The organism is Paenibacillus sp. FSL K6-1122, assembly GCF_037977015.1.
Lineage (GTDB): Bacteria > Bacillota > Bacilli > Paenibacillales > Paenibacillaceae > Paenibacillus > Paenibacillus amylolyticus.
On the sequence record NZ_CP150272.1, the window covers coordinates 2,306,530 to 2,364,200 of the forward strand.

Here is a 57,671-nt window from a genome sequence, read left to right on the forward strand (position 1 = left end):
TTCCAAGTATCCTTTCGTAATAGAGAACGTTATGATATATTTTGGATACATGAAAATTCATTCATTTCTACTATTATATTAAACGAGGTGTTTGCCCAGATGATAAAACATATTGTCCTGTTCAAAATGAAAGATCGCTCAGCAGAAAGCATTGAAGCTGCAGCTCAGGTGCTTCGCAATCTGGAAGGTAAAATTGATGTCCTGGTTTCACTTGAAATCGGGATTGATGTGCTTCGCTCGGAGAGATCGTTCGACATTTCACTCACAGCGGAGTTTGCGTCACTGGAGGATCTCCAGGCGTATCAGGTACACCCGCTTCATCAGGAAGTTATCAAGTACATGAACGAAGTCAGAGAACAGTCAATTGCAGTGGACTACGAAATCTGATCTATCATTCAAACTACGTTGAGATAAAGGGGACTCTGCATGAGCGATTTAAGAGACGTTATGGAATTTCTATATATTTTTGTTGTGTTTCTAATCGCTTGTCCTGTGATGATATTCTGGCTTAAGCGAAGAGGGAAACGGAACCGATAACTCACTGAACGGGAAGTGAACGAATGTATTATGTGAACAGAGAACAGATTGCCCGCCGGCTTGCTGCTGTACCGGAAGTAGCTGAAGGGCTTCGCGGGGCAGCAGAAGCTTGGGATGGCAGTCTCATGCTGGGTATGGTACAGGAACGTTGTCTTCACCTGGCGATCGAGATTGTTACCGATGTGGGAAGTTATCTGATAGACGGCTTCATCATGAGAGATGCAAGCAGCTATGATGATATTATTCAGATTAATTATGAAGAAAAGGTTTTTGATAATCCGACCTATGAGATATTGCGTCAGCTTGTCACGTTACGCAAGCCACTGGTGCAGGATTATTACACTTGGGAGCGGTCTGAGCTCCATCCACTTAGCGTAGAGTTGCCGAGTATACTTGAACATTTTACTACTCAGGTTAGCGCCTACGTGGAAAAAGAACTTGGTCCTTTCAATACGGCACAGGCCGAGGGACAGCGTAAGGAATGAGGGAAATCGCATGACAAATGAATCAAAAGAATTCAATGAAGTAAATACTGAAAGTAACGAAACAAATGAAACACCTTCCGGATTCCATCCGGTGTATATGGTTGAACTTTTGTTCCGGGAACGTCCAGAGGTGGATCGCCTGCGTTTGCAGGAAGCTATGATCCGTCATACAGGACAAGTCCGACTGGATGTGAAACAAGAGAGCGGAGGGCAAAAGCATGAGATGCTTGTCTTCTATCATCTGGACCACAAGGTATCCTTCCAGGAAGGGGATATCCCTGCTCAGACTTGCATGCTTCCTGTGAATGAAATCGCAGATCGTGCTCGCTTTGGCGGTGCTCTGCAACAAGCATGGCATTGGCCGGAAGTGGGACAAGCTGTGGAAGCTGCGCGTTACTCCATTCGGATACATGATATGTTCACGGCTGCCATGCCTCGTAAACAGCGCCTGGAGCTGTTTCAGAAGACTGTACTGGCAATCATGGAGAGTGTGACCTGTGACGCGCTGTATTGGTATGGCAGTGATAAGCTGGTTGAACCGGAAGCATACACGCAAGCTCAGGAACGTGAGGAACATCTGTATGCAGCCATGAACGTTCGAATGTATCAAGCCGGAGGTACAGAGGAACAGCGCGGGTTGGTCATGGATACCGTGGGATTATCTGCGCTGGGTGTACCTGATGTCCAGTGTCACTTCGTTGGTCTTGATCCCGATACGGTGGCTCAGACCTTACTGGGTGCAGCATATTACATATTTGATCAGGGGGATGTTCTGCAAGATGGACAGACACTGGGTTCTTCAGGTGGACGTCGCTGGCGTTGTGAACATCAGGCAGCATTGATTGCACCTGGACGATATGTGATTGATTTGGACCCGGGGGATGAGCATGCCGCGGCTGATCTCGAGCCGGCTCGTCAGAACTGAGTTTAAGCCGTCATTTGCATCCATTCAAAAAGGGCGTTCAGATTATTTTTAACATCTGGAGTGTCAAGTCAAGCCTGTGCTGCTTATAATGCATCAACAGAGTAGGCATTCGCCCGGATGGCTGAGCGACAGACCGTTGCTTCTGATCCGGTACTTAAACAATAGTAAAGGGAGAGATGTGACGTGAAGGATTCTAACAAAAGTTTGTTGTGGGGAGCTCTTATTGGCTCCGTGGTTGGTTCAGTAACGGCATTATTGCTGGCACCGAAATCAGGGCGTGAACTTCGTCAGGATATTACAGAAGGTGCTCGTCAGGTATCGGAGAAAGGTCAGGAACTGGCTGGTATCGTGGGAGAACAAAGTTCGCAGATTGTATCCAAAGTTAAAGAGACCGCAGATGTTGTGATTCAGGATATTCAATCCTGGCGTAATTGCGCTGAAGGGAAAGAAATTCGCATCTCGGCAGCCATTGTGGATAACGATATCGATAAAACAGTGGATGAACCCGGAATTGACATCGTAGCGAAGCTTCCTGCGGATGAGTCCAAGGACGACAACTAAGCAAAGCTTAGGATAAGCAGGCTTTCCTCTATTTAGAGGAGAGCCTGCTTTGTTGCGTGTCCACACATAGATGACGTAGCGCGTGGATTTAATTTGAACCCTGCGATGAAATCGGGTAAGATGTAGGTACCTTTTTGCCGGAATGTTCATACGGTAGGAAGAAAGCTCTGAGAAACAATCGTTTTGAGAACCAATTCAATGAAGAAGGAAGCGGTGTGTTCGTGCAGCAAGCAATCGCTATATTAGACTCCGGTGTGGGGGGATTGACCGTCGCCAAGGAAGTGATGCGTCAACTCCCGCGGGAAAAGATCATTTATTTTGGGGATACTGCCCGGACACCGTACGGACCCCGTTCGTCCGAACAAGTAAAACAATTTACGGAACAAATCGTTGATTTCTTGATCCAATTCGATCCGAAGGTTATCGTTATCGCCTGTAACACAGCAACAGCAGCCGCGTTGGAGTATATCCGTGGCAAGGTGAATATGCCTGTCATTGGTGTTATACATCCAGGTGCGCGGGCCGCAATCACAGCGACGCGTACAGGACGTATTGGTGTGATTGGTACCACAGGTACCATAGGTAGTGGGGCTTATACATCGGCACTCAAGCAGTTGTCCCCCTATATTGATGTGGTCAGTCAGGCTTGTCCGGCGCTGGTGCCGTTGGTGGAACAAGGTGAATTTCGTTCCGAGCACACGACACATACGGTGGAACAATCATTGGGCGAGATCAAACAACAGCCAATTGATTGTCTTATTCTGGGTTGTACGCATTATCCCTTTCTCATGGACACGATTCAGGAAGTTATGGGGCAGGAAGTAAAGTTAATCAGTTCAGCAGATGAAACGGCACGTGAAATCAGTACAATTTTATATGATAAACGAAAGCTGGCCAGTGGGGATGAGACTCCGGTGCATCAATTTTTCTGCACGGGTGACCCGAGAATGTTCCAGAATATCACCCGCCGATGGTTGGGGGAGCAGATCTCCAAGACCCCTGTTGTCTGGCAAGTTACGCAATTATCATAGTTATACTCAAATTATGCATGAATAAGACTTTTAATTAATGTATTTTGGTTGTGGACTATCCCGGAACTGTGAAGTTCCGGGATTTTTTGTCGTCATTATGCATTAACCGGAGATAAACATGATTCTTGTCACATGACGGACAACCTTACCTGCATACATATGGTACAGACACGAAATCGGTCAGAACGGACAGGAGACCTGTCTTTTCCTGTGGAAAGGAGAACAACATGGATCTACAGTGGATTATTGTTCAGCGGGGAGATACGTTGCCGCGAATTGCGTCAGCACACCATATGACCAAAGAGTTCCTTGCTGCACTAAACCCGGAAGTGGCTTCCCAGCCGTACTTGCTGGCAGGTCAGATGCTGCGTATTGCCCCCGGGACAGGTCGCAGATACGCTGTACCGCCTGGAGAACGTGTAGGGGAGATTGCAGGGAGATTTGGTCTGGACGAAGAGGTGTTGCGCCAGGCCAATCCCGAAATCACCAATATAACCGACTGGGTTGGTCGCTGTATTCATATTCCGGCTTCGAATGGAAAAACTATTGTAAAGATTCAGGGAGAGTATGGTTATCGAGAATTAATCAGGGATATAGACAAGCTGGAGAATCAATACCCGTTTATTGAAACGGGGTCCATTGGAACAAGTGTCATGGGGAAGTCGCTGCCTTATTTGCGTATTGGGCAAGGGGCGAGACATATCCATGTTAACGCTTCCGTTCATGCGAATGAGTGGTTGACAACAGCAGTTCTGATGAAGTTTATTGAAGAGTATGCCGAGGCGTATGGTACGCATAGGACATGGCATCAATACCAGACAGATCGCTGGATGCAAGAGACGACACTCTGGGCCGTGCCGATGGTTAATCCGGACGGGGTTGAACTGGTTCAGGAAGGTGTGGTCAATCAGCATCCACATGCACAGCAGTTGTTAGCCTGGAATGCGGACAGATCACATTTCACCCATTGGAAGGCCAATATCAGAGGGGTGGATCTGAATGATCAATTTCCAGCCCATTGGGATGAAGAGGCAGCGAGAAGGGGTATTACCTCACCTGGCCCCAGGGATTATGCGGGAACAGCGCCATTGACAGAACCAGAGGCACAGGCGCTTGCGCAGTGGACGCGGCAACACACATTTGATGCGGTTGTATCCCTGCATAGTCAGGGACAGGAGATCTATTGGAACTACCGTGATCTGGAACCCAGGGAGAGTGGACCGCTGTCGCGTAGACTCGCCAAAGCTTCCGGCTACAAGGCGGTGAAGCTCGGTGGCAGTGATGCCGGATACAAGGACTGGTTTATTCAAGATTTCGGTAGACCGGGCTTCACGGTAGAAGTTGGATTGGGTGTTAATCCGCTTCCCGTAGAACAGTTTGATGATATTTGTATAGAAGTGGGAATGTTGCTGGCTGAACTGTTATCCAATGGACAATAAGGCAAGACCCCGAATTACGAAGGTGTGAAACTTAACAGTAGATCATTCGTATAACAGGAACGGACGCTATGAGCGACGTTCCGTTTTTATTATTTTTTATAATGGCATGTTACGTCATTCGTTCTGAATGGTTTTCGAACGGGTAATGATGGATGTGCCTTTTCGGCGACATATATAATTATACGGAGGGATTCAAATGAAGTGGAGAAGACTACTGTCGTTCAAACGATGGACACAAGTTTTCAAAAGGCTCCCCCGGCTGCTCCGGGCTCCGCAGATTCCTTTGGGAGAAAAGCTGTTGTTTATTATTCCAGCGCTGTTGTACTGGGTACTTCCTGACGTAATGCCGTTTATGCCCATCGATGATATCGGGGTCACTTTGATTCTGATGAACTGGTTTGTAAGCCGGGCAGAACGTAAATATCCTGTGCTTCAGGAGGGGACACCTTCTTAATTTGCGGCCCGATGGATCATTTTAACATTGAATTCGCATCAATGTTATTGCGAAGAGCGGTAACTTTCTTTACAATAGATGCTGTAGTTTAAGAATGCTGAAATTGTTGAAACCTGCAATTACAATATAGGAGATGAAGAGAATGAACTGCAAAATTACGCGTAATGCTGCTAAAGTATTGAAGCTTGAATTGGACAAGCCGGAAAACGAAGGGAAAAAACTGCGCGTTGTCATCACCCATGCACATGGTGACCATGCTCACTACGGGCTTGATATCGACACACCAAAAGAAAATGATACAGTTGTATCTACCGATAAAGAGATTGATGTCATTCTTGCAAATGACCAGCCTTTGTTGAACGGTGTTAAAATTGACTACCTCTACTTCCCGGAAGAGGGATTTGTTATTACGAATCCGTCCCAAGGTAATCACGGCGACCACTAAGGGCGCGAAGAAGGGGAACTCATGGCTAACGATATCCGCGTATGCGAAAAGTGTAATCATGTCCGACTGAAATCGATTGTGCCCAAGTTGCAAAAAATGGCTCCAGACACGGAGATCAAGATTGGGTGCAAATCCTATTGCGGTCCTTGCGCGAAACGTGCATTTGTCTTTATTAATGGTCGGTATATCAGTGCGCCGACAGAAGAAGAAGTGCTCGCCAAAGTTGCAAAGTTCGTGAAGTAATAGGATATAACAAGGTGAGTGGAGAAAACTGTCCACACATCAGAAAGGAGGGGCTACGTGCCTCTCCTTTTTTGCGTTTGGGTAGCAGTGAAAGGATGTTTTATTCCATAGCACCTTTGACCATTTCAGTAATTTGGAAGGAATCTTCTTGAATTTCAATGGCAATGACGGCAGTATCCTTTTTCAGAAAATGTACATGCCCCAGTCGTTCTTCCTCTAATTCCACCCATCCTGTATCCGCTAGCTTCTGAAAATAATCCATTGGCGGGTAGAGTCCTTGCTCACCCCCAATATGTTTCAGCTCATACTTAACACCTTCTTTAAGAGTGGGATGATCGGAATAAGCTATGTTTTCAATAAGTTTTGCATTGGTTGGAACCGGGATGTCTGGGTTCATGGATGACGCTGTATATCCTTCTATCTCGTATGTAGCTGGAGCGCAGCCTTGTACCCAAATGAGGAAGGGCAGCATACAGAGTGTCAGTAATATTTTCTTCAAATGAATTCCTCCCGACTCACATGATTATCTAATAAACGTAGCGTAATCAACTAAAGTTACGATAAAAATACAAAAGAAGAATAAGGAATGCTTGTGTTATCCATCCTAAAGGGGTAACAGGAACATGATAATCCCAAGGAGGAATACTCATGCCGAAGCGTTATGATTCCAGTTTGCAAGCCGATACCACCGTATCTCAGGCGCAAAATGCGGTGAACAAGCTTCATTATGCTGTATCTCAGGCCATGTCTCATCCGACGGCACAGACCATTGTACAGGCGGAACGACGTCTGGCACACACGGAGCAGGCGATGCGACAAGCAGAGCTTTCGCTCGGAGGGCAAGGTGTTGAGTTGGCAGAGGAAATGTTCATCGAGGAGAAGAGACGATTGAATTCTATCCAGAGTCAGCACGGTCAAGGGAATATATAACGTTCCTGTCACATCAGAACCCGCAGGGCAGTAATGCTTTGCGGGTTTTTCATATCTTTTGCAAAGACTCTCGATCATGGGTTTACTCCCACAATATGTCGAATGGCCGCTTAAAATTCTGTGAGAAGGTTAATAGAACAAGAGCAGGCAAAATTCCATACGGGAGGTACAGAATGACAAAACATATTACAGATTGTACGATTCTGAACAACGGAGTAACGATGCCATGGCTAGGATTTGGAACATATAAAGCAAAAGGTAAGGAAGTACAACAGGCGGTTGAGACCGCTTTGGAGGTTGGATATCGCAGTATTGATACCGCGTCCATCTATGGCAATGAGGAAGAAGTGGGACAAGCTATTGCAAGCAGTGGTGTTGCCCGTAACGAACTGTTTGTGACGACCAAGCTCTGGAACGAGGATCAGGGATTTGATTCAACGTTGAGAGCATTTGAAGCCAGTCAGAAGGCACTTGGACTGAATGTGATTGATCTTTATTTAATTCACTGGCCTGGCAGAGACCAGTATAAGGAGACGTGGAGAGCATTCGAACGTCTATATAGCGAAGGAAGCATTCGTGCGATTGGTGTGAGTAATTTTCAAGTACATCATTTGCAAGATATCATAGATGAAGGTGGCACGGTCCCTGCGGTTAATCAGGTAGAGCTGCATCCGGGTCTGATCCAGCAGGAACTTCAGGATTTCTGCGGGGCGCAGGGAATTCAACTGGAGGCTTGGAGCCCGATCATGAAAGGCAAGCTGAACCAAGAGTCCACGCTCAAAGCGCTGGCCCAAAAATATGGGAAAACGCCAGCACAGATCATTCTGCGCTGGGACATTCAGAATCAGATAGTGACGATTCCGAAGTCGGTTACCCCGGAGCGTATTCGTGAGAATGCGGACATCTTTGACTTTGAATTGACACCGGATGAGTTGAGACAGATTGATGCACTTGATTCCGATAAGCGGACGGGTCCACATCCGGATCAACTGTTCTGGGATTAAGTGGGTAGACGCTAATTGAATATAATTGTTTGATGAACTACTGGTGGTTGTTCCGGTTACGGAATCATTCTTTTGATCGCTGTTGTCTCCAAATTTTTTTGATTCCTCTTTTCAGAGGATAAAATTCGGATACAGCTTATGCTTCCGATGCAGCTTTCTTGCAGAAAGCTTTCAGGCGAACGCTTCGCTTCTTCAGAATCGATTCCGTCCCCTCCAGAGTAACTGTTCATCAAACACAAATATATGCAATGAGCTAGAGTCGTGTGTAGTATATAAAAAAGCAGCAGGATCAGGGTTACTCCCTGATCCTGCTGCCTTTTTTGTTATTTATTCGAATCGGATGGTGGTACTTCGCAGCCGTCATCTGTGCAGATGCCACTGCCGTCTGTTTCTGTTGTGTTGGATTCAACCATGGTGAAAGGGGAACGCTCGTCCCATGCTTTTTGAATGGCATCCAGGAACACCTCGTCAGGCTGAGCGCCCGATACGGCGAACTTGCGGTCGAATACAAAGAACGGTACACCGCGGATACCAAGTTGCTCGCCTTCCGCTTGGTCAGCGCGGACATTGTCGGTGAATTGATCACTGGACAGCACTGCCGCAGCTGCGTCACGATCCAGACCTACTTCTTCTGCTAACTGAGCCAACACTTCAGTGTCGCCGGAGTGTTTACCTTCAATAAACACAGCTTGGAAGATTCGTTCACTCAGTTCAAGCGCTTTGCCTTGTGTGTCTGCCCAGTGTGTCAAGCGGTGAGCTGAGAAGGAGTTTGTAGGGATCATGGCATCGATATTGTATTCCAGTCCTGCCGTGCGAGCATTGGCATTCATCTGAGCATTCATACCTTTGGCCTGTTCCACGCTAATATTATATTTGGAAGCCAGATATTCCGTATTGGTTTTGCCTGGGTTCAATGCAGCATTTGGATCAAGCTCGAAGCTTTTGAATTGCAGCTTCACTTCATCACGGTGTGGGAACTGTTCCAGTACATTCTCCAGGCGGCGTTTGCCGATATAACAGAAAGGGCACAGAAAATCAGACCATATCTCAATATTCATTTTATTAAAACCTCCATCATCCTTTTAGTTGAAACTAATATGGTTACAATTATAAAGCCACTTTCTATAATTCGCAAGGAGATTGCTATTTATCCCGATATGCCTTGGACCAATGGTAAGGTTGAATCTCATCCAGTCTCTTGAAGACCAGTTGACCAGAAGGATTGTATACGGCAGCTTTGACTTCTTCGCCCCAGTAGAATAATCGTTCCTGGCATACACCGCAAGGTGTAAGGACCTTGAATTCTGAATGCTCGTCATCACGAGCGATACAGAGGGAGTGGGTGACACGTTCGTTCAATTTGTGGGCTTCCAGATAAGCTCCTGTTTCCATACATAGATGCGTCACATCGTTGATGACCTCTGGAGCTACACTAATCAGCAGCGATCCAGCTTCGGTATAGACGGCACCCGCACCGCCCCATCCCTGAGGATAACGTTGCTTCACAAATTTTGCGGCTGCATCGAACAATTGCTGTTCAATATTGAGTGGTTCAGTGTGTGATGTCATGTAATGCAAGTTCCCCTTTTTAAATCCAATTTAATTCATTTCGTGTTTTTGTTTAGTTTGTCATTACGATATTGCTCATTGCGGTGTTGCTGTTGAACTGTCTTCCTCTCGAAAGCGCTGAATCAAATCATAAGTAATGACCGTGTCCGAGACATGCAATCGTTTGGTTGCTTCATCATGACCGGGGCGGCAAGCATTGATGTCCGTTTTGTCGCGTGTGGACAGGTCATAACAAACACCGCTCTCATAGATATAATCATCCGATGGAATATAGAATACAGAACCATCCGAGAAAGTGCCATTACGCAGCACAACCGTACGCCCAGACCCGTCATATATGTCGTTACCCATGTGATAATAGGACTGGTCGGATAAGCCTAGCAAATGCAGTACAGAAGGCGTGATGTCCAGTTGTCCCGAAGGTTCGTTGATGGTTCCGGCAGCTGCTCCGTCCGGTAAATGCACGAGCAGGGGAACCTCGTTCATGATCTGTGCCATATCCAGTTCGTTCAGTGAACGTCCCAGGAACTGTTCGTATTGTGATTGTTCCTTAATCGAGTTGTCGTGATCCCCGTAGAACATAAAGATGGTATTTTCCCATAAGCCCCGATTTTTCAGATCCTCGACCATCTTACCCAGTGCCGAATCCACGTAATGAACGGACTGCAGATAGTTACCAAACATGGTTCCCTGGAACTCGCCTACATCCAGTTGCTGCTTCTCTTTTGGCAAGGCATACGGATGGTGACTGGTAAGAGTGATTAGGAAGGAATAAAATGGTTCGGTCACCTCACTACTCATTTTCTCAACGGATTGCCGGAAAAAGGATTCATCAGACAGGGACCAGCCAAGCGGGTCATCCTGTGCAAAATCATTTTTACTATAAAACTTGTCGTACTTCATGTTCTGATACATTGTATACCGATTCCAGAAGCCACTCTCATAAGCGTGAAATACGTTGGTGCTGTAACCGTTATCCTTCAGGATGGAAGGAAGGGAGTCATACGTATGGTCTGCATAACGTACAAACGCTGATCCAACCGGAAGTGGATGCAGGGAAATATTTGCGCCAAAATCGGCATCTGACGTTCTGCCCTGACCGGTCTGGTGGTAAAAGTGACTATAATACTGACTTTCCTTCATCAGTTCATTAAAATGCGGTGTGATCTCCTGACCGCCAATGCTCTGACCAATCATGAAGTTCATAAAAGCCTCACCCTGAACAATGATGACATTGCTGTCTTTATATTTGCCAAACAAGGCATCATTCTGCGGGGCAGTTCCTTGCCTTTCAGCAAAGAACGCTTTTGCTTGCTCAACATCAGCGGGATCAGCCTGCGGCCCGGAGCCGATATGGTCTTTGGCGAAGTTGTACAGATCATAACCGTGAAAAGCGAGCAGTCCGGTCACATTATACATGGATACATTCCACCAGTTGTTATCGAACAGGCCTTTGGCCCATGTTTTGCTGTAGAAATAAATCGGGCCAACCGCGAGGCCGAGTCCCAGCACAAGGGCGATGCTGCCAGCCGTGAGGCGGCGGCGCAACCGTGCCTTGCCATCGTTATACGAATAACTCCCGTAACCAGTAACAGACGTACTGGAGTGCTTCGAACGGTAACGTCTGCTGAACAGTACGATAGCTGCGAACGGAATGACGACAAGCCAGTCGGCAAAGAACCAGAGATCACTTGTGTAGATTAGTGTAGCGATGCTGTCACCCAATGCGTCAACTTGTCTCGCCTGCAACAATACCGGGATGGTCAAGAAATCCTGGAAATAGCGATAATACACCATATCGGCGTAGATTAGTGCGGTAAGCAGCAGGTTAAGTACGGCGAGAGACAAGATCATGCCTCTACGTGGCAGCAACCAGGTCCAGAAGGACAAGAGTAGTAAAGACCCTATAGCGATGACTTTATCCAGCAGTCCCATCGTAATGTTATAAGCGTGAAGATTGTGATGGAGCCACATGAGTTTGAGCAGCATGAGCACAAGAAAAATAAGATATAACGTTAATGGATGATTTAGAAGCCCGCGTGGCATGGCACTGCGCGTAGGCCGAGTGACAACCATATGTATGTCCCCCTTGCTTTTGTTGTTTTGTTATCGGAATGTAAAATAGGGCTCCATCCATTATAGCGTGGCCTCATGTGTTTTCAACTATGCCTCAGGGAGAATTGAATCTTGTCCAGCCGAAGACCGAAGTCGGTGAATTCATATGACCAGAAAAGCGCACAAAAAAAGCGCCCCGGCCATAGATGGCAGGAGCACTTTAGATTCGAAATAATTATGAAGATTGTGGTGTTTTATTTCGTGGGGGCAGTGGGCCCAAATACTGATAGTACTGGGTTTCGATTCGTCCGTTGAACAACTTGCGACGTTTGTCTGCCTTATGACCGAAATACTCCTCAAAAGCTTTGGTTGACGTGATTGCAAAAAAGGACCATGTTGGCATGTCGAGGTAACTGCGCCCTAATGAGCGGAGCAACTTCTGAACTTCTTTTTCTTCACTCAAACGTTCACCATATGGGGGATTGGTAATGATGACACCATATTCACCCTGTGGTCTTGCGCGATGAGCGGGCAGGACGCTGACTTCAATATCTTTGGCAAAGCCAGCACTTTTGATCGCTGCCATAGCAACTTCAATCGCTTCAGGATCAATATCGCTACCTGAAATTTGTAACGGGACATCGTCACGTACAGCATCGAATGCTTCTTCGCGCGCCTGTTCCCACAATTCTTCAGGAATGACAGCCCAGTCCTCAGAGTTGAAGGTCCGACGAAGTCCTGGTGCAATGTTCCAGCCGATCATAGCGGCTTCGATCAGCATTGTGCCTGATCCACAGCATGGGTCATAGAATGGACGGGATACATTCCAGCGACTGAGCTGAATAAGAGCTGCAGCAAGTGTTTCTTTGAGTGGCGCTTCGGTAACGAGTTTACGATAACCCCGTTTATGCAGACCTGGTCCCGTTGTATCTAAAGTAAGCAGGGCGCGATCGTTCAGCAGAATGACCTCAATCACATAACGAGACCCATCCTCTGGGAACCACTCCGTGTCATAAGTCAGCTTCAGTTTCTCTACGATTGCTTTTTTCACGATCCCTTGTGATGCAGGCACACTGCTTAACTGGGATTTTTGAGAACGACCCTCTACAGGGAATTCGCCATCGGCCGGAATCCACTCTTCCCAAGGTAGTGCTTTGGTGCCTTCAAACAATTCGTCGAAAGTCGTGGCAGGGAATTCACCCATTTTCACCAATACGCGATCCGAACTTCTCAGCCACAGGTTACAACGGCAAATATCAATATAATCTCCTGTGAAGAAAACCCGGCCATTGTCGATCGTAACATCTTCATACCCCAGTTGCTTCAGTTCCCGGGCAACAACAGCCTCGAGTCCCATCGCCGAGGTTGCAATCAATTGCAATTGAGCCATGTGATTCATTTCAACTCCATTTCAAGCTGGAGAAGGGAAATCCTTCTCTCTGCTGTATAGTAACGGTGCGGCCTTGCCGCTTTCCGTGAAAAAACTTACAATGAGAAATGCGGTGAACATATGCATTCCTCTTTCGAGGTGATACACCAGTCAACCGCCTGTGTTGATAACAAACATTTATTATAGAACATTGGCATCCATATGGAAAGCAGTCCAAGTGTCCAAGGAGGATTTTAGTGGTGAATCTGACCCCTGATGAATATGTAAATCAATTATTTCAAGAGGATGACCTTTTGCTAAAAGTGAAAGAGGCTATCCGTTCGAACGGCATGCCGGAAGTTTCGGTTGCTGCGGCATATGGACGATTGCTCACTTTTCTAGCGAAGACATCCAAAGCAGAAGCTGCGCTCGAAATCGGCGTGCTGGGCGGTTACAGTGGGATCTGCATTGCACGTGGTTTGCGTGAGAATGGAACCCTGACTTCACTGGAACTGAAAGAGGAATATGCGGCAATGGCGCGTGGTCATCTGGAGGAAGGCGGTTTTGGCGAAAAGGTGGAGTACCGCATTGGCCCGGCGGCAGACAGCCTGGAGCAATTGGAGCAGGAAGGTCGCACATTTGATTTTTTCTTTATTGATGCAGATAAGGAGAATTATCCGGTATATCTTGATTATGCCATCAAGCTGGCTCGGCCAGGTGCTGTCATTGTAGGTGATAATTGTTTCCTGCGTGGTCGTACGCTGAATCCGGACAAGCAGGGCCCGGCCGTGCTTGCTGTTCGTCGTTTCAATGAACAGATGGCAAGTGACCCGCGCCTGGTGACGACCATGTTGCCGGATTACGATGGGCTGGTACTTGCCTGGGTGAAGTAAAAGTGGATATTTCCTAAAGATAATACTCCGATGGAGCACGATCTCACGCTTTTATGTTTGTGGGGGGATCGTGATTCTGTACGGAGTTTTCTGAAAACAAAAAGAAGAGACGACACACCTTGAATCACGGGGAGTATCGTCTCTTTCTTTGTGTTTACAGATATCGTTATAGTAGTTCTGTTTATACTTCAGGTGTTCCGTACGTTTCAAACCATTTTTTGATGGTGTCAAAATCATCACTGAAGGACAAGCCCAGCATCAATAATACACGAGCTTGTTGTGGACTCAGGTTGTCGCCTGCAATGATACCTTTGCCGCCACCGTACACACTTCCTGAACCCGTCCGAGTGGTGGTCACAAAGATGACACCTTCTTCAATGGCTTTGGTACGAGCTTGTCCCATAGCTCTGGAGATACCGCCAGCTCCGGTACCGGAAGTCACAATTCCTTTGGCACCGCTGCTCACGAATCCTTCAATGGCTCCGCCGCCAGCTTCTTGATACGAGATCGCAATTTCTACTTTGGCCAGATCTGCCTTTGTGATTTTACTTAGATCAAATACGGGCTTTGCTGTGCCTTCAGGTTTCAAGGCACGTGCAGGAGCACGGTAGATTCGGATATTTTCTTCATCAATATATCCTACAGCGCCGAGCATCGGCGTTTCAAACGTATCTGTCCGATAATCATTTGTCTTGGTTACACCGCGAGCAAGCTGGATTGTGTCATTCAACATGAGTACTGTGCCAAATGAAGTGGTACGACCACTGCCTGCAAGTTTGATGGCGTTGTACAGATTGGCTTGAGCGTCAGAACCGATGACGGTCCATGGACGCATGGAGCCTGTGATCACGACAGGTTTGTCACTCTGAACCGTCATATCGAGGAAATAAGCGATTTCTTCCATAGTATCTGTACCCGTAGTAACGACAACACTGTCATACATTGCCAGAGCTTTGTCTACGGTCTGCGACAAGTCATAGAGGTCGGTCATGCTATAGGAACCTGAACCTGAGTTTCCGAATTGGAGCGTGCTAACATCGGCAATCTTCTGTTTATCCGGTAAGGCGTCTACCATCTCTCCAATGGGAAGTGTACCTGCCTTGTAATTCTGGAAGCTGGTGGCATCCTCGGATTGACCGGCAATCGTTCCGCCAGTTCCAATCACCAATACATTAGGAAGTGCAGATTGTTTGGAAGAGTCTGGTATTGCAGGAATGGAAGTATTGCGAGCCGGAGTAGTAGTTGCTGTCTGAACAGCACCTGTTGTGCCTTTCACCTCTACCGTAGCTGCGTGCGCGGCGTAGGTTCCAATGGGGGACAACGAGATGGTCAATGCTGTTAAAGCTGCGGTACTCCATACGGCCCAGGGACGAAGATTGGATGTTTTACTCATGAATAGCACTCTCCTTCAAGTAAGTGTGATGTTAAGTTTGTTAAGAAGAATATGTATACCATTTCAAATTTATTGTATTTCATGTTAATTAATATGACAAACGTAGATAATGGTAGAGTAATCGATTACATTCGTAGATAATGAGAGTAAAGTGATTATTTATGAGGAATTACGAAAGAATATTCATTTTGCTAGAGATATATAAGAGCTGGTTTTAGTAATTTTGAAGGAAAATAAACCCTTTTAATGTTAGTTAACTTTACATAATGAGTCTTTTGTCCTGATAAAATGAAGAATTTCAATAAAAGAATGTCGAATTGGGACTCATATCAGAAGTAGGTAACAGAATGAGAGGATGATAGTAACGCATATTAGGTAATGGGGATCAATTACGGTCTAAAGAGTGGTTTCGTAATAGAGTTATGTTTATAATAGGGGTGATCAACATATGTAAATAAATATATAATATTGATTGGAGGAGAAACGATGAAACAGGCACCGAGAAAGTATGCAAATTACATTCCGATTCGGGAACTGGAGACTTTGGAAGAGAGGTTATCTCCCTTCAAGGTGTATGCAGAACTTCGTGATAACACTCCAGTCCGCTATGATGAGCATAGAGAATGTTGGGATGTTTTTGGTTATGAAGATGTGAAGTACGTTCTGAAAAATCCGAAACTATTCTCTTCTGCACGTGATCGTGCCAATACGAGCATGTTGACGACAGACCCTCCCAAACACAAACAGCTGCGTGATCTGGTGAATCAGGCGTTTACACCCAAGGCAATTGAAGCATTGGCTCCGCGTATTCAGGAAATCACAGATGAGTTAATTGCTCCACACCTGTCAGAAGGACATATGGAACTTATCGATGACCTTGCAACACCATTGCCCGTCATTGTCATTGCGGAATTGATCGGAGTCCCTGCGACGGATCGTCAAAAGTTCAAAGACTGGTCTGATGTATTGGTGAAAGGCGCGCGTGATGATAGTGAGCAGGCCTTCCAGGAGTTATTGGAGGAGAAAAAAAGAAATATGCAGGAGTTGCATATCTATTTCACTGGCATTATGGAAGAACGTCGGTTGCAGCCAAAAGATGATCTGATCTCATTACTGCTTGCTGCGGAGATTGATGGTCAGCAATTGACTTCAGATGAAGTGGTAGGCTTCTGTATTCTCTTACTTGCTGCCGGTAATGAAACAACAACCAACCTGATTACCAATGCGGTTCGTATTCTGTCTGAACAACCCGAGCTACAACAGGAGTTGCGCGAACATCCTGAGCGGATTACTTCTGCGATTGAAGAGACGTTGAGATATTATCCGCCAATTGTGGCGATTGGGCGGGTCGCCAAGGAAACTGTAGAGTTGAATGGTCAGACGATTCAAGCTGGAGAGCAGGTGATTTCCTGGGTTGGAGCAGCCAATCGGGACAGTGCCCAATTTGAAAACCCGGAAAACTTCATCTCTGATCGCAAACCTAACAGGCATATGGGCTTTGGTTTTGGCATTCATTTTTGTTTGGGTGCACCACTCGCTCGATTGGAGGCAAGGGTAGTTCTTCATACATTGCTTCAGCACATGGGAAACATTCAACTTGTGTCTGGAACGGCTCTGCAACCGATACAAAGTGCTTTTGTATTTGGTGTGAAACATTATCCGATAGAATTCAATCTAATAAATAAATGATGAATGGCGCATGAATGACAAAAGCCGCTCTCAGGCCAATTAGGCGCTGGAAGCGGCTTTTTCAAATGAAAAATTAAGATGGACTATTTAAGAAATGGATAGGGAATCAGGATTCCTGAATAGAAGCAGGTTTGTTATACAATTTGAATCGGACCCAAACCATATTAAGCAGCAGCAGTCCGCCAGAGACGATAAACAGACCTTCGATCCCGATGAATCCTGCCATAAATCCTCCAATGATCGCTCCAAGCATGTTGCCCAGCGCCAGAGTACTCGTATTAAAACTGAATGCACGGCTGATCATGCTATCGGATGTATAGGAACGGATCAGGGCATTAACGCTCGGAAGCAAGCCACCCATGAACACACCCATCATGAAACGAACAAGAATGAGCTGCCACACGGTCTGAACAAATGCCTGCGGAATAAGCATGAGTCCTGTTCCTATGAGAGAGAACGTCAGCACCTTGTGAGGACCAATCCGGTCACTCAGCTTCCCGAGAATCGGAGACATGGCCATATTGGATAGTCCCGTAACTGCACCGACAAGTCCTGCCCAGAAGGCCACATTTACATCCGAAGCATGCAATTTTTGCACATACAGCGGCAAGAGTGACATGGGGCTGATCATTGCAAACTGCAACAGAAACGTTACAGCGAACAGTGCGGGCAGTTGAGGTGACTTGTTCAATTCCTTCAGACCGGACAATACGGATTGTGCCGGCAGTTTGGCTGCTTCTTGACGGTCGAACTTCTCTCTCACCAGGAACATGGCGAGCATGGAAGCAACAAAGATCAGTCCACCTGTAATGTAGAAAATGGGGCGGAAGCCTACCGCATCCGCTAACAAGCCACCAATGAGTGGACCCAGGATGGTGCCGGCAACCTGCCCGGACTGACTGATTCCCATGGCAAAACCCATGCGGTCTTTCGGTGTGGTACCCGATATCAACGCAACAGCTGCAGGATTGAAACCGGAGATGGTACCATTAAGCAAACGCAATAAGAGAAGCTGCCAAGGATTCTGTGCCAGACCCATAAGGGCAATTACGATGGCCATCCCGAATCCCGACCGCAGCAGCATAACTTTACGGCCATACTTGTCCGATAACTTGCCCCAGAGCGGTTGGAACAAAAATGAGGTGAGGAAATTGGCTGCAAAAATAAAGCCCGCCCAAATGCCAATTTCATGTTCGCCAACAACACCCAGATCTCTTGCGAGATAAAGAGACAAAAATGGGGTAATCATGGTCATGCCCGAATTGACCAAAAATTGTCCGAACCAAAGCACAATGAGGTTTACTTTCCACGTTTTCAAAGTGCTTTCACTTCCTTTCAAAGATATTTCTGTAATTCTCAAAAAAACACCATTCTTTCATTATAACATAATTGGCATATGAGGGATGGGTGTAAGGAATGTCATAGTATTGTCACGTAGAACGCATCTGCATGTGGTTGTTACGGCTGTTTAAAAAGGGCATAATGGTAATTATGAGTCCAAAAACTATTGGAGGCTTCTTACATGAGCTATAATGATCGACTGATTCGGGCAAGTTTCAAACAACAGGTAGACCGTGTCCCGGTATGGTACATGCGTCAAGCTGGACGTTACGATCCTGAATATCGCAAAATTAAAGAAAAGTACTCCTTGCTAGAAATCTGCAAACAACCCGAGCTGGCGGCTGAAGTTACACTCATGCCGGTACGCAAACTTGGTGTAGATGCGGCTATTTTGTATTCCGATATTATGAATCCGGTTGCCTCTCTGGGCATTGATTTTGACATTGTAAAAAATATTGGTCCAGTTATCGATAATCCTATTCGGTCCGCTGCAGATGTGGATCGGCTGCGTCCCATCGACGTAGAAGGAGATCTGTCACATATTCTGGAAACCATTCGAATTCTGGATAAGGAGCTTGATGTGCCTCTTATTACGTTTGCGGGCGCACCATTCACGATTGCGAGTTATCTGATTGAAGGACGACCTTCGAAAGGGTATATCCGCACCAAAACGATGATGTACAGCGAGCCTGAGGTGTGGCACAAGCTGATGCAGAAGCTTGGTGATATGGTTATTACATATGTCCGTGCGCATATTGCGAATGGCGGTAAGGCATTCCAGTTGTTTGACAGCTGGGTTGGAGCACTTTCTCCCAAAGACTTCAGAACATATGTGTTGCCTACGATTACCCGTATCTTTACCGAATTATCGGATTTGAATGTACCGAAGATTTATTTCCCTGGTGTTGCATCCGGTGAGTTGTTGCCAGCACTGCATAATTTGCAAGCCGATGTGATTGGACTGGACTGGAGAGTATCCATTTCGGAAGGGCGTCAACGTCTTGGCGGCAAATTTGCAGTACAGGGTAACCTGGACCCATATTTGCTGACTGCCCCGATGGAACTGATTAAAGAGCAAGCCAAAGTGATTATTGACGAAGGAATCAAGGAGCCGGGTTATATATTCAACCTCGGACACGGATTATTTCCTGAAGCATCGCTAGAAAAGCTCAGAGAACTAACGGCGTATATTCATGAATATTCTGCCGAAGCAATGAAGAGTGGGGTGACGGTAACCAATGACTAATACTGTAGGTGTACTGGTGATGTCGTATGGCACACCGGAAAATATGGAGAGTGTTGAAGCGTATTACACACATATCCGCAGAGGACGTCCGCCTGAACCAGAGCAATTGAAAGAACTGACGGATCGTTATGAAGCCATTGTTGGCGGTGTTTTCCCACTTCGGGAGAACACAGACAATCAGGTCAAGGCCCTTCAAGAGACATTAAACCGCGATGAGCGTGGCACTGATGTGGAATTCCGTTGTTATCAAGGACTGAAGCATGCCTATCCGTTTATTGAGGATGGCGTGGAGCAGATGGCGAAGGATGGAATTCAGACAGCGATTGGTATTGTACTGGCTCCTCATTTTTCCACGATGAGTGTAGGCAGTTATATCAAACGTGCGCGTGAAAAAGCAGAAGAGCTGGGCGTTCATATGTCCTTTATTGAGAGTTACCATCTGCATCCGAAGTTAATTCAGGCGTTGTCCACACGTGTCAGTGCCAAGTTGGATGCGTTCGAAGAAGCTGGAGCAAAACGCGGAGATGTGAAGGTGTTGTTTAGTGCGCACAGTCTGCCGGCGCGTATTGTGGAGATGGGTGATCCATACCCGCAACAATTGCTGGAGACTTCGGAAGTGATTGCCTCACGTGTAGGCATAACCAATTGGCAATTTACGTGGCAGAGTGCCGGACGAACAGCTGAGCCTTGGCTTGGACCGGATATTCTGGATACGTTACAGGAGCTTTCTCGTGAACAGGTAGAGGATGTGCTTGTGGCACCAATCGGGTTTGTCTCGGATCATCTCGAAGTGCTCTATGATCTCGATATCGAGGCCAAATCGATTGCCAAAGAGATCGACATGCGCCTGATGCGTATTGACTCTCTCAATAGCGATCCTCTATACATGGAGACGTTAAGCGACGTTATTATAAGCCAATGGCAGCAAGGGTCGGATGAGTAATGGGTGATAAGAAACGCCGTGTTGTTGTTGTCGGCGGTGGCCTTACCGGCCTCAGCGCGGCATTTTATATCCGCAAGCATTACCGGGAAGCGGGCGTTGAACCCGTGATTACTTTGGTCGAGAAAAGCTCGTCCATGGGAGGCATGATTGAGACACTGCACCGGGATGGATTTGTGATTGAAAAAGGGCCCGATTCTTTCCTGGCTCGCAAAACAGCAATGATTGACCTTGCTAAAGAATTGGAGATTGATCATGAATTGGTCAGTCAGAATCCGGAGTCGAAGAAAACGTATATCATGCAGCGTGGCAAGCTTCATCCTATGCCAGCAGGACTTGTGCTCGGTATCCCGACAGAACTAAGACCATTCTTGAGAAGTGGACTGGTCTCTCCGGCAGGCAAACTGCGGGCGTTGATGGATTTTGTCATCCCGCCGCGTCGTACAACAGAGGATGAATCGCTCGGTTATATGATTGAACGCCGTCTTGGAGCAGAAGTGCTGGAGAACTTGACGGAACCACTGCTCGCGGGAATCTATGCAGGTGATATGCGGCGATTGAGCCTCCAAGCTACCTTCCCGCAGTTCGGAGAAGTAGAGCGCGATTACGGCAGCTTGATCCGGGGCATGATGACGGGTCGCAAACCGGCTGAGACGCATACCGGAACAAAACGGAGCGCTTTTTTGAACTTTCGCCAGGGACTTCAGAGCCTTGTTCATGCACTCGTCCATGAGTTGCAGGATGTGGATCAACGTCTGAACACTGCGGTGAAGTCGCTACAACGCCTTGATGGAGCGCAGACCAGATACCGTGTTGAACTTGGTAATGGCGAAATGCTTGAAGCCGATGATGTAGTGGTTACTGTGCCAACATATGTTGCGTCGGAGCTGCTGAAGCCTCACGTCGATACAGCGGCACTGGATGCGATTAACTATGTGTCTGTAGCCAATGTGGTGCTCGCTTTTGAGAAAAAAGAGGTGGAGCATGTATTCGACGGATCGGGTTTCCTCGTTCCGCGGAAAGAGGGCCGTAATATTACGGCTTGCACGTGGACATCGACGAAATGGCTGCATACGAGCCCGGATGATAAGGTGCTGCTTCGCTGTTATGTTGGTCGCTCCGGTGACGAACAGAACGTAGAGCTTCCGGATGAAGCGCTGACGAATCTCGTTCTCAAGGATCTGAGAGAGACCATGGGTATCGAAGCGGTGCCGATCTTCTCAGAGATTACAAGGCTTCGTAAATCCATGCCACAGTATCCGGTGGGACACCTCCAACATATTGCCGCCCTCCGTGAGGAGCTTGGCAGCAAATTACCGGGTGTGTACATTGCAGGTGCAGGTTATGAGGGCGTAGGCTTGCCTGATTGCATCAGACAAGCGAAGGAAATGTCCGTTCAGGCTACACAAGAGCTTGCAGCAGATTAAGTACAGCAAGAGAGCTGTCTCAAACGTAGAATTATCTACTGGAGAGATGGCTTTTTTATGTGAAGATCTGGAAGCTAACTGAGTTCATACCCTTTCAATCGATACAGTTCCAAGGAATGATGGAAATCCAGAATATGCCTGATATAATGGTATGTATGGCTGTGAAGAAGAAGAGGAGTTGCTTATGTATCCCCCAAGATCAGAGCGAAGTGTAAAGAAGAAAAAAGGTAGTAAACGCACCCGCAATACTATCACAATCATCTGGACAGTTAATATTGTATTGATCATTGCAATTGGTCTGGTAGGCATTTTTTATGTCATTAATACACGTCAGCAACAGGCAGACCAGCCGGTGAAACAAGAAATCGTTGATCAGGATCAGCCTTCCATTGGAGACGATGCCAAAGGCGGCGATCAAGTAACTTCTCCAGACTCGGAATCTGATGAGACTTCGGAAGAAGAACCCGAAGCTACGGATGAAGAGACAACAGCGGATGCAGATAAGACATCTGGAGTAGCGACACCTGACACTTCAAGCAATACCAATAGTGAGAAAGTAGAATCCGGAACGAAAAAACCTACGGCAGATTCGACACCATCCAGCACCAAGGGAAATGCAGGTGCGGATATGGAAGCAGGGGCGTCGAAACCTACCAATTCAGCGAAGGATGTCACGATTAACTTTGTTGGCGATATTCAATTCTCGGGCAAAGTTGCTGAACTGCTGGATAAGAACGGTTATGACTATCCCTTTGCCAAGCTCGGCAGATTATTTAAGGATGATGATCTTACCATCGGTAACCTGGAGACACCAATAACTCAGGGTGGTACCAGTGCAGCTGATAAAACCTATGTCTACAAATCATCTCCCAAAGCATTGGCGGCAATGGCTTCTGCGGGATTTGATGCTGTCAATTTGGCTAACAATCATATTCTGGATCAGGGCGTAGAGGGCTTGGTGGATACGTTAACTTATCTCAAGGAATATGGTATAGCTCACACCGGGGCAGGTATGAACAGGGATGAGGCCTATGCACCAGCATATCTGGAACGCAAAGGCATGAAGATTGCATTGCTTGGGTTCTCCCGAGTTGTACCCGAAACGAGTTGGAAGGCTGAAGGCAATCGGGCTGGCGTGGCTGAAGCCTATGATTCCACAGGAGCAGTCAAAGCGATCCAGGAGGCCCGTAAGAAGGCTGATCTGGTGATCGTGGTTGCACATTGGGGAGAAGAACGTGTAAGTACTCCGAATAGTGACCAGACCCGATTGGCTCATGAGTTTGTAGATGCTGGCGCTGATCTGGTCATAGGTGGTCATCCTCATGTGTTGCAAGGGTTGGAGTACTATAAGGGGAAGTGGATTGCATACAGTACGGGAAATTTCATTTTCTCCAGATCAACAACCGAAGAGACTTGGAAAACGGCGGTATTTCAGGCTCGCTGTAGTCAAGATGCAGCTTGCAGCATGAAAGTTATCCCTTATGAGGCCGGGCTAGGTCAGGCCATTCCAATGATTGATGAGGCGAACAAACTGCTGTTGGAACAGATGGCAAAGCTCTCCCCGGGTATTCGATATGATGGGAATGGAGTCGCTTCGCCTAATTAAAAACCTTTTTGAGGAGGGAATCGAATGAACAACCTTTGTGTAGCACACCGTGGATTTTCTTCTATTGCACCAGAGAATACGATGGCTGCATTCCTGATGGCCATGGAGCGGCCTGAAGTTCAGTGGATGGAGCTGGATGTGCAGTTGTCGCGTGATGGTGTACCAGTGGTCATTCATGATTTTACAGTGGATCGCACGACGAATGGCAAGGGTCTGGTTCGGGAAACTGATTGGGCTGATCTGCAACGTCTGGATGCCGGAGCATGGAAAAACAAGTCTTACAAAGGCGAACGGATTCCGGCGCTAAGTGAATTGTTAGATCGCTCGTGCGGCAGAGTACGTTTGAACATTGAACTGAAAACGCAGGGAGACATGTACCCGGGTCTGCCTGCGGCTGTTATACATGAAGTGAGAAAAAGACATATGCAAAATGATGTTGTGATCACCTCATTTGAACCAGCCGCTCTGATCGCAGTGAAGAAACTTGCACCGGAGATCCAGACGGGGCTAATTATCGATGCACGACCAGGTGATCTGTTAACCGCGTTGCGGCAGATGAATTGTACATTCCTATCGATTGGATACACCAATGTAGACAAATCCTTAATGAACGAGATGCGGAGTGCAGGTATTCGGGTGATGGCTTGGACAGTGGATGACAAGACCATTATGAAGAAACTGGCGGCAGTTGATCCAGAACTCATGTTATGTACGAACCGTCCTGACGAATGGGAGCTGGCATTTCAGGAGACGAGCAGCCGATTTTTCAGACCTTAACTTTACTATATGCACTAATGAATCCGATAAAGGTGGTAATATACCCATGTTGACTAACATTCGCAATGTATACTGTGTAGGACGCAATTATAAACTTCATGCGGAAGAATTGGGTAACGCGGTTCCGGATGAGCCAATGATCTTTATGAAACCTTCCCATGCAGTCGTGCCCTTGAATGGTGAAACCCTTGGATTGCCTGCTACCAAGGGTGAAGTTCACTATGAAGCTGAATTGGTCGTGCAAATCGGCCGGAGTTATGAGCCAGGTATGGCGGTAGATGAGCTGGTGGATGCGTATGCATTTGGTATTGATTTTACGTTACGTGACGTACAGACCGTGATTAAGAAAAAAGGCCACCCGTGGACAGCGGCCAAAGGGTTCAAAAATTCCGCTCCGGTTACTGCATTTCAGGCATTCCCGGGTGCGGCAGCATTACTGGAGAAAGACTTTACATTGACCAAAAATGGTGAGGAAGTCCAGCGTGGTAATATTCGTAACATGATCTTTAGTTTACAGGATATTGTGGATTATGTAGGTCATCATTACGGCTTGGGGCCGGGCGATGTCATTTTTACAGGAACACCGGAAGGTGTTGGACCAACACAAGCAGGAGATGTGCTCGAACTGGCATGGGACGGCGAATCCTTGGGTGCCTGCACGATTGGGGCAGTGCAATAAGGATTACACATCATACCTGCTTGAAATGAATAGGTTACAAGAAAGGGGCGTGTATACGCTCCTTTTTGTCGTGCTATCGTGGATATATGTTTATACCTTCATCGTACGGATACGCTACTAATTTACGCCAAGCTGTATGCTGTATTTGCGCTCTGTGTGACCAACTCTTCCAGTTCAGCTTGTTGTGCAGCATGTTGCTCCGAGCTGATACTTCCATTTGCGAGCCGTTCATCCAACTGCTCTCTGAGCTGTCTTACTTGTATAGCAATGACCTCATCCAAATTCCCGTTATTTTCTTCCGTAATTGTCCTCAGTGATTTGCTGCTGTACAGTTCCTGATACAGATCCGCTTCTGAAACCTGATTCAGAGCGTCGAGCAGCTCATCACTGCTTCCCTCACGAGTGTCCAAGTCAACGATGGACCATTTAGCAGTAGGTATGGGAGAGATGGCGGATTGGCCCCATGCTGTTCCGGCGAAGGACATGGTGACAATCATTGTGCCTATAATAATGACTCTTTTCATATTCATATGGATAATCCTCATTTCTGTAGTTGAGTACGAACTGAATCGTAGCTTGTCGTTGATGTAGTTGTAGATGTTTAGATCTGAGAATAGTGTAAACGGGAAACCTGAAGTGAAACTTAAAACAGGATAAGTAATTTCAAACCGGCGGGTAATGACTGTAAAAGTAGATCTATATTTTAATTCTCACTTGACAGGTTGGGTTAGTTGGTTATATGATAATCTCAATTATTTTAATACTCATTAAATGAACAGTGAACTAATTTGAACTGAAAACTGCATTGAGCTGATTGGACCACCAAAGGCTCCCGGGACTACTCCTCTAAGGAATGTCCTCGGGGGCTTTTTTTCGTATCTTTATTGAAGCTTCAAACGATCAAGGAGGTTATGAAATGAGCGATAGAGACTGGGAAGCGTTGGAGCGGACGGATTGGTTGTTTCGCAAAATGGTCAGACGATTCGTCAAAGAGCGGGATCGCATCTCTGTAGAAGGTATCAGCCTGCCAGGCATGCTTATCCTGCACAAAATCATTCGTGAGGGAGAACAGCGGCTTGGAGATCTGGCAGAACAGTTGGACTTTACATCCGGTGCCATTACTGCTCTAACCGATAAGTTGGAAAAAAAGGGACTCACCATCCGCAAACGAAAGGAAGACGATCGCCGGACGGTTTTACTGGACATCACATCCAGCGGGCGGGAGATGTATGCGAGAAACAGCAACATCGGTGCCCGATGTATCACGCTTCTGTTTGAGGGTTTTACGAGTGAGGAACTGGAGCAACAAAGTCAATTCTACGAGCGGGTAGTAGCGAATCTGGAGGGGTTCTCGGACACGGTGCTGGAATTGGCGGAGAGCAACGGGATACAAGAACATGATCGGTCCTCCGCAAGTAACCTTGAGCAGAAGCAGTGGGATAATACCGGGAAGAGGAACTATCTCAGTTATTGAGGTTGGGTCACAGTAAGGACATTTGATATACCACAAACATTCTAGGGAGAGATGATCAATGGGACACTCAACAATATATCCAACTGGAGCGACGTTATACAATCCGGATAAGGCTTGGGGCGGTTATACCGTTTATCAGGCAGGTGAAGAAGGCGTAGTATTGATCGATATGAATGGCAAGGAGGTTCACCTGTGGAAAGGATTGTTAGGTTTTCCGGCCAAAATATTACCTGGCGGCTATGTGCTGGGCAGCACGGGTCGGAGAGATCCGAAGTTCGGTATTCAGGATAATGTCGATCTGGTCCAAGTGGATTGGGACGGCAACATTGTATGGAAATACAATAGCTACGAACACATCGAAGATCCGGGGTATGAGCCACTATGGTATGCCCGCCAGCATCATGATTATCAGCGTGAGGGGAATCCGGTAGGTTATTATGCACCTGGCCTTGCGCCAAAGACGAAGAGTGGTAAAACACTTATTCTGGCACACAAAAATGTGAGTAACCCGCAAATTTCAGATAAGCCATTGCTTGATGATGCCATTATCGAAGTCGATTGGGAGGGGAAGGTACTCTGGGAGTGGCTGCCTAACGAACATTTTGAAGAATTAGGTTTTGATGAAGCTGCTCGAAATGTCCTGTTCCGTGATCCGAATACACGTTCTTTCGGTCATCTGGGTGGTGGCGTTGGTGACTGGTTACATATTAATTCTGCTTCTTATGTCGGACCCAACCGTTTCTATGAAGAAGGAGACGAACGGTTCCACCCCGACAATATTATCTGGGATGCCAGAGAGGCCAACATTATTGCCATTACAGACAGACAGAGTGGAAAGATCGTGTGGAGATTAGGGCCAGACTATACTTCACCTGAAGTGAAACACATCGGTACAATTATCGGGCAGCATCATGCACATATCATTCCCCAAGGTCTACCGGGTGAAGGCAACTTGCTCGTATTCGACAATGGCGGCTGGGCAGGTTACGGCCTTCCAAATCCGGCTTCTCCATTTGGATTGAAACATGCGATTCGGGATCACTCCCGTGTACTGGAGATTAACCCGGTCACTCTGGAGATTGTCTGGCAGTATACCTCGGCAGAAGCAGGTTTCTCGGTTCCGACGGATTCTTATAAATTTTATAGCCCATACATCAGTTCCGCCCAGCGTTTACCTAACGGCAACACCCTAATAACCGAGGGTTCCAATGGCAGATTGTTTGAAGTCACAGCGGAGCATGAGCTGGTCTGGGAGTATGTCTCCCCGTACACAGATGGGCGGAATACCAATATGGTCTATCGCTCATATCGAGTTCCTTATCAGTGGGTTCCACAGTTAGAGAAGCCGCAGGAAGTTGCCATCGAAGCCATTGATGTCTCCACCTACAGGGTCCCAGGAGCAGCACCCAAAGGTTCTGCATCCATCGTGAGCGTAGAGACGACTCTTCCATTTGTGGAGGGTGCAGCCTGTGTGGCAACGTCGGATGAAGGCAAGTCAGGCGGCTAGGCGTCAAGAATCATGACTAGATCGAATGGGGTGTATATTGTGAGAAAACCATCCATAGTAACCGGCATATTGATATTATTTCTGGCTACGGCACTCCTATTATCCGGGTGCAGTTCAAACGCAGCAGGATCTGGAGCAAAAGACGCTACCGGCAAGAATACCGATAATGTAAAAATTCGAATCGCAGATACAAGTACGAACCCAACATTCAGGGTAGCTATTGCCAAAGGTTTTTTTGAAAACAGGGGCATTGATGCAGAGAGTATTACGTTTGGCTCACCGGCTGAAGGTGTAAATGCACTATTTATCAAACAGGTAGATATTGCGTACGGGGCGGACTTCCCTGTATTAAATGCTTTGTCTAAAGGGGAATATTCAGTCGTCGCTTCTGCAGGCCAGACTACGGATGAAGCGGCAGCCGCCTGGAAGCTGTATGCAAGGGAGGATATTCAGAGTGGAGCGGATTTGAAGGGCAAGAAAGTAAGTTTCATTCGAGGCACATTTATTCCGTATCTATGGGATGAATATTTGAAAGATCAGGGGGTGGCGCTGAGTGATGTGACGCAAATTGGTCAGGGGGCTTTTGATGAAGCCTACATCGCACTGAAACAGGGAGACCTTGATGCCGCTTGGGTTATAGGTTCCGCGTTAACCGATAAATTCGATGCACTTGAAGGAGTACATCAGCTGACGGATATGTCTCGGACGCCTATACGCCTTGGTATGGGACTGGTATCAAGTAATGAATTCATCCAGGCAAACCCTGAAAAGATAAGTGACTTCCTTGCGGCGCTGGATGAAGCATCCACGTATGCTCAAGCGCATCCTGAAGAGGTTGCAGATCTGATGTATCAAGAGACCAAACAGCCTAAAGATGCCACATTGAAAGACCTTCCGATCAATCCATGGGAAGTTGGATTTACGCAGGCTGCTTATGATAGTTTGGCAGGTCAGAAGCAATATATGGTGGACACCGGAATCATCGAACAGGATTTTGATCTCAACACCAAACTCGATCTGACTTCTCTCCAGCAGGCTCTGCCGGAAAAAGTGACATTTAGTAAATAATTCTTATTGAAATGGGAGGTGTCCGTTATGTCCTTACCTGCAACTCAGCACACCATTCATATTGAACAGCTTCGGAAAACGTATCATGCCCCGACCAATGGGGATGTGCATTATATCATTAAGGATGTCGATCTGGTTATCAAGGGAGGAGAGTTCTTTGTCCTGCTTGGTCCCAGTGGGTGTGGGAAGTCAACGCTGCTGAATATGATCGCGGGTTTTATCTCCAAGTCGGGCGGACAGCTCAAGGTAGGCAACAAGGAGATCAACAGACCGGGCAGGGATCGGGCGATGGTGTTCCAGCAGGCGGATTCTTCTCTCTTTCCATGGCTAACCGTGAGGGAAAATGTTGAATTCGGACTTCGAATGTCCAAGGTGCCTAAGACACAACGACGTGAGATCTCTGATCGATACATCCAGCTTGTTGGACTGAGTGCTCATGAGGGGAAATTTCCGAAAGAACTCTCGGGTGGTATGAAGCAACGGGTTCAATTGGCCCGCGTACTTGCGAATGACTCGGCGATCTTGCTGATGGATGAGCCATTCGGTGCGCTGGACGCGATGACGAGACGGACCATGCAGAAGGAACTGGTGAATATCTGGAAAGAAACCCATAAAACCGTTATCTTTGTCACACACGATATTCAGGAGGCGTTATTGCTTGGTGAGCGCATAGGCATTATGTCTGTAGGTCCATCTTCGAATATAACGGATATTTACCACAACACGTTACCTTACCCGAGGAACATCGCCTCGTCTGAGTTCAACACTTTGTATGACCGAATTCAAGGCCACTTTGAAGAATAATTGAGGTGATATACAAGATGAAATGGTTGGAGAAAAAATGGGTGTCTATCCCGCTTCTATGGGTAACGGTCATCTTAATCTGGCAACTTGGTGCCCTTATCTATGGGCCTGACGTAATCCCTGGTCCGTGGCACACGATCCTGGGAGCACGCGAACTGATTGCTGACGGTACGCTAATGGAGTATATCGGAATCAGCTTCACTCGTGTACTGGCAGGCTGGGTACTCGGAAGCATCATTGCTATTCCGGTAGGGCTGATTATTGGTAAAGTTCATCTCATCCGGCTGTTCGCGGAACCGTTCCTTAACTTTATACGTTTTATCCCGCCGATCGCCTTTATTACCTTATTTCTGGTGTGGTTCGGAATTGGAGAGCAATCCAAGATCGCGCTTATTATGTACGCAACTTTCTTCATTGTTGTATTGAATACACTGACAGGTGTGCTCTCCGTTGAAGAAGATAAAATCCGGTCGGCCCGCAGTATGGGAGCCAATGAACGGCAGATTCTGCTGCATGTGATTGTTCCGGCGACAACCCCGTATATCTTTACAGGTGTGCGACTGGCGATGGGAACCTCGTATATGGCCATAATCGGTGCTGAGATGATTGCCTCGAATGAGGGAGTCGGTTACTTAATCTGGAATTCCAGACTCTTTTTCCGAACAGATTGGATCTTTGTCGGGCTGATTTCCCTGGGTTTTATGGGATTCCTGACGGATCGATTATTTAACTGGTTTGGTCGGAGAGTACTCTACAGATATGGGGTCATTGGCGGAGCGAAGCGGGTCTAAATTAAGACATAGGAACATTGAATTACAGACGTTACTTGAAAAGGGAAGTTATCTTGTTTTAACGTTTGATCAATAACCTGTTTTGGCACTTCTAAACGAGGCCGAAACAGGTTTTTTGTGTGCTGGCGTAAGGAGTTTCGGCATTGGGATCAAACCGTGGTATAATTGAATTTCAAAAATACAATAAACGTCATGCGGGCTGTACATACGCTGCATGCAGGAGACATTATGGATTGGATTATTGGCGCCGTATGCGCTTCTATGGTGGCAGGTGCTGCCTATGCGAAAAAGTCGCTAACCTTGTCTGGCTGCCTGGCAGCCATCATGATGGGAACGATATATTACGGAGCGGGTAACCTGTTCTGGTTTGGCACGTTATTGTTGTTTTTCATTACTTCAACGTTGCTTTCCAGGTTTCGTAAAGATCGGAAGCAGGAGCTGGAGAAATCCTATGCCAAGTCAGGAAATCGGGATGCTGGGCAAGTGATGGCTAATGGTGGAATGGGCATGTTCCTATGTCTGGGATACTGGATATTTCCACATCCGGCATGGGTATATGCTTTCATTGGTGTAATGGCTACCGTTACATCGGATACATGGGCAACCGAAATTGGGAGTCTCAGTCGCAAGCCGCCGCGCTCTGTGCTCACGTGGAAGGTACTTACGCCAGGTGCTTCAGGAGGTGTTTCACTTCTTGGCACCGTGGCTGCAGCCGTAGGCGGGGCTCTGATTGGTGCGGGAGCATTCTTGTTTTCCTGGATCGCCGGGATAGAAGGGCTTAGTCTGTTTAGTTGGACTTTTGTCGGTCTTGCAGGCGGGTTGGCAGGGGCTTTTGCCGATTCCTATCTGGGCGCAACGGTGCAGATGATGTATCGTTGTACTGTGTGTGGCCGTGAAGTTGAGGTACATGAACATTGCGGGCATCCAACGGTTCGGGCTCGTGGCTGGGCATGGATGAGTAACGACCTGGTGAACGTGCTTAGCTCGGTGATCGGCGGATGTGTGGCGATTGGTTTAGGTAACATTTTGGCGTTGTAGGGGGGAGTACATTTTGAGCACTGTACAGGGAGACAAATCGGAGGCTATTTTGGATGCGGCCTATGGTATTTTTGGCTCGAAAGGTTTTTATGAGACCAAAATGTCTGATATTGCAGACGAAGCCGGCATCGCAAAAGGCACCATTTATTTATATTTCAAAAGCAAGGAACAATTATTTATCGCAGTATCCAAGCGGGATTGTAACAGTTTTATCAGCCGTCTTGAATATGCTTTGAACTCGTATGAGAACACAGGTGATAAACTTGGAGCAATAGCCAAGACCCATCTTACGTATTATTATGAGCGTCGCAATCATACCAAGCTCTTTTTTATGGCACCCAATAATGATCCGGATCTGATGAAATTCATGAAGGCATTCATGAATCAATACATGAGTATGGTGTGTGAGGTATTGGAAAGTGCAAGTGTACCTGAGCCTGTATTGCTCGCTGAAGCCTATATTGGAATTCTGGACCGGCTGAAGATGGATATCATGTTGAATCCGGAGTTTAATGAGGAACATCTGAACAAACGAATTGCTTTTGCAGCAGCATTGTTTCTGGACGGATGCCGTTCTTTTTTACAAGTTTAAAGTAAGTGCGCGGATGTACGTAATATTGAATTTTAATTCACAGAGAAGTGGGTACGAGCAATGAACATAATGACGGTAGAGCAAATTGCAAAAAGTTATGGCGAAAAAATATTGTTCAAGGATGCTTCATTTGGTATGGCTGATCAGGACAAGATTGGTGTCGTTGGGGTAAATGGAACCGGTAAATCCACGTTTTTGCGTGTGATTTCTGGTATGGAACCCGCAGATGCGGGACAGATCTCGATCGGTAATGACGTACGTATTCAGTTCCTGGCACAGAATCCGGACTTCAATCCGGATAATACGGTACTGCAACAAGTATTCGAAGGTGACAGCATGGAAATGAAAACCGTGCGTGAATATACGGAAACGATGGAATTATTGGAACTGAATTCGTCCGATCCAGCGTTGCAAGAGCGGTTATTACGTTTGAATCAGCAAATGGAGCAGCTTCAGCTCTGGCAGATGGAGAGTGAAGCGAAGAGCATTTTGTCCAAATTGGGTATTCGTCAATTCGATGCACTGATGGGCACATTGTCTGGTGGACAACGCAAAAGGGTAGCACTTGCTGCTGCACTGATTCATCCTTGTGAACTGCTCATTCTGGATGAGCCTACGAACCATATTGATAATGATTCGGTCGTTTGGTTGGAGCAGTACTTGCAGAAGCGCCGCGGCGCACTGCTTATGATTACGCATGATCGGTATTTCCTGGATCGTGTGGCGAATGTCATGTTGGAATTGGATCATGGACGTTTGTTCCGATACGAAGCGAACTATACACGTTTCCTGGAACTGAAGGCGGAGCGCGAAGAACGGGAAGCTTCTTCGGAACAGAAGCGTAAGAACTTGCTTCGGACGGAGCTTGCATGGATTCGTCGTGGTGCCAAGGCACGGACAACGAAACAAAAAGCGAGAATTGATCGCTTCGAACAACTTAAAGACCAGCAAGGAGTCCAGCGCTCGGGTTCATTGGAAGTATCGGTTGGCTCCACTCGTTTGGGGAAAAAGATTCTGGAGATCGAGCATCTTTCCAAATCCGTGGGTGGCCGCACGCTGATCGAAGATCTGAGTTATATTGCCGTACCTGGAGATCGGGTAGGGATTGTCGGACCGAACGGTAGTGGTAAGTCCACGTTGCTTCAGATGATATCTGGCAAGCTGGAACCCGATGCAGGTGTGGTTGACGTTGGTCCTACGGTCAATCTGGGTTATTTCACACAGGAACATCAGGAGATGGACGAATCTCTTCGTGTGATTGAGTATATTAAAGAAGTGGCCGAGAATGTGAAAACGGCCGATGGCTCTCTGATTACAGCATCCCAGATGCTGGAGCGGTTCCTGTTTACCCCGGCATCCCAGTGGACGCCAATCTCGCGTCTGTCTGGTGGAGAGAAGCGTCGCCTGTATCTGCTGCGTGTGCTGATGGCTGCGCCGAATGTATTGCTGCTGGATGAGCCGACGAATGATCTGGACATCCAGACACTCGCTGTACTGGAAGACTACCTGGATGATTTTCCGGGTGTTGTCTTTGTCGTATCCCATGATCGCTATTTCCTTGATCGTACTGTGGATAAAGTGTTGTCTTTTGAGGGCAACGGTGCTGTACGTGTGCACGTCGGCGACTACAGTGAGTATGCGGAATGGATGCTGAAAAATGCGCCTGGAGCTAATCAAGAGAGTGATACAGGAGCGGCGAAGGTGAAGCAGTCATCGGAGAAAACGACGCCTGCTGTGTCAGCGGCTAAACCGAAGTTGAAATTCAGCTTTAAGGAGCAACGTGAATACGACCAGATTGATGAAAATATTGAGAAGGCTGAAGCCAATCTTGTCCGGATTAACAAAGAGATGGAAGAGTCATTTAGTGATTCTGCCCGTCTGCAGGAGTTGATGGCGGAGCAGGTTGAGGCTGAACGTCATCTGGATGAATTGATGGAACGCTGGACCGTTCTGAATGAACTTGCAGAGCAGATTGAACAGAGCAAGTCTTGATTTATAACTAAACATCGCCCTTTCTTCTACAGTGACTTTATGTCGCATTGGAGAAAAGGGCGATTTTTTTGTCTGCGAATTTGCGATTTTATGTGAAACGTTCTGTATGTTCATTACGTTGTATAAGTAAAGAATTCCATAGAAGGGAGAGAACACCACACTTATGTATAAAGAAATTAATCAACAGTTGGCAGCGCTCAAGGAAAAGGGGAGAATTTACGAGAAATGGACCAAACGTCTGGAGAAGCTTCAAACGGAGGAAAGCGAATGGGAAGCAAAGGTAAAACGTCGTCTGGAGCATCTCCAGAAGGAGCAGAAGGACGTTGATCGACTGAACAGTATGACATTGTCGGCATTTTTCTATCAACTGATTGGCAAGAAGACAGAGCGTCTGGAGAAGGAAGAGCTGGAACTCATGGAGAGCAAGGCTGCATACGACACCGCTTGTCGCATGTTACAAGACGTACAGGAGCAACGAATTCATGTGGAGCAGGAGTTGGAGGGCCAACGGCAGTATCAGTACTGGCAGAGCGATTACAACGCGCTGTGGGGGAAGAAGGAAGGTCGACTGCTGGACCAGGATGCGGAATTGCAACAGATGGCTGAGAATCGGGAACATCTGGCGAGCGAGCTTCAGGAACTGGATGAAGCTTTCCGGGAGGGGGAATACCTGCTCTATGCCCTTGAACGTGCCGAGAAGGCTTTGGCTTCGGCAGGTAATTGGGGTGTATATGACATGATGGGCGGTGGAGTCATCTCAACACATATCAAGCGAGGAAGAATGGATGACGCTCAGGTCGCCATCATGGATGCAGGTAAGCGTCTACGACGTTTCCAGAAGGAGTTGGAGGATGTAGAGATGGCTGTACACGCGGATCTGCATCTGGGAGGTCTGCTTTCATTCGCAGACTATTTCTTCGATAACCTCTTCGTGGACTGGATGGTTCAGGACAAAATTCGCAAAGCCGAACGTCAGGTGAAGGATGGACTGAGTGCCGTTCGGAAAACCATGCATGTGTTAAGAAATGAAATGCGTGACCATAAGGCAGAGTTAGAGATATTGGATCGTAAATATCATGCATATGTGGAACAGGCAGATTAAAAGACATGGAAACAAAGGCCCCTTCCAAGCACACTGAATTGTTGTGCTTGGAAGGGGCCTTTTTGATTAGACAAGACATATGAATGTCACCATGATGATTTCGTAGAAAAATGATTCTGTTTTACTTGGTTGTAATGTAGGCTGCGAGCAATCGTGCCGTATTCAGGACAGCATCCTTATGTGTACGCTCCATGGAATGAGATGCATGAACTCCAGGACCGATCAGTGCTGCACGGATATTGTTTCCTCCGCGTAATGCTGCACTGCCATCTGAGCCATAGTGGGGATAAATGTCGACGACGTAATCCATTCCATCTTGTTTGGCCAGTTCAATGAGACGGCTGGTCATATCGTAATCATACGGGCCAGAAGAATCTTTGGCACATATGGAAACGTCGGTTTCTTTACAGCTCAGGTCATCGCCCATGGCTCCCATGTCTACAGCGATCATTTCACTAATTTCCGCAGGGATATACGATGCGCCATGTCCAACTTCTTCATAGTTCGAGATAAGCAGAGAGACGTTATGTAATGGTTTCCAGCCTTCACGATGTGCAGACTCAAGGATGCCAAAGAGGGCAGCCACGCTGGCTTTGTCGTCCAGATGACGTGATTTGATATAACCACTCGGCGTGATGACTGCGCGAGCATCAAAGGAGATAAAGTCGCCGACAGCGATCCCGAGTTTCAACACATCTTCCTGGGAGGAGACGACCTCATCGATTCGAACTTCCATATGGCTCTCGGACCGTTCAAAGGTACGTGCATCCGGATAAACGTGGACAGACGGATGAAGGGAGAGAATGGTGCCTGTGTATGTTTTTCCATCCCGAGTATGGATGCTGCAATATTCGTTTTCAATACTTTGCATCGAAAAGCCACCGACAGAGGTAAGCTTCAATGTGCCATATGATGTAACCGAGCGTACCATGGCCCCTAGCGTATCCACGTGAGCGCTTAAAGCAATTGTCTTGGAAGAGTCCTGTCCGGGCAATGTAAGCACCGCACCGCCCTTGTTATTCAGCTCACAGGCGATGCCCAGTGCTGCTGCTTCCTTCCGGATCATCTCGATAATATGATGTGTGTAACCACTTGGGCTTGGTGTGTCCAACAATTTTTTTAGAAAAGACAGAACGTATGATTCATCAATTGTAAAACTCATTGTGTAATTTCCTCCTCGGATCATGGGTATGGTGTGAAACAAAATACAGCCTGTCTGGGGGAGAGAATGTGATACTACCATTCCTGACTCGCCAGCAGGCTGTCTCTGATTGGTTACAGTGTTCCCGTAGGGTTTCCTTTGCGCTGACTCTGGATCGAATCATTCTCCAATAGGCTGTCGGATTCATTTGAGTCAAGCGAATCCATCGATTTGAAAGAATCCAACGTAGATTTGCTTGTCGCAGAACTTTCCAATTCAGATACACGCAATTTCAATTGTTTATTCTCACGTTGCAGTCTGTATTGGCGATAGATGCCATATGACCCTACAATAATTCCACCGATCAGGGTACAGCCGAGAATCAGCAAGATCAGCGGGATTTGTACCGTGTTAAATAACAGGTTGACTTGTACGGAATCCACATTAATAACCGCAAAGATTCCCGTGAGCAGTGCAAAAACAAGACCTGCTATGAGTGCCCATTGCATTTTCATGGTGTTGCCTCCTTGTTGAACAATTGAGAACTAGATATGCATTACCCATATTCGGGTATGTTGCATCTTGCAATGATGATAAAATCCCCTGCCCAAACGGGCAAGGGATGCAGGTCACATGGAAAGACAACCTTATTTGGTTAGTTGCTCCATCTGTTCAATCAGTTCCTTGAAGACACTCATAGCTTCACGAATTGGCTGTGGTGTAGACATATCCACACCTGCTTTTTTCAGAATGTTGATGGAGTAATCACTGCCACCGCTCTTCAGGAAGCCAAGATATCGGTCAACAGCCGGTTGGCCTTCTTCCAGGATTTGCTTGGAAAAGCTTGTTGCTGCGGAGAAGCCTGTAGCATATTTGTAAACGTAGAAGCTGTTATAGAAGTGGGGAATACGAGCCCATTCCATTTCAATTTCTTTGTCAACAGCCATGCCTTCTCCGTGATATTTAACGTTCAGATCATAATAGATCTCGGATAACAATTGTGGTGTTAATGCGTCACCTTGTTCCGCACGTTCATGAATGATTTTCTCGAATTCAGCAAACATGGTCTGACGGAATACCGTTGTACGGAATTGGTCGGCATAATACGTCAACAGATACAATTTTTCCTTTGGATCTGTTGATTTGTTAAGCAGATAATCCATCAGCAACGCTTCGTTGGTTGTGGATGCAACCTCAGCCAAGAAGATGGTGTACTGTGCATCACGATACGGAAGTGTTGTATCCGAGTAATGTGAATGCAGAGCGTGACCCATTTCATGTGCGAGTGTGAACATACTGTTTAGGTTATCTTTGTGATTCAACAAGACATACGGGTGAGTGCCGTAAGCGCCCCAGGCATATGCGCCTGAACGTTTATTTTCATTCTCATATATATCGATCCAGCGGTTATCATATCCATTCTGCAATGCGTCAGCATAGTCCTTGCCGAGTGGTTTCAGACCGTCTTTAACCGTTTGTTTCGCTTCCTCATAGGTAATATCCATTTTGTATTCGTCTACGAGTGGAGCGAACAGATCGTACATGTGCAATTGATCTACACCCAGCAACTTTTTGCGCAGGTCCATATAACGATGCAATAACGGAAGGCTCTCGTGAATGGTGTCTACCAGATTGGTATACACATCCGTTGGGATGTTATCTCCATATAGGGACATTTCCATCACGGAAGGGTACTTCCGAACATTAGCATAGAACATATTTTTGGTTACATTTGCATTCAAGGCAGCTGCAATTGTGTTCTTCTGTTTGGCATAGGTTTCGTATACCGCTTTGAAGGCACGTTCGCGAACTTCACGGTTAGGGTTCTCCAGGAACTGAATGTAGCTGCCGTGTGTCAGCTCAACTTCGTTACCATGTTCATCCTTGATTCTTGGGAACTTGAGATCGGCGTTATTCAGCATGCTGAAGATTGTCTGTGGTGCTTGTGAAAGGTTGCCTACCTGTGCAAGCAAAGCCTCTTCTGCTTGGCTAAGAACGTGGGCTTTTTCGCGTTTCATCTCTTCCAGCGTAAATGTATAAGCAGAAAGTTTTTCGTTCGCAATAAATGCGTCCAACTGATCATCCGGCAGGGAAAGAATCTCTGGTGTGACAAAAGAAAGTGCTTCACCAACCCGTACGCCTAATTTCTGGGCTTTTTGGGACAGGTTTTGATATGTAGGATTCGCTGTGTCTTCATCTTGATGCATACGTGCGTACACAAAGAGGCGTTCTATTTTGAGGCTGATCTCATCTTCGAATTCGAAGCAAGATTTGAGTACATCAGGTTGATTCAGTTTGCCTTGGAATTCGGAGGCCTTCTTGGTCAAAGACGATACTTCTTCATATTCTTGATCCCAGGCTTTCTGATCGGCAAATAAATCTTCCAGTTTCCAGCTATGTTCAGCCGGCACCTCGGAACGTTTCAATAATTGACTCATGGAAATCCTCCTTTGATGATCTGATGAATGTATGGACGAAGCTGCCTTCGTCTCGCTTGCCTGTGCGGAGAGAGACGAAGGAATCAGACTAAGTACCAGGATAACAGATAGCGATTTCTGGTATTTCAACGGCCTTCCTCCTTACGATACGAATAATCTCGTATAGTATGACCTTAGGCACGTTGAAATATTTGAGCATCTGGGTCCCCGTGATCAGGCTCCCATGTTATACAGAAAATAAACGATCAGGAAAAAGGCGAAACAAATGAGCAGGGTAGCAATAAGCGCCATTCCCCGTCTTAATCGATCCGGGATGGAATTGCGTCCCAGAATAAGCACAATACCAAGAGAGAAGGCAAGGATAATAAAGATGACGACATTGCTTGAGTCAAGCTGCATGGGTTAGACCCCTTTGAAGGCAGCCATCAATTGACGCCATTCATCCTCACGGTTCTCAAAATCTGCTTTTGGAAAACGGCGTTCAGCCCAGTGCATTAATGCAGGACGGCTAAGGAATGTATGGCATTCTTCGCCCCACTCTTCCGAAATTTCTCGCAGTACGAGATATTTGCCTTGAACTTCTACGGTCATCATATTCCACTTGTCTGTTTTGTATATTTCATGTTTTTTTATCATAGGTAGTCTCCAAACTAACGGTTTTGGTAAAATGATACCGTACCCTACGATTCAAAGCAAATTTTTTCGACATTTATGGAAAGATTAATTGCAAAATGGAAGCCCATACAGTATAATAAGGGTATTCGCCATAGATGGCGATATTTTTAGGAGGTTTTTCATTTGAAAGGTACAGTTAAATGGTTTAACGCAGAAAAAGGCTATGGCTTTATTTCAGTTGAAGGCGGCGAGGACGTATTCGTACATTTCTCCGCAATCCAAGGAGATGGCTTCAAAACATTGGAAGAAGGTCAAGCGGTAGAATTCGAAATCACTGATGGAAACCGTGGTCCTCAAGCAGCTAACGTAAACAAACTGTAAGAATTTATCCGGCTAACGGACTTCTTATATATTATAAATTTATAGCTGAATATTAAGAACCTAAGCACAGTCCCCCAAGGGAGGCTGTGCTTTTTTTGATTCTAACATTTTCAGTGTAAATAACGGTTGAATACGATGTAAGTTTCCCTGTGTGTTCAGGAGACACGATTGGTCATGCTGGACCATAACTTCAATCCGAAACCGATTAGTGCAGCCAGGGAGAAAGCCATAGCGGTGAGATAGAAGGTTTGTCTGCCTGCATGTTCCAGCAGCAGTCCGCCCAACGTTCCACTAAGAAGTCCCGAAGCACTGGACCAAACAATGGTGAACAAAGCCATACCCGTAGCTCTGTAGCCGTCCGGAACTAGGCGAATGATGTAGCGGACCGCCGTAACGTAGAAAATACCAAAGGTAACACTGTGCATCGTCTGAATTGCAACAACAGCTGCAGGTGTATCAGATATGGACATGAGAAGCAAACGAACCGTATACATCAGTGCAGCAAAAGCAATTAGCGGCAGCTCTTTATAACGGTTTCCATACTTGCTGAGCAGTAGAAATATGGGGATTTCACTTACGGAAGAGATCAGCAAAGACCAGCCGATCAGCCCCTCGCTGGCACCCAGATCTTTTAGCGTGATGGTAAGAAATGCTTCGTTCATGCGATGTCCCATGGCAAGCAAAAATACACAGCCAAAAAAGGTGAGCACATCTCTGCGTTTCAAAATAGCCCATAACCCCGATAGGTCCATTTTGCTACTGCTTCCAGAAGGTTGATCCTTCAATTGAAAACTGATTAATAGTGTAGTGGCAGCAAGACCAACACAGACCCAAATCGTCCATGCTGGACCAAAAGATCCAAGGAAATACCCGATACTTAATGCAAAGAAGGCATAACCGATCGATCCGAAGACTCGAATGGAAGTGAAATTTCGGCCGTACTTGCTGGCCGTTGTAATGGCCATCGTATCGGAGAGAGGATAGACCGGATAATAGAAAAAGTAAAACAGGGTCACGAGTACAAATACCTGACCGAAAGTTGTTGCATTGGCGAGCATGATCCCTGTGATCAATTGACCACCAAGCAGAATGATCATTACTTTGCGTACCGTTTGGTAGCGGTCGCTGGCCATGCTCCAGAACATATTGGAGAACACAGAGATGAGGGGGCCAATTCCGTAGAGATATCCAATCTCAGCCCGACTGAAGCCCAGATGACTGAAGTAAAGCTGGAAGTAGGATACCACCAGAACGGTGGAACCAAAGATGGTGAACATGAGAGCCCGCAGCCAGTTCTGATCCGGGCGGGCGTTGTGACTTAATTTCATGATGAGAGACTCCAATCCTGATAACAATTCAATGATTTTATTACCCTTTCAGGGATGTTGATTTACTGGCTTTCGGCACGGACATCGTAGGTTCTTGCTTCGTGCCCCGGATGACGAGCCAGACAATGATAAGTTCGGCGAGCAGGCCAAGGGATTGGGCAACAGCGCCAATCATGCCGTTCCACGCAGGGAAAATACTAACCAGTATAAGCAGCACAATTACCGTGCAGATTGCATTCGCCGTTTGCGAACGAAACATCGTTTTTGTCTGACCGCGAAGCAGAATGAGGCCATTGCTGAAATCCAGAAAAGGGAAGATCAGCGGAAATAAGACGAACGCACGCAGTGTCCACAGACTTTGTTGCAAAAGTTCGCCCTGAACGCTCATGACATTTTCGAGTACCCATGGTCCCAAGGGGGTATAGGCAATCGACACCATCATCGCAAACGGAATAAATCCGGTGACAAGTGCGAATTTTCGTACCAGTTTGGCGTCCACAAGGTAGAAATTAAGCACGATCTGATGGATGTATGTAAAGAAGCTTAGCATCAACTGCATCAGACTGCTTGCTATGGCAAAGGATGAAATGGCTAGTGCGATCCCGGTCGTTTTGCCAAGTACGATGTTAATAACCGGTCCTATGAACAGCGCTACAAAGCTGGATAACAGAAGCGGCTTATAAAAGCGAAATACGTCTCCCTTGCTCTCAACGGGATGATCCTCAAGCTTGGCTGGCATCTTGCGCTTGATGCTGTTACCCTCCAGAAAGCTGACGAGCGCTTCAATCATCATGCCAGCAGCAAAAATGATAGCGCCTACACGTCCACTGTCAATGCTGTCTGTATATATGAAATAGAGGGAAAGGCCGTACATACCGGCTAAACGGAATACCATCCCGATGGTTAACCACTTGGTGCGGTTATTCGTAATGATGATCCCCTGATAGATGTTGCGGATCACTGAAAAGATACTTACATACATGAGAATTTCATATACGTCGATGACTTTGTTCAGCAGATCCGGACTTACACCAAACAAGTATTTGAACACCCCGGTACCAACGGGAGAGTATACGATAAGAAACCCAATGAGAAGCACACAGGCAAGAAATATTTTGGTCACAAACGTGAGGGCCTGAAAGGAAAGGCGATCGCGGACCAGTGCAGAACAGGTTTGCCGCAGCAGGGTGGAGGGGCGTTCCGTGAGGGTTAACAAGCTACCGGCGATGGCATAGCTGGCAATAACCGTCTCGGGATGAGCGGAACGTGCTAATGTGCTGTTTATGATGACGTGAGAAATGGTGACGAGAGAGGCGGAAATGCCAAGTGGCACAAAAAAAGAAAATAACCGTCTCCACGAAAGTGATTCACTTGACGACATGTCAACGACTCCTTTGATGGATGAAATATGCCTAGTATATCACAAAGCTTTGGGCGCGGATGCGATTTTTTATGCGGAATATGCGGCAGATCATTTGTACAATTAAGGGGATCATATTATAATAGGAATGGTTAAAAATCGCTCTAATACGTATTCAACCAAGTGGAGGCACATTTATTTTGAGCCAATCAAATCGAAAACGTCATCAATATCCGCGTGGACCGCTGGCATTGATGAGAGGGGTGTACAAATACACCATTCCGGAAACACGGAAGGCACTGAATGGATGGCGTGCTCAAGCTGAGGCGATTCCGAATGAGGAATTGCGTACACAGGCACTTGCCAGTCTGAAGGATAAACAGTTTCACTGTGAAGGCGGAACCGTCTACGCATTAGCTGATTTGCCAAACAGACACATTCTGATTCCGCTGATCGTTTCATATCAAACTATTAGTGATTATTTGGACAATCTGTGCGACCGCAGCACGTCGATGGACCCGGATGACTTTCGTCTTCTCCATCAATCCATGCTTGATGCGGTAGATCCCGAAGCAATTCCCGTCAATTATTATGCCCTCCGTGAGGAGCAGGATGACGGTGGATATCTGCGGAATCTGGTGACCACATGTCAGGAACTGACTCGTCAGTTACCAGGCTATACGTCCGCCAAGCCCCAAATTCAGGATCTGGCAGGCCTATACACGGACCTGCAGGTATATAAGCATATCAAGCCGGAACTGAGAGAAACGGCACTGCTCGAATGGTGGTCGGAGCATCGCCATCGCACACCTCAGTTTCGTTGGAACGAATTTGCTGCTGCAACTGGCTCTACACTGGGCGTTTTCATGCTGTTTCTGGCTGCGAGTGACGATCAGTTGACTGAAGAGCAAGCGGCCTCGATCCACACGGCCTATTTCCCACATGTATGCGCATTGCACATTATGCTCGATTATTTAATTGATCAGGATGAGGACCGCATCGGGGGAGATCTCAACTTCTGCAACTATTATGAGAATGTGGAGACAATGCTGGACCGAATTGCTTTTATTGTGGAGATGGCACGCAGCGATGTACAGAAGATTCCGGGAAGCTCCTTTCACCGGATGATCATCGAAGGACTGATTGCCATTTACCTGTCTGATCCCAAAGTCAGCGAACAACAGGAAGTTCGCGTTGTATCCAAACGTCTGCTGAAAAATAGTCCGATCACAAGAATATTTTTCTTCATTTTCAGTCGCTGGATACGGAAAAATATGTAAGTCAGGTGTGATATTGCGGAGCCTGAAGTGAAACTAGAGGAGGAAGAAACATCATGACAGCAGTAAAGAAAATCGCAGTATTAACGAGCGGTGGTGATTCACAGGGGATGAACGCGGCTGTTCGTGCGGTTGTTCGCAGCGGACTGTTTCACGGTCTCGAAGTATTTGGAGTTCAACGTGGATACCAGGGTCTTTTGAATAATGACATTTTCCCAATGGATTTGCGGAGTGTAGGGGATATCATCCAACGTGGGGGAACGGTTCTTCAATCGGCACGTTGCAAGGAGTTCTATACCGCTGAAGGTCAGCAAAAAGGTGCGGACATTCTGCGTGCGCGTGGTATTGACGGTCTGGTTGTTATCGGTGGGGATGGTTCCTACAACGGAGCGAATAAACTCAGCAAGCTGGGCATTAACACCATGGGTCTGCCAGGAACGATTGATAACGATGTTTCATTCACCGACTATACCATCGGATTTGATACAGCTGTAAGCATAGTAGTTGATGCAGTAAACAAATTACGTGATACGATGTCTTCACACGAACGTTCTTCCATCGTTGAAGTTATGGGTCGTCACTGTGGGGATATCGCTCTGCATGCCGGACTTGCTTCGGGTGCTGAAACGATTCTTGTCCCAGAAGTTCCATTTGATATGGACGAAGTAGCAGATCGGATGAAAGCTAACTTTGCACATGGCAAACGTCACAGTATTATCATCGTTGCAGAAGGCGTAGGCAAAGGTGAGGATGTAGCAAAAGAACTGATGGAACGTTGCCCAACGTATGAGCCACGTGTAACCGTTCTGGGTCACATTCAGCGTGGGGGTACGCCAACACCTTTCGACCGTAACTTGGCAAGCCGTCTTGGCGACTTCGCTGTTCGCAGTCTGATCGCAGGCGAGACAGACAAAGGTTGTGGCATTATCAAGGGTGAACTTACCCTGACGGATATTGATAAAGTGGTTAACACAAAAAAAGATTTCGATATGGTGACTTACGAGCTTGCACAACGTTTGTCCCAATAATTCGATTCATACGCAAAGAGCACAATCCCGCTTTAACGTGGATTGTGCTCTTTTTGTTGTTTCCAAAGTAAGTGAGTGTTCTGATGCTACCCCTTGCGGAGTGCGGCTTGTTTTTGTACTAGGAAGAGTCTCCAGAGAAGCGCTGTTGCTCCTACAGCAAGGCCGGCAATGAGGCCGATCCAGTATCCGAAGGCACCGAGTGAAGTATACGTAGCAGTTAGATAACCTACAGGTAACCCAATAATCCAATACGCTATGAACGTAATGATAAGTGCCGGATTAACATCTTTGTAGCCACGCAATGCTCCTTGGGTCGGTGTAGCAATCGCATCCGAGATCTGAAAGAAAATGGCGTAGATGAGGAAATGCTGCGTAAGTGCAATGACCTCTCGATCGTTCGAATACACGCCTGCAATCTGTTCGCCGAACACAATCAACACGATCGCTGTCAGCAGTGAGAGCCCGATGGCTCCACCAATTCCAAGCAGACTGTATTGTCTGGCATCTCTCAGACGCCCCGCACCTGCCTCATAGCCCACAAGGATCGTAAGAGCCATACATATGCTCACAGGCAGCATGTAGAGCGTAGAAGCGAAATTCAGCGCCGCCTGGTGGGCAGCAATTGTTGTGGTATCGAAACGACTCATCATTAAAGTCACAGCAGCGAAGATGGACGTTTCGAAAAAAGTCGCAAATCCGATGGGCACTCCAATCTTAAGTAACTCTTTCCATTTGGACAATGATACCCGGGTCCATTGACGGAAAATGCCATACTGGGCGAAAGGTTCGACCCGATGGACAAAAAAGAGACTAATAAGAAAGATCAGCCAGTATGTACATGCTGTAGCAACACCAGCACCAACACCGCCTAATTGTGGAAAACCCCAGCGGCCGAATATTAGCAGATAATTTAGAAAGATGTTAACGGGCAGGGAAACTAACGTAATAAACATCGTAGTCCGTGTCTGGCCAAGTGCATCCATGAAGCTGCGCAGCACTGTATATCCGAAGAGTGGGATAATGCCAAAAGCAAGTGCGCACAAAAAATAGAAGGCAACTTGGGCAACTCGGGGTTCCAGAGGCATTCCGTTCAGTATAGGGCCAAGTAACAACGCCCCGGCTCCGATAACGACGAGACTGACTGCGATCCCGAGATACAGCGCCTGGATGACGTTATACCCGATCTGATCATTACGTTTGGAACCTAACAGATGGGAAACGACAGGTGTAATACCGATCAGAATCCCGCTTAGTCCAGTTTGAACTGGCATCCATAGACTTGTGCCGATTGCGACGCCTGCAAGGTCGGCCGGAGAAAACTTGCCTGACATATTCGTGTCGAAGAACGACATGGCAGAGAGGGCGATTTGAGTGGTGAAGATGGGCAAAAATATAATCAGGAATTGCTTCACTTTTTGGGAAAAACCTGTTGTGTTCATGTTCACTGGCAGTGCCTCGCTATTCTAAAGAGATGTCATCCAAGTGTCATATCTGGACAGCTATTTATTGTAGTGGATTTTGTTCAATTTGAATAGGGACAGAAGCAGAGTAGGGGTGTACAGAGAAAAATGGACACCAAAAAACCTCGCTCCGCTTCAAGCAGAACGAGGTTGGATGAAATGAGAAGTATGAAAGAGTGCGGATTACTTATATTGTACACCTGATGTATAACGGTTGGACGCATTCCAGAGCAGATATTCATGCACATCCATGTCTTTCATCGCTCTAATCTGGTCTTCCACTTGTTTCTTGCCATACTTGACATAATGCCCACTGCCCAGCCAGCTTGCTGTGAAGTCCTGGATCCACGGACGAATGACAGGTTTGAGTTCTTTGGTAGGGTCCAGTTTCTTGTGTGTATCTTCCATTGAACCCTTGATGGTTGTGTAAGGATCTTTGTCAGGGTCCTTGACCCCATACCAGCCAGTAGAATAGTGACTAGGGTATACCATCGGTGAGATGACATCCACATTTTCGGATATTTTAACAAAATCCTGTCCAATGCCTTCAGCCGCAGGTACAGAAGCGGCATAACCGAAAATATCAACCGAGACACGAACACCTAGCGGGGCCAACTCCTTGCGTGCATATTGCACGAATTCAGCCACAACATCCACGCGTGACTTGTCAGATTTGGTATATTTCAGTACATCGGCTCGAGTTTCGAAACCTTCCGGGAAACGAACGTAGTCAAATTGAATCTCTTTAAATCCAAGCTTGGCAGCTTCCTTGGCAATCTCAATGTTATAGTCCCATACTTCCTTGCTGTACGGATTCACAAAGCTGTCGCCTTTGCCATTTGCCCATACAGATCCATCCTTGTTACGGAAGGAGAGCTCCGGATTTTTCTTGGCAAGGATCGTATCTTTGAATACAACGACACGTGCAATCGGGTAGACCTCATGTTTTTGCAATCGTTTCATCAAGGCATCGATATCCCGGATAAAAGGTTGGGATTTACCCATTTTCTGAAGCGCTTTGTTTTCTGTGGGATAAGTTATGTATCCGAGATCGTCTTTGATATCAATGACCATGGCATTCAGTTCTGTACTGTCGGTCAGTTCCAACAATTCTTTCATACGTGCGCCGCCTGCGCTGTAGGCCGTTACATAGATACCTTTGACCACGGGTGCATCAGGTTGAGGATCAATTTTGGCAGGTGGGTTATCGGCATCAATAACAACCTGATCTTTTTGAGATTGGATAATTGCGGTGTTAAAACTGTTGGTTAACGATTGGAATTGAGGATTTCCCTGGTCCGCCACTGCGGGGGCACCACCAAAGCTTCCAAAGGCCATAGCCATTAAAGCCCAAAACATGTTCATTCATTTCCACTCCCTTATGTGTGCATTCCATGTATGAATTATACATTAAAGCCTCTGGGCTTTTAACCATATTAATCAAGTAATGAAACACATGGAAAAAATGAAAACCGCTTCCTGCTGAGGAAATCCCCTGCAAGAAGCGGCGTGATCAATCTGAAAAAAAATTATTGAATGTAAATCTCATTTTGATGCTCACAAATACTGTACTGAATGATTTCCATTGCGTCTCCCTGTTCCAGGATGCCCAGCCCATCCCGGAGGACAATCAGTGAGTCGAGTTCATTCGGTTTCAAGAAAGGGAGCATTTCCGGGCACCATCTGTTGACAATCTCAAACAGTTTTACCGTTTCCATATCCACAATAATCACCCTTTCCTACTCGAATTCCAAAATGGTAAGTCATTCGGCGCGATTCGGGAAAGCATATGGCCTGTGAAATTGAAGGGTTGAACCTGCTATACAACATATTTAGGAGCCGTACACCGTTATTATACCACAATGTTGTGAATTGTTAACCGTACAGGTGTCTCAACTTCTGCGAAATGAACCCATAACACCAACCGTTTCCACAATGTTAACAAAAGCGTTTGGATCTGTATCCTTGATAATACGTTTAATTTCAACCAACTCGTAGCGGGTGGTAACGGTCATGAGCATGTCCTTCTCAATATCCGTGTAGGCTCCCTGAGTCTTAATTTTGGTAACTCCACGAGGCCGAACAAGTAATTTTTTTAACATGGCTTCGGTTTCGTTTGTAATAATGTACAGTGTTACTTTGACGTGACTGATATGGATCAGATCAAGCACTTTGCCTGTAATGTAGATGGATACCATCGAGGCCAAGGCTGTATTCCAATTGTCACTCAGGTAACCTGCAAGCATAATGATCGTACCGTTCATACCGGCCATTACAGTACCAATCGGAAAGTCTCGTTTACGCGTGAAAATGGACCCAACAATGTCGAGTCCTCCTGTGGAGCCACCGACTCGGAAGGAAACGCCAGTACCCATTCCAATAAGCACACCGCCAAATACAGAACTAAGTAAAGGGTCTGTAGCCACAGCAAAAACAGGCAGAAGCGCAATGAACCAGGAAGTGGCTGCTACCGAAAGAATACTTAATGTAATGAAGCGTCGTCCAAGAATAAACCAACCTGCAATGAGCAGGGGAATGTTAAGAACAAAATACATTATACTAAGATTCAACGTTGTAAAATAACCCAGAAGCATTGAAATACCGGACACCCCGCCGCTTAAAAGCTGATGGGGGACCAAAAACCAGTTGAAGCCGCAGGCAATAGCTGCAGCACCCAAAATGATCACTAAAGAGTGCCAAATTATTTTGGGCAATTTAATCACCTCATTTATATTTAAAACCAGATTGCTGGTAATCTTGAATTGTTTTGTGATATAATAATTTGTGGATATTCTTGAGTAGGAAACTTTTCCTAAATGGAGCAATAAAATTTTGAAATGTTTCAAACACATGTATGTAGTTTTAGTCTTATGTTGGGGACCCATTCATGGAATTATATTCGTTAGTGAAAATAATTCGTCCCGTTGGGATACCCTATAAATATTAACGCTACTTAAGAATACAGACAACAAAGTGGATTGTCCACCATGTCCACCATATAAAAGGAGCATGAATAATTTTGACAAATTTAAACTTTACAGATTTCAATCTTGAACCACTGGTGCTGCAAGCCATCACTGAGCTCGGGTTTGAAGAAGCAACACCGATCCAATCCAAAGCGATTCCTTTGGCACTCGAAGGCAGAGATTTGATTGGTCAAGCTCAAACAGGTACGGGTAAAACAGCTGCATTCGGTATTCCGTTGATCAGCAAAATCTCAAAAAGTGACGAGAAAATCCGCGCCCTTATTATGGCACCTACACGTGAACTTGCAATTCAAGTTGCTGAAGAGATCGAAAAACTCACTCGCTTCAAAGGTCTTCGCTCCCTGCCAATCTACGGCGGACAAGATATCGTGCGTCAAATCCGTGCACTGAAAAGAAAACCACAGATCATCATTGGTACACCTGGACGTCTCCTTGACCACATCAACCGCAAAACAATCAAACTAGATGATGTACAAACTGTTGTACTGGATGAAGCAGATGAAATGCTCGACATGGGTTTCATGGAGGATATCCAATCCATCCTGAAACAAGTTCCAGACGAGCGCCAAACTATGCTGTTCTCAGCAACAATGCCTCCTAACATTCAAAAATTGGCACAACAATTCTTGAACAATCCTGAACACATTTCTGTGATTCCGAAACATGTTAGTGCACCATTGATTGACCAATCCTATATCGAAGTACCTGAGCGTCAAAAATTCGAAGCATTGAGCCGTTTGTTGGATATGGAATCTCCTGAACTGGCGATTGTATTCGGACGTACAAAACGTCGTGTTGACGAATTGGCTGAAGCTTTGCAAAAACGTGGATATTCTGCAGACGGTCTTCATGGTGACTTGTCCCAGAATCAACGTGATGCGGTAATGCGTAAGTTCCGTGACGGCAGCATTGACGTACTCGTTGCAACAGACGTGGCTGCACGTGGTCTCGACGTATCTGGCGTAACTCACGTTGTTAACTTTGACCTTCCGCAAGATCCGGAGAGCTATGTTCACCGTATCGGTCGTACAGGTCGTGCGGGTAAAGAGGGTGCTGCTTGGTCCTTCGTTACACCGCGTGAGATTGATCACTTGCACTTCATCGAGCGTGTAACACGTCACCGTATTCCACGTAAACCACTGCCAACAATGGCAGAAGCGGTTGAAGGTAAACAACGTTTGACAGCAGAGCGTTTGCTGGAAATCGTACAATCAGGCGAACTGAACGAATACAAAGGTATTGCGATTCAAATGCTTGAGCAATATGATTCTGTTCAACTGTTGTCGGCTGCACTGAAGCTCCTGACAGGTGACAAGAAAGATGCTCAAGTTGATCTGACTCCTGAAGATCCAATCCGTGCAAAACGTCGTAAACCGGATGTTCGCTCTGGCGGACGTAAACCATCGGGTTACAGCGGTAACCGCACAAGTGGTAGCGGCGGCAGTGGTGGTGGTTACAACCGCGATCGCAACAGCAGTGGCGGCGGACGTGGCGGTTACAACCGTGATCGTAACAGCGGCAGCAGCACTGGCACTGGCGGTGGAAGCAGAGAAGGTGGTTACAACCGTGACCGCAAACCGCGTCCAAGCAGTAACGAAGGACGTCGTCCAGCGAAAGATTCTTCTTTCGAGTAATATAAACGTATGATCTGAAAAATGGAGCGGGCAACTGCTCCATTTTTTTATTTTCAAAGTGACTGCATCATTTTATTTTACTATCATAAGCGGCCAGAAGCGCTAGCTAAGGACAATGACGATCTCTTTTCGGGAAGTACTGGCTTTTCCTATCTATAATAAGGTATATTAATATTAGACTTCAGGTAATTCGCAAGGCTGCAGAGGAGGAGAAATGTTTGGAATTTAAAGGAGCTATGGGTGGGATCTACCGGCTTACAGAGTGGATTACGAGACTGGCCGCAACCAATCTGTTGTGGGCTATTTGTTCGTCTCCGTTCTTGTTTTTCTTGATTATGAAACTGCTCGTGATGCAGCAGAACCTCGCAAACGAATCATTGCAAATGAACTGGGCTATAGCTATTGTGGCACCGCTTACACTGTTCCCGGCGACTTCGGCGCTGTTTACGGTTGTTCGTAAATGGAATATGGGCGATACGGATGTACCGATCTTCCGTACTTTCTTTGTAGGTTACAAGGAAAACTACAAGCAAAGTTTAATTGGGGGTATTTTTTACACACTGCTATTCGCGATTATGTATCTGGATTATACAGTGTACATGACTCAGTTCCGCAATATGCAGCTCGTGGGAATCATCATGTTAGTACTGCTTCTCTTGTTATTTGTATCACTCTTTAACTTCTTCTCGATGGTTGTACATTATCATATGTCCATCGGACTCATTATCAAAAACGCGGTATTGCTTACGTTGATCAGACCATTCCGCGTATTTTCCACATTGCTGGGAAGTGGATTGCTGTTCTACATCGGTTTCCGTTATCCGGTCTTGTTTGTTTTCTTCATTATCAGCATCATTGCTTGGTTCGCTTTCTTTAACTTCTACGCAACCTTCAACAAGATGCAGGAGCAGATGGAGAAGATGCAACTCAAGAAGGAAGAAGAGGAAGCTGCTGCGCTGGCTGAACAATCAGCAGAGAATGGTGAAACACCTGAGCCATCAGACGACAAAAACATTACATTGCAAAAATAAAACATGATGAATCGCCATTTACTTTTTACACAGTTAGGGATATAATAATTGTACATCCTGCGATGTACGTTTCGGTTATTCGTTGTTTTGAACCAATGATGATGTCTTCGGGAGATCAACACAGAATGTTGCTGAAAAGCCCTGTCTATACGACATGGGGACTTCAAAAAGCATTTTTGCGGTCACCCACCTGCCAAGCAGGTTCATAAGACAATGTAGCCGGACGGCATAGGCGGGTTCCTAAATCTTCATGTACAGCACCCTGACTTTTCCTCTACAAAAGGAATTTCAGGGTGTTTTTAAGTTGTGATGAATGTTTTTGATTGGTTTTATGATAAATATGATGCTTGCCCTTTTGTTACTACTTGAACAATGTTACACTAAGATACATAAATGGAACGGTTACAATCAAAGGAGGAAGGGTCTTGACCTTAAAGAGAACGCTCGTCGGTATCATCCGCAGCATGGAGGGGACCAGCGATCGAGCCAAGGATCCCAAATTAAAAACACGGTATTATAACTTATCCAAAGACAGAGCCTGGGAAGAGGTCTCTTCGACACTCAAAAAGATTCCGGGTTATAAAGTGCTGCATGAAGTGCCTTCTGTTGGAGAAGTTATTCTGGAGAAGCGGACTACCTTTGGACGGACGATGGATATTACAGTTTCCATTATCTCAGTAAGTCCTGTTCGCAGTGCGGTGGATATGTATTCAGCTTCACGTGGTTCACTTGGAGACTTGGGTTCCAATTATCGCACGATTATGAACTTATTCTCTGTACTGGATAAAAAGCTAAGCAAGTATAAAGCAAATGATTGAAATAGATGATAAATAACAAAAAGCGAGTGAAGGTTAACCTTCCTCGCTTTTGTTCTGAACGTATGATAACTTCTACAGCAAAGCTTTTACAGCAGCAATCGCTTGTTCGAAGTTAGGGGAGTCTGTCATTTCAGGCAAATACTCCACATATGTAATCCGGTCTTCGGCATCCAAAACAAAAATGGAGCGCATGTCGAGTTGGAATTCTTTGATCAGAACGCCGTAGTCTTCACCGAAAGAACGTGTTTTGTAGTCTGACAATGTAACTACGCGGTCAACACCAGCTGCTCCACACCAACGAGCCTGAGCAAACGGAAGGTCAACGCTTACTGTCAAGACAACAACATTGTCTCCGAGTTCTCCAGCTTCCACGTTGAAACGACGAGTTTGCGCATCGCATACGCCAGTATCCAGGGAAGGAACAACGCTGATTAATTTGATTTTGCCTGCGAAGTCTTTCAGGGAAGCATCCTCAACCAGGTTCTTGCTCAGTGTAAAATCAGGTGCTTGATCGCCGACTTTCAGTTCGGGTCCGATCAATGTAATAGGGTTGCCTTTAAATGTGGCTGCGCCTGTACGTTCTTGTGTCATAATAATGTTCCTCCTTATAAATTGGTGATCCGTGCCAAAATCCATTATAATCTTTTATGAAAGGCATTGTCCAATTCGGACATGTACCATTACGATGGATCAGAGATGTAAGTCCGATCTGAACAGGGTGGAGTGAAAGAAGAAATTTATGATATTTATTCGCTATGAGAACTGGAAAGGTTATTTGAAGTATTTCCCTTTGACGTCGCTTTTTTTAATTGCCAATGTAGTCATGTTTGTTGTGTTAACGGTGAACGGTGGATCAACGAACAATATGGTGCTGCTGAAATTCGGGGCACTTACGAATCATGAACTGTTCGCGCATGAATGGTGGCGTTACATTACATCCATGTTCCTGCATGCGGGCTTCGGTCATTTATTGTTTAACAGCTTTGCGTTAATTGTATTTGCTCCACCGATGGAGCGGTTGCTCGGGTCGGTAAGGTATGGTGTATTGTACCTGGGTGGCGGTGTATTGGGTAATATTCTTGCTGTTGCGTGGTACAACTCGGTTGGGAGCATTACCATCTCGGTAGGTGCTTCAGGAGCGATCTATGCCGTCTATGGTGCATTCCTGTATGTAGCGCTGTTCCAGCGAACGATGATGGATGAGGCTTCGCGCAAAACGATGTACACGTTGCTTTTGTTCGGAATCATATTCTCCTTTGCCATGTCAGGCATCAACTGGATGGCTCACCTTGGCGGATTGTTGGGTGGATTCTTTATTTACGGACTGTTGATCAGATTGTGGAAACCCCGCAGCTTAAAGCGGTAGTCAGAACGTTCTCAAGATGGAATACAGTCAAGGATAAGTAGGGTATAACAGATTGGAGCGATCAGGCGAGTGGAATTAAGACAGTTGCATTACTTTTTGAAAGTGGCACAGAAGGAACATGTAACACAGGCTGCTGAAGAGTTGCATGTGGCACAGTCGGCGGTGAGTCGTCAGATTCATCAGCTGGAAGAAGAACTGGGCGTGGACCTTTTTATGCAAAAGGGACGAAACCTGCAGTTGACTGCAGTAGGGCAGCTTTTTTGCAAACGAATTGAAGGTATATTAAAAGATTTGGACAAGGCAGTTGGGGAAGTTCATGAGTTTCTGGACCCGGAGCATGGAGAGATTCGAATTGGGTTTCCGCATAGTCTGGGGATTCATCTCATTCCTTCCGTGGTGGCTGCTTTCCGTCAGCGCTACCCCAACGTGAAATTCAGATTCAAGCAGGGGATGTTCCCTACGCTGATTCGTGATGTGTTATCCGGAGAGGTAGACTTGGCATTCATTTCTCCTTTTCCAGAGAAGCATGATCAAGTAGATGGCGATATTGTACTCACGGAAGAATTACATGCGATCCTTCCTCCTAATCACCCGTTAGCTGGTGAAGAGACAATTGCGCTTGAACAGCTCAAGGATGATAAATTTGTATTGTTCAGCAAAGGTTATTCTCTTCGTCCTATTGTGTGGCATGCCTGCCTGGAAGCTGGTTTTACACCCAAGATCGCTTTTGAAGGGGAAGAGACCGACACCATCCGCGGATTGGTCGCTGCGGGCATGGGGGTCAGTTTGCTGCCTGAGATGGCGTTATTCCAGACGAACCCTTTGCAACCGGCACATGTGGCTATCTCTCATCCAAAAGTAACGCGAACTATCGGGTTAATTCATCGTGCGCATGATAAACTGCCGCTGGTTGCTCAGTCCTTTCGTTCATTCTTGCTTGATTATTTCGGTTTACAAAAAAACAATACCCCATCCGATTAACGGTGGGGTATTGTTTTTTTGTTTTTGTTGTATAGGTATCCAATTAATCGCGGCTGTTGAAGATTCCGATGTAACGAATCAACTCAAGCAGTGAGATCAACGCTGCAGCAACGTAAGTCAAGGCTGCGGCATTCAGAACTTTTGCAACACCTTTTTCTTCTTCATTACGGATGTACCCTTCGGATACCATAATCTCTCTGGCACGATTACTTGCATTGAACTCAACCGGTAAAGTGATGAGTTGGAATGCTACAGTTACGGAGAAGAAGATGATACCGATACCTACAAGGTTCATGGCGTTGAAGATGAATCCTGCAATTAACAGGAATGGGGCTAATCCGGATGCAAAGTTCACAATTGGGAAGATCCGGTGACGCAGTGCCAGCATCGGATAACTTTCTTTATGCTGAATGGCGTGGCCAACTTCGTGACACGCTACCGAAACAGCTGAGATTGAGTTTTCGTAATATACTGGTTCTGATAAACGTACAACCCGATTGATTGGATCATAGTGATCAGAGAGTGTACCGCGTACAGGTTCAATTGGAACATCATGCAGGCCGTTAGCATCAAGCATCTGGCGAGCGGCATCATAACCAGTCATTCCGTTCTGGTTCGGTACCTCCGACCAACGTCTAAACGTACCTTTAACGCGAAATTGCGCCCATAAAGAGAGCAAAAAGGCGATAATGATCAATACGAACATACCGTTATTAAAACTCATATTCATTCCTCCGCTTTCTATGAATAAGCTACATCATGGTGTTCTCAAGCAAGATTTTTAGTGCCTCCATTGTACCGGCACTTTTGGTGAGGAGTCCTGCCATCATTTTACGTGCTTGTACAGGTTTCATCTCTCCAAGTAGCGGTTTGAGTTCGTTAACCTCTCGCTCAAGTTGTTGTACGTGAAGTTCCAATGTTGTCAATTTGCTGGCAACTTGTTCTTCTGTACTAACCAGACGCCACTTCTCAAGAGATTGTTTAATCTCGTCGAGACTATACTTCTCTTGTTTCATCTGTACAATACGTTCAAGCCTCGTTAAAGTTTCATTACTATAGAGACGATAATTTTTTTGTGTACGTTCTTCGGGAGCGATTAGTCCAAGCTTTGTGTAATAATCAATCGTCCGTTCACTAACACCAGCGGTCTTGGCAAGTTCGCCAATCCGAAAAAGTTTCATATCCCCAATGATATTCACCTCGCTTGCAAGTTCAAATGTAGGGAATTGTAGTTTCCACTTGTGAATTTCTAGACTACGCCCAATTTTCTTACTAATAAGTATGATACATGATCTTTAACCGTACAGTCAAACGTTATGCTTTGACAATCAGCATGCTGCATTTCTATATCTATGTACTCATAGAATGTGATTATGTACTTAAGTGCAAGAAAAAGACGTAAGACTTTATTCCCAGAAATAATTTTCAGTTTTGATGAAAATACTCTTGTCAACTTTCCTCTCTTCTGCTTATAATGACATTAAGAGTTTCACGTTATGTGAAGAAAATTAACATAAGAGGGAGTGGGGTATATGAGAAAGAAATGGTTGGTTTCCATGTTAGTAATGCTTACTTTGTTCGCTTTTCCGGTTAGCGCATTTGCGGCTGCGGAGGGTCCGACTAACATTGAACTTCAAAGTGGTTTGAACTCAGCCTTTACGTTTCTGGCTGTTGTACTCGTGTTCTTGATGCAAGGGGGATTTGCTTTACTTGAAGCGGGTTCAACACGAATGAAGAATGCAGGACACATTGCGGGTAAGACTATCCTGACATTGGGAATTTCAGTTATTGCCTTCTGGGCTTTGGGTTTCGGTCTTGGTTTCGGTAATGGTAACAGCTTCTTTGGAACAACAGGATTTTTCCTGAGCGGTGACAAGATGGCTGCTTCCTTCGAATCACTGGCTTTCTCCGATGTTCCACTGACTATTAAATTCGTTTTCCACCTCGCTTTTGCGGCGGTATCTCTGGCCATTGCCTGCGGTGGTATGGCTGAACGTGCAAAAATGAGCGTATATATTGTATTCGGTACACTTTATACCATTATCATGTATCCGGTTGTTGCTCACTGGGTATGGGGCGGCGGCTGGTTGGCTGAGCTGGGTATGCAAGACTTTGCAGGATCGACGGTTGTTCACTTGACTGGTGCGACTGCAGCATTGGTAGCGACGATCTTGTTGAAACCACGTATTGGTAAATATAACAAAGACGGCAAACCTAACATCATTCCAGGTCACAACCAAGTGTATTCCGTACTCGGGGTTATTATCCTCTGGATCGGTTGGTTCGGATTCAACCCAGGTAGTACATTGTCTGCCATGGGAGATGGATTCTTCGGTTATGTTGCATTAACTACTAACGTAGCTGCTGCAGCCGGTGGTGTTGCTGCGCTGTTGATCTCATGGGCAGTACTTGGGAAGTCT

General features: G+C 46.3%; 59 protein-coding genes and 1 other RNA gene (1 of these 60 running past the window's edge). 38 read left to right on the forward strand and 22 right to left on the reverse strand.

Annotated elements, in window-relative coordinates; genetic code table 11:
* Positions 1–99: 99 nt before the first annotated feature.
* From NSQ20_RS10300 to NSQ20_RS10340, 9 genes are all read left to right on the forward strand, one after another.
* Positions 100–387, forward strand: a complete 288-nt coding sequence (locus NSQ20_RS10300; protein WP_017689429.1) for a Dabb family protein — start codon at positions 100–102, stop codon at positions 385–387.
* Positions 388–560: 173 nt separating this feature from the next.
* Complete coding sequence (locus NSQ20_RS10305) at positions 561–1,022, forward strand: HepT-like ribonuclease domain-containing protein (RefSeq protein WP_076318399.1); 462 nt, start codon at positions 561–563, stop codon at positions 1,020–1,022.
* Between the two features lie 10 nt (positions 1,023–1,032).
* Positions 1,033–1,947 (forward strand): DUF4261 domain-containing protein, encoded by a 915-nt coding sequence (locus NSQ20_RS10310; RefSeq protein ID WP_047842352.1) that lies wholly within the window; start codon positions 1,033–1,035, stop codon positions 1,945–1,947.
* Between the two features lie 183 nt (positions 1,948–2,130).
* Entirely contained in the window at positions 2,131–2,508 is a 378-nt protein-coding gene (locus NSQ20_RS10315) for a YtxH domain-containing protein (RefSeq protein ID WP_017689426.1), read from the forward strand.
* Positions 2,509–2,729: 221 nt separating this feature from the next.
* A complete protein-coding gene (gene racE, locus NSQ20_RS10320; protein WP_076249991.1) occupies positions 2,730–3,539 on the forward strand; it encodes a glutamate racemase in 810 nt (269 codons plus the stop codon).
* Between the two features lie 227 nt (positions 3,540–3,766).
* Complete coding sequence (locus tag NSQ20_RS10325) at positions 3,767–4,978, forward strand: M14 family metallopeptidase (protein WP_340032392.1); 1,212 nt, start codon at positions 3,767–3,769, stop codon at positions 4,976–4,978.
* Between the two features lie 196 nt (positions 4,979–5,174).
* The gene (locus tag NSQ20_RS10330) at positions 5,175–5,432 is read left to right on the forward strand and encodes a hypothetical protein (RefSeq protein WP_036670081.1); all 258 of its coding nucleotides are present in this window, start codon (positions 5,175–5,177) and stop codon (positions 5,430–5,432) included.
* Positions 5,433–5,574: 142 nt separating this feature from the next.
* Entirely contained in the window at positions 5,575–5,877 is a 303-nt protein-coding gene (locus NSQ20_RS10335; protein WP_036609727.1) for a heme biosynthesis protein HemY, read from the forward strand.
* Positions 5,878–5,898: 21 nt separating this feature from the next.
* A complete protein-coding gene (locus NSQ20_RS10340) occupies positions 5,899–6,120 on the forward strand; it encodes a DUF1450 domain-containing protein (RefSeq protein ID WP_017689421.1) in 222 nt (73 codons plus the stop codon).
* 100 nt (positions 6,121–6,220) lie between these two features.
* Here NSQ20_RS10340 and NSQ20_RS10345 read toward each other — a convergent pair whose 3' ends face one another.
* Positions 6,221–6,619 carry a hypothetical protein gene (locus tag NSQ20_RS10345; protein WP_340032393.1) on the reverse strand — a complete coding sequence of 133 codons (399 nt, stop codon included), beginning with the start codon at positions 6,617–6,619 and terminating at the stop codon, positions 6,221–6,223.
* 149 nt (positions 6,620–6,768) lie between these two features.
* Here NSQ20_RS10345 and NSQ20_RS10350 point away from each other — a divergent pair, with 149 nt between their 5' ends.
* Both NSQ20_RS10350 and NSQ20_RS10355 read left to right on the forward strand, forming a co-directional pair.
* On the forward strand, positions 6,769–7,050 hold the full coding sequence (locus tag NSQ20_RS10350; RefSeq protein ID WP_076326962.1) for a hypothetical protein: 282 nt from the start codon (positions 6,769–6,771) through the stop codon (positions 7,048–7,050).
* A gap of 173 nt (positions 7,051–7,223) precedes the next feature.
* Positions 7,224–8,054 carry an aldo/keto reductase gene (locus NSQ20_RS10355; protein WP_036670089.1) on the forward strand — a complete coding sequence of 277 codons (831 nt, stop codon included), beginning with the start codon at positions 7,224–7,226 and terminating at the stop codon, positions 8,052–8,054.
* A gap of 323 nt (positions 8,055–8,377) precedes the next feature.
* Here NSQ20_RS10355 and NSQ20_RS10360 read toward each other — a convergent pair whose 3' ends face one another.
* The 4 genes from NSQ20_RS10360 to NSQ20_RS10375 form a co-directional block, all read right to left on the reverse strand.
* Positions 8,378–9,112 (reverse strand): DsbA family oxidoreductase, encoded by a 735-nt coding sequence (locus tag NSQ20_RS10360; protein ID WP_340032394.1) that lies wholly within the window; start codon positions 9,110–9,112, stop codon positions 8,378–8,380.
* A gap of 85 nt (positions 9,113–9,197) precedes the next feature.
* Positions 9,198–9,623 carry a cytidine deaminase gene (locus NSQ20_RS10365; RefSeq protein ID WP_340032395.1) on the reverse strand — a complete coding sequence of 142 codons (426 nt, stop codon included), beginning with the start codon at positions 9,621–9,623 and terminating at the stop codon, positions 9,198–9,200.
* Positions 9,624–9,698: 75 nt separating this feature from the next.
* Positions 9,699–11,699 carry an LTA synthase family protein gene (locus NSQ20_RS10370; RefSeq protein WP_340032396.1) on the reverse strand — a complete coding sequence of 667 codons (2,001 nt, stop codon included), beginning with the start codon at positions 11,697–11,699 and terminating at the stop codon, positions 9,699–9,701.
* 214 nt (positions 11,700–11,913) lie between these two features.
* Positions 11,914–13,068, reverse strand: a complete 1,155-nt coding sequence (locus NSQ20_RS10375; protein ID WP_036609715.1) for a class I SAM-dependent RNA methyltransferase — start codon at positions 13,066–13,068, stop codon at positions 11,914–11,916.
* Between the two features lie 239 nt (positions 13,069–13,307).
* Between NSQ20_RS10375 and NSQ20_RS10380 the strand changes: the two genes are divergently transcribed.
* Positions 13,308–13,940 (forward strand): O-methyltransferase, encoded by a 633-nt coding sequence (locus NSQ20_RS10380; RefSeq protein ID WP_036610944.1) that lies wholly within the window; start codon positions 13,308–13,310, stop codon positions 13,938–13,940.
* 181 nt (positions 13,941–14,121) lie between these two features.
* On the opposite strand, the gene NSQ20_RS10385 is transcribed toward NSQ20_RS10380, so the two are convergent.
* Positions 14,122–15,333: an asparaginase gene (locus NSQ20_RS10385; RefSeq protein ID WP_100529287.1), complete on the reverse strand. Its 1,212-nt coding sequence runs from the start codon at positions 15,331–15,333 to the stop codon at positions 14,122–14,124.
* 486 nt (positions 15,334–15,819) lie between these two features.
* Here NSQ20_RS10385 and NSQ20_RS10390 point away from each other — a divergent pair, with 486 nt between their 5' ends.
* Positions 15,820–17,022, forward strand: coding sequence for a cytochrome P450 (locus tag NSQ20_RS10390; protein ID WP_340032397.1), 1,203 nt, complete (start codon positions 15,820–15,822; stop codon positions 17,020–17,022).
* 106 nt (positions 17,023–17,128) lie between these two features.
* Here NSQ20_RS10390 and NSQ20_RS10395 read toward each other — a convergent pair whose 3' ends face one another.
* The gene (locus NSQ20_RS10395; protein WP_076249916.1) at positions 17,129–18,340 is read right to left on the reverse strand and encodes an MFS transporter; all 1,212 of its coding nucleotides are present in this window, start codon (positions 18,338–18,340) and stop codon (positions 17,129–17,131) included.
* 204 nt (positions 18,341–18,544) lie between these two features.
* On the opposite strand from NSQ20_RS10395, the gene hemE reads away from it, so the two are divergent.
* From hemE to NSQ20_RS10425, 6 genes are all read left to right on the forward strand, one after another.
* A complete protein-coding gene (gene hemE, locus NSQ20_RS10400) occupies positions 18,545–19,609 on the forward strand; it encodes a uroporphyrinogen decarboxylase (RefSeq protein WP_036609707.1) in 1,065 nt (354 codons plus the stop codon).
* Positions 19,602–20,552 (forward strand): ferrochelatase, encoded by a 951-nt coding sequence (gene hemH, locus NSQ20_RS10405; RefSeq protein WP_036609705.1) that lies wholly within the window; start codon positions 19,602–19,604, stop codon positions 20,550–20,552. Before hemE ends, hemH begins: the two co-directional genes overlap by 8 nt.
* Positions 20,552–21,976, forward strand: coding sequence for a protoporphyrinogen oxidase (hemY, locus tag NSQ20_RS10410; RefSeq protein WP_047842365.1), 1,425 nt, complete (start codon positions 20,552–20,554; stop codon positions 21,974–21,976). Before hemH ends, hemY begins: the two co-directional genes overlap by 1 nt.
* A gap of 184 nt (positions 21,977–22,160) precedes the next feature.
* A complete protein-coding gene (locus NSQ20_RS10415) occupies positions 22,161–23,582 on the forward strand; it encodes a CapA family protein (RefSeq protein ID WP_340032398.1) in 1,422 nt (473 codons plus the stop codon).
* Between the two features lie 24 nt (positions 23,583–23,606).
* Positions 23,607–24,359: a glycerophosphodiester phosphodiesterase family protein gene (locus tag NSQ20_RS10420; protein ID WP_340032399.1), complete on the forward strand. Its 753-nt coding sequence runs from the start codon at positions 23,607–23,609 to the stop codon at positions 24,357–24,359.
* Between the two features lie 46 nt (positions 24,360–24,405).
* Positions 24,406–25,038, forward strand: coding sequence for a fumarylacetoacetate hydrolase family protein (locus NSQ20_RS10425; protein WP_076249914.1), 633 nt, complete (start codon positions 24,406–24,408; stop codon positions 25,036–25,038).
* Between the two features lie 122 nt (positions 25,039–25,160).
* Here the strand turns inward: NSQ20_RS10425 and NSQ20_RS10430 are convergent, their stop codons facing one another.
* Positions 25,161–25,568: a hypothetical protein gene (locus NSQ20_RS10430; RefSeq protein WP_340032400.1), complete on the reverse strand. Its 408-nt coding sequence runs from the start codon at positions 25,566–25,568 to the stop codon at positions 25,161–25,163.
* 386 nt (positions 25,569–25,954) lie between these two features.
* Between NSQ20_RS10430 and NSQ20_RS10435 the strand changes: the two genes are divergently transcribed.
* The 9 genes from NSQ20_RS10435 (at position 25,955) to NSQ20_RS10475 (ending at position 35,406) form a co-directional block, all read left to right on the forward strand.
* Positions 25,955–26,512: a MarR family transcriptional regulator gene (locus tag NSQ20_RS10435; protein ID WP_340032401.1), complete on the forward strand. Its 558-nt coding sequence runs from the start codon at positions 25,955–25,957 to the stop codon at positions 26,510–26,512.
* Between the two features lie 58 nt (positions 26,513–26,570).
* Entirely contained in the window at positions 26,571–28,019 is a 1,449-nt protein-coding gene (locus tag NSQ20_RS10440) for an aryl-sulfate sulfotransferase (protein WP_127543963.1), read from the forward strand.
* Positions 28,020–28,031: 12 nt separating this feature from the next.
* Positions 28,032–29,087: an ABC transporter substrate-binding protein gene (locus NSQ20_RS10445; RefSeq protein WP_340032402.1), complete on the forward strand. Its 1,056-nt coding sequence runs from the start codon at positions 28,032–28,034 to the stop codon at positions 29,085–29,087.
* A gap of 27 nt (positions 29,088–29,114) precedes the next feature.
* Positions 29,115–29,891 carry an ABC transporter ATP-binding protein gene (locus tag NSQ20_RS10450; protein WP_340032403.1) on the forward strand — a complete coding sequence of 259 codons (777 nt, stop codon included), beginning with the start codon at positions 29,115–29,117 and terminating at the stop codon, positions 29,889–29,891.
* 17 nt (positions 29,892–29,908) lie between these two features.
* Entirely contained in the window at positions 29,909–30,682 is a 774-nt protein-coding gene (locus NSQ20_RS10455; RefSeq protein ID WP_074094444.1) for an ABC transporter permease, read from the forward strand.
* Between the two features lie 228 nt (positions 30,683–30,910).
* The gene (locus tag NSQ20_RS10460; protein WP_036609682.1) at positions 30,911–31,720 is read left to right on the forward strand and encodes a DUF92 domain-containing protein; all 810 of its coding nucleotides are present in this window, start codon (positions 30,911–30,913) and stop codon (positions 31,718–31,720) included.
* Positions 31,721–31,733: 13 nt separating this feature from the next.
* Positions 31,734–32,312, forward strand: coding sequence for a TetR/AcrR family transcriptional regulator (locus tag NSQ20_RS10465; protein ID WP_036609680.1), 579 nt, complete (start codon positions 31,734–31,736; stop codon positions 32,310–32,312).
* Between the two features lie 60 nt (positions 32,313–32,372).
* On the forward strand, positions 32,373–34,304 hold the full coding sequence (locus tag NSQ20_RS10470) for an ABC-F family ATP-binding cassette domain-containing protein (RefSeq protein WP_036670126.1): 1,932 nt from the start codon (positions 32,373–32,375) through the stop codon (positions 34,302–34,304).
* A gap of 163 nt (positions 34,305–34,467) precedes the next feature.
* Complete coding sequence (locus tag NSQ20_RS10475) at positions 34,468–35,406, forward strand: hypothetical protein (RefSeq protein WP_340032404.1); 939 nt, start codon at positions 34,468–34,470, stop codon at positions 35,404–35,406.
* A gap of 121 nt (positions 35,407–35,527) precedes the next feature.
* Here the strand turns inward: NSQ20_RS10475 and NSQ20_RS10480 are convergent, their stop codons facing one another.
* From NSQ20_RS10480 to NSQ20_RS10500, 5 genes are all read right to left on the reverse strand, one after another.
* On the reverse strand, positions 35,528–36,568 hold the full coding sequence (locus NSQ20_RS10480) for a M42 family metallopeptidase (protein ID WP_340032405.1): 1,041 nt from the start codon (positions 36,566–36,568) through the stop codon (positions 35,528–35,530).
* A 113-nt stretch (positions 36,569–36,681) separates the two neighbouring features.
* Positions 36,682–37,062 (reverse strand): lipopolysaccharide assembly protein LapA domain-containing protein, encoded by a 381-nt coding sequence (locus tag NSQ20_RS10485; RefSeq protein WP_047842377.1) that lies wholly within the window; start codon positions 37,060–37,062, stop codon positions 36,682–36,684.
* Between the two features lie 132 nt (positions 37,063–37,194).
* A complete protein-coding gene (gene pepF / locus NSQ20_RS10490) occupies positions 37,195–38,985 on the reverse strand; it encodes an oligoendopeptidase F (RefSeq protein WP_127543947.1) in 1,791 nt (596 codons plus the stop codon).
* Between the two features lie 213 nt (positions 38,986–39,198).
* Positions 39,199–39,384, reverse strand: a complete 186-nt coding sequence (locus tag NSQ20_RS10495) for a hypothetical protein (RefSeq protein ID WP_036609669.1) — start codon at positions 39,382–39,384, stop codon at positions 39,199–39,201.
* A gap of 3 nt (positions 39,385–39,387) precedes the next feature.
* Positions 39,388–39,621, reverse strand: a complete 234-nt coding sequence (locus NSQ20_RS10500) for a hypothetical protein (RefSeq protein WP_017689395.1) — start codon at positions 39,619–39,621, stop codon at positions 39,388–39,390.
* A 162-nt stretch (positions 39,622–39,783) separates the two neighbouring features.
* On the opposite strand from NSQ20_RS10500, the gene NSQ20_RS10505 reads away from it, so the two are divergent.
* Entirely contained in the window at positions 39,784–39,981 is a 198-nt protein-coding gene (locus NSQ20_RS10505; protein ID WP_017689394.1) for a cold shock domain-containing protein, read from the forward strand.
* Positions 39,982–40,136: 155 nt separating this feature from the next.
* On the opposite strand, the gene NSQ20_RS10510 is transcribed toward NSQ20_RS10505, so the two are convergent.
* Together NSQ20_RS10510 and NSQ20_RS10515 are read right to left on the reverse strand one after the other, a co-directional pair.
* Complete coding sequence (locus tag NSQ20_RS10510) at positions 40,137–41,309, reverse strand: MFS transporter (RefSeq protein ID WP_074094449.1); 1,173 nt, start codon at positions 41,307–41,309, stop codon at positions 40,137–40,139.
* Positions 41,310–41,349: 40 nt separating this feature from the next.
* Positions 41,350–42,690 carry a multi antimicrobial extrusion protein MatE gene (locus NSQ20_RS10515; RefSeq protein WP_340032406.1) on the reverse strand — a complete coding sequence of 447 codons (1,341 nt, stop codon included), beginning with the start codon at positions 42,688–42,690 and terminating at the stop codon, positions 41,350–41,352.
* A 179-nt stretch (positions 42,691–42,869) separates the two neighbouring features.
* Here NSQ20_RS10515 and NSQ20_RS10520 point away from each other — a divergent pair, with 179 nt between their 5' ends.
* Together NSQ20_RS10520 and pfkA are read left to right on the forward strand one after the other, a co-directional pair.
* Positions 42,870–43,949, forward strand: coding sequence for a tetraprenyl-beta-curcumene synthase family protein (locus NSQ20_RS10520; protein WP_017689390.1), 1,080 nt, complete (start codon positions 42,870–42,872; stop codon positions 43,947–43,949).
* A 53-nt stretch (positions 43,950–44,002) separates the two neighbouring features.
* The gene (gene pfkA, locus NSQ20_RS10525) at positions 44,003–44,974 is read left to right on the forward strand and encodes a 6-phosphofructokinase (protein WP_036609663.1); all 972 of its coding nucleotides are present in this window, start codon (positions 44,003–44,005) and stop codon (positions 44,972–44,974) included.
* An 86-nt stretch (positions 44,975–45,060) separates the two neighbouring features.
* Here pfkA and NSQ20_RS10530 read toward each other — a convergent pair whose 3' ends face one another.
* From NSQ20_RS10530 to NSQ20_RS10545, 4 genes are all read right to left on the reverse strand, one after another.
* Positions 45,061–46,413, reverse strand: a complete 1,353-nt coding sequence (locus NSQ20_RS10530) for an MATE family efflux transporter (protein WP_340033015.1) — start codon at positions 46,411–46,413, stop codon at positions 45,061–45,063.
* A 204-nt stretch (positions 46,414–46,617) separates the two neighbouring features.
* On the reverse strand, positions 46,618–47,799 hold the full coding sequence (locus NSQ20_RS10535; protein WP_036670137.1) for a putative glycoside hydrolase: 1,182 nt from the start codon (positions 47,797–47,799) through the stop codon (positions 46,618–46,620).
* 164 nt (positions 47,800–47,963) lie between these two features.
* Positions 47,964–48,152 carry a hypothetical protein gene (locus NSQ20_RS10540; protein ID WP_029880762.1) on the reverse strand — a complete coding sequence of 63 codons (189 nt, stop codon included), beginning with the start codon at positions 48,150–48,152 and terminating at the stop codon, positions 47,964–47,966.
* A gap of 174 nt (positions 48,153–48,326) precedes the next feature.
* Positions 48,327–49,148, reverse strand: coding sequence for a YitT family protein (locus tag NSQ20_RS10545; RefSeq protein WP_036609659.1), 822 nt, complete (start codon positions 49,146–49,148; stop codon positions 48,327–48,329).
* Between the two features lie 305 nt (positions 49,149–49,453).
* Between NSQ20_RS10545 and NSQ20_RS10550 the strand changes: the two genes are divergently transcribed.
* From NSQ20_RS10550 to NSQ20_RS10565, 4 genes are all read left to right on the forward strand, one after another.
* Positions 49,454–51,055, forward strand: coding sequence for a DEAD/DEAH box helicase (locus tag NSQ20_RS10550; protein ID WP_036609657.1), 1,602 nt, complete (start codon positions 49,454–49,456; stop codon positions 51,053–51,055).
* Positions 51,056–51,273: 218 nt separating this feature from the next.
* Entirely contained in the window at positions 51,274–52,086 is an 813-nt protein-coding gene (locus NSQ20_RS10555; protein ID WP_036609655.1) for a DUF624 domain-containing protein, read from the forward strand.
* A 51-nt stretch (positions 52,087–52,137) separates the two neighbouring features.
* Positions 52,138–52,329, forward strand: a non-coding RNA gene (ssrS, locus tag NSQ20_RS10560) — 6S RNA.
* A gap of 182 nt (positions 52,330–52,511) precedes the next feature.
* Positions 52,512–52,904, forward strand: coding sequence for a DUF1499 domain-containing protein (locus tag NSQ20_RS10565; protein WP_017689382.1), 393 nt, complete (start codon positions 52,512–52,514; stop codon positions 52,902–52,904).
* A 72-nt stretch (positions 52,905–52,976) separates the two neighbouring features.
* Here NSQ20_RS10565 and tpx read toward each other — a convergent pair whose 3' ends face one another.
* Positions 52,977–53,495, reverse strand: coding sequence for a thiol peroxidase (gene tpx, locus NSQ20_RS10570; RefSeq protein WP_036609653.1), 519 nt, complete (start codon positions 53,493–53,495; stop codon positions 52,977–52,979).
* Between the two features lie 148 nt (positions 53,496–53,643).
* Between tpx and NSQ20_RS10575 the strand changes: the two genes are divergently transcribed.
* Both NSQ20_RS10575 and NSQ20_RS10580 read left to right on the forward strand, forming a co-directional pair.
* Positions 53,644–54,270 carry a rhomboid family intramembrane serine protease gene (locus NSQ20_RS10575; protein WP_340032407.1) on the forward strand — a complete coding sequence of 209 codons (627 nt, stop codon included), beginning with the start codon at positions 53,644–53,646 and terminating at the stop codon, positions 54,268–54,270.
* 69 nt (positions 54,271–54,339) lie between these two features.
* Positions 54,340–55,251, forward strand: coding sequence for a LysR family transcriptional regulator (locus NSQ20_RS10580; protein WP_127543943.1), 912 nt, complete (start codon positions 54,340–54,342; stop codon positions 55,249–55,251).
* A 43-nt stretch (positions 55,252–55,294) separates the two neighbouring features.
* On the opposite strand, the gene NSQ20_RS10585 is transcribed toward NSQ20_RS10580, so the two are convergent.
* Together NSQ20_RS10585 and NSQ20_RS10590 are read right to left on the reverse strand one after the other, a co-directional pair.
* Entirely contained in the window at positions 55,295–55,975 is a 681-nt protein-coding gene (locus NSQ20_RS10585; RefSeq protein WP_036609646.1) for a zinc metallopeptidase, read from the reverse strand.
* Between the two features lie 28 nt (positions 55,976–56,003).
* Complete coding sequence (locus NSQ20_RS10590; RefSeq protein ID WP_017689377.1) at positions 56,004–56,432, reverse strand: MerR family transcriptional regulator; 429 nt, start codon at positions 56,430–56,432, stop codon at positions 56,004–56,006.
* A 351-nt stretch (positions 56,433–56,783) separates the two neighbouring features.
* Between NSQ20_RS10590 and NSQ20_RS10595 the strand changes: the two genes are divergently transcribed.
* A protein-coding gene (locus tag NSQ20_RS10595) for an ammonium transporter (protein ID WP_036609643.1) crosses the window boundary here: on the forward strand, positions 56,784–57,671 show its 5' portion. It continues 513 nt past the right edge of the window; only the first 888 of its 1,401 coding nucleotides appear in the window; its start codon is at positions 56,784–56,786; its stop codon lies beyond the right edge, outside the window.

Bases quoted from the DNA above. Each gene is read 5' to 3' on its own strand.
- NSQ20_RS10300 (WP_017689429.1), top strand. From the start codon at position 100: ATGATAAAACATATTGTCCTGTTCAAAATGAAAGATCGCTCAGCAGAA.
- NSQ20_RS10305 (WP_076318399.1), top strand. From the start codon at position 561: ATGTATTATGTGAACAGAGAACAGATTGCCCGCCGGCTTGCTGCTGTA.
- NSQ20_RS10310 (WP_047842352.1), top strand. From the start codon at position 1,033: ATGACAAATGAATCAAAAGAATTCAATGAAGTAAATACTGAAAGTAAC.
- NSQ20_RS10325 (WP_340032392.1), top strand. From the start codon at position 3,767: ATGGATCTACAGTGGATTATTGTTCAGCGGGGAGATACGTTGCCGCGA.
- NSQ20_RS10330 (WP_036670081.1), top strand. From the start codon at position 5,175: ATGAAGTGGAGAAGACTACTGTCGTTCAAACGATGGACACAAGTTTTC.
- NSQ20_RS10335 (WP_036609727.1), top strand. From the start codon at position 5,575: ATGAACTGCAAAATTACGCGTAATGCTGCTAAAGTATTGAAGCTTGAA.
- NSQ20_RS10340 (WP_017689421.1), top strand. From the start codon at position 5,899: ATGGCTAACGATATCCGCGTATGCGAAAAGTGTAATCATGTCCGACTG.
- NSQ20_RS10350 (WP_076326962.1), top strand. From the start codon at position 6,769: ATGCCGAAGCGTTATGATTCCAGTTTGCAAGCCGATACCACCGTATCT.
- NSQ20_RS10355 (WP_036670089.1), top strand. From the start codon at position 7,224: ATGACAAAACATATTACAGATTGTACGATTCTGAACAACGGAGTAACG.
- NSQ20_RS10360 (WP_340032394.1), bottom strand. From the start codon at position 9,112: ATGAATATTGAGATATGGTCTGATTTTCTGTGCCCTTTCTGTTATATC.
- NSQ20_RS10365 (WP_340032395.1), bottom strand. From the start codon at position 9,623: ATGACATCACACACTGAACCACTCAATATTGAACAGCAATTGTTCGAT.
- NSQ20_RS10370 (WP_340032396.1), bottom strand. From the start codon at position 11,699: ATGGTTGTCACTCGGCCTACGCGCAGTGCCATGCCACGCGGGCTTCTA.
- NSQ20_RS10375 (WP_036609715.1), bottom strand. From the start codon at position 13,068: ATGGCTCAATTGCAATTGATTGCAACCTCGGCGATGGGACTCGAGGCT.
- NSQ20_RS10385 (WP_100529287.1), bottom strand. From the start codon at position 15,333: ATGAGTAAAACATCCAATCTTCGTCCCTGGGCCGTATGGAGTACCGCA.
- NSQ20_RS10390 (WP_340032397.1), top strand. From the start codon at position 15,820: ATGAAACAGGCACCGAGAAAGTATGCAAATTACATTCCGATTCGGGAA.
- hemE (WP_036609707.1), top strand. From the start codon at position 18,545: ATGAGCTATAATGATCGACTGATTCGGGCAAGTTTCAAACAACAGGTA.
- hemH (WP_036609705.1), top strand. From the start codon at position 19,602: ATGACTAATACTGTAGGTGTACTGGTGATGTCGTATGGCACACCGGAA.
- hemY (WP_047842365.1), top strand. From the start codon at position 20,552: ATGGGTGATAAGAAACGCCGTGTTGTTGTTGTCGGCGGTGGCCTTACC.
- NSQ20_RS10415 (WP_340032398.1), top strand. From the start codon at position 22,161: ATGTATCCCCCAAGATCAGAGCGAAGTGTAAAGAAGAAAAAAGGTAGT.
- NSQ20_RS10420 (WP_340032399.1), top strand. From the start codon at position 23,607: ATGAACAACCTTTGTGTAGCACACCGTGGATTTTCTTCTATTGCACCA.
- NSQ20_RS10425 (WP_076249914.1), top strand. From the start codon at position 24,406: ATGTTGACTAACATTCGCAATGTATACTGTGTAGGACGCAATTATAAA.
- NSQ20_RS10430 (WP_340032400.1), bottom strand. From the start codon at position 25,568: ATGAATATGAAAAGAGTCATTATTATAGGCACAATGATTGTCACCATG.
- NSQ20_RS10435 (WP_340032401.1), top strand. From the start codon at position 25,955: ATGAGCGATAGAGACTGGGAAGCGTTGGAGCGGACGGATTGGTTGTTT.
- NSQ20_RS10440 (WP_127543963.1), top strand. From the start codon at position 26,571: ATGGGACACTCAACAATATATCCAACTGGAGCGACGTTATACAATCCG.
- NSQ20_RS10445 (WP_340032402.1), top strand. From the start codon at position 28,032: ATGACTAGATCGAATGGGGTGTATATTGTGAGAAAACCATCCATAGTA.
- NSQ20_RS10450 (WP_340032403.1), top strand. From the start codon at position 29,115: ATGTCCTTACCTGCAACTCAGCACACCATTCATATTGAACAGCTTCGG.
- NSQ20_RS10455 (WP_074094444.1), top strand. From the start codon at position 29,909: ATGAAATGGTTGGAGAAAAAATGGGTGTCTATCCCGCTTCTATGGGTA.
- NSQ20_RS10460 (WP_036609682.1), top strand. From the start codon at position 30,911: ATGGATTGGATTATTGGCGCCGTATGCGCTTCTATGGTGGCAGGTGCT.
- NSQ20_RS10470 (WP_036670126.1), top strand. From the start codon at position 32,373: ATGAACATAATGACGGTAGAGCAAATTGCAAAAAGTTATGGCGAAAAA.
- NSQ20_RS10475 (WP_340032404.1), top strand. From the start codon at position 34,468: ATGTATAAAGAAATTAATCAACAGTTGGCAGCGCTCAAGGAAAAGGGG.
- NSQ20_RS10480 (WP_340032405.1), bottom strand. From the start codon at position 36,568: ATGAGTTTTACAATTGATGAATCATACGTTCTGTCTTTTCTAAAAAAA.
- NSQ20_RS10485 (WP_047842377.1), bottom strand. From the start codon at position 37,062: ATGAAAATGCAATGGGCACTCATAGCAGGTCTTGTTTTTGCACTGCTC.
- pepF (WP_127543947.1), bottom strand. From the start codon at position 38,985: ATGAGTCAATTATTGAAACGTTCCGAGGTGCCGGCTGAACATAGCTGG.
- NSQ20_RS10495 (WP_036609669.1), bottom strand. From the start codon at position 39,384: ATGCAGCTTGACTCAAGCAATGTCGTCATCTTTATTATCCTTGCCTTC.
- NSQ20_RS10500 (WP_017689395.1), bottom strand. From the start codon at position 39,621: ATGATAAAAAAACATGAAATATACAAAACAGACAAGTGGAATATGATG.
- NSQ20_RS10510 (WP_074094449.1), bottom strand. From the start codon at position 41,309: ATGAAATTAAGTCACAACGCCCGCCCGGATCAGAACTGGCTGCGGGCT.
- NSQ20_RS10515 (WP_340032406.1), bottom strand. From the start codon at position 42,690: ATGTCGTCAAGTGAATCACTTTCGTGGAGACGGTTATTTTCTTTTTTT.
- pfkA (WP_036609663.1), top strand. From the start codon at position 44,003: ATGACAGCAGTAAAGAAAATCGCAGTATTAACGAGCGGTGGTGATTCA.
- NSQ20_RS10530 (WP_340033015.1), bottom strand. From the start codon at position 46,413: ATGAACACAACAGGTTTTTCCCAAAAAGTGAAGCAATTCCTGATTATA.
- NSQ20_RS10535 (WP_036670137.1), bottom strand. From the start codon at position 47,799: ATGAACATGTTTTGGGCTTTAATGGCTATGGCCTTTGGAAGCTTTGGT.
- NSQ20_RS10540 (WP_029880762.1), bottom strand. From the start codon at position 48,152: ATGGAAACGGTAAAACTGTTTGAGATTGTCAACAGATGGTGCCCGGAA.
- tpx (WP_036609653.1), bottom strand. From the start codon at position 53,495: ATGACACAAGAACGTACAGGCGCAGCCACATTTAAAGGCAACCCTATT.
- NSQ20_RS10575 (WP_340032407.1), top strand. From the start codon at position 53,644: ATGATATTTATTCGCTATGAGAACTGGAAAGGTTATTTGAAGTATTTC.
- NSQ20_RS10585 (WP_036609646.1), bottom strand. From the start codon at position 55,975: ATGAGTTTTAATAACGGTATGTTCGTATTGATCATTATCGCCTTTTTG.
- NSQ20_RS10590 (WP_017689377.1), bottom strand. From the start codon at position 56,432: ATGAAACTTTTTCGGATTGGCGAACTTGCCAAGACCGCTGGTGTTAGT.